Raw genomic sequence first — 50,548 nt, 5'->3', positions numbered from 1 at the left:
CCACACACCGACCATCATCAGAAAACACCCGCACCCCAGCAGCCGACTCCGCCATCGCCCCCAACTCCGCCAACTGCCGCCCCTCCAACCCCACCGTCACCGCACCCACCGGCTGCACATCGCAATACCCCNACTCCCGCCCCAACCGCCACACCTGCTCCACCACACCCGCCGTATCCGCCACCGGAAACGTATTCGCCATCGCATGCACCGCCGTAAACCCACCCCGCGCCGCCGCACGCGTCCCCGTCGCCACCGTCTCCGCATCCTCCCGACCCGGCTCCCGAAGATGCGTATGCAAATCCACCAACCCCGGCAACAACACCAACCCCTCCGCATCCACCACCCGCACACCACCACCACCCGAACCACCAGCCGACACACCCACACCCACCTCAGCCACCACACCACCCACCACCAGAACATCCCGCGGCGCACCCCCCAACACCCGCGCACCACGAATCAGGAACCCGCGCTCAGCCACGTGCCGACACCCGCCCCTCCCGGCGCACCGCGAACACCGGCCCGTCGGCGCAGATCAGCGCGGACTCGCTGGCTGCGGTCGTCGCCGCCGTCGCGCACCCGTGGCAGTAGCCGAGACCGCAGGCCATGTGCGCCTCCAGGGACACCTGCAGGGTCGCCGCCCACCGGTCGGCGAGCCGCGCGCACAGCGCGGTGAGACGTTCCGAGCCGCACGTCAGGACCTGCTGCGCGGGGGCCTCGTCCAGCGCGTCCCGCAGCAGCGCACCCACCGTGTGGGGGTCGCTGTCCCCCTCCTCGTCGGTGACCTCGATCAGCCGGGATATCCCCAGCTCCCGGTAGTCCGAGGCGCCCACGAGCGCGTCCCGGGTACGGGCGCTGACCACGGCGGTCACCTCCACACCGGCGGCAACCGCGTCCTCCGCGCAGGTCATCAGCGAGCACACCCCGATGCCCCGGCCGACGAGCAGCAGCCGCCGGGTCTCCGGCGCCAGGTCGAAGCCCCGGCCGAGTGGGCCGACGACCTGCAGGGCACCGCCGACCGGCACCTGGCTCAACGCCTGGGTGCCGACCCCGCGCACCCCGTACACGATCTCCACCTGGCCGTCGGTCGGGTGCCTGCGGTGGATCGCCATGGGGCGCGGCAGCACCGCACGGACCGAGGTCTCCTCGGGCACCGACACCATGACGAACTGACCCGGCCGGGCCGACGCGGTGATGGTGGGTGCGGCGAGCCGCATCCGGTAGTGGCGGTCACCGACCGGGGCGTTCTCCACCACCTCGGCCCGGTCCCAGGTGGGGCTGCCGGGGCGCGGCCCGCCTACCGGTGCCAGCGTCCAACCGTTCGGCACGCTCATGCGGCCCGCTCCTTCGTGGTGTTCGCCGGCTCCGCGAGGAGACCGTCCAGCCGGAGCAGGGTGGCCAGGAGCACCCGGGTGCCCGCGGCGAGTTCCTCCGGGGCGGTCTGCTCGGCCGGGGTGTGGCTGAGCCCGTCCTTGCTGGGCACGAAGATCATGCCCGTGGGCACCACGTGGTTGATCATCTGGCTGTCGTGGCTGGCACCGCTGGTCATGACGTGATACCTGACGTCCAGCGCGGTGCAGGCCTCGGCGACCGTGTCGGCCAGCCACACCGGGAGGATCACCGGGGAGGCGTCGGCGAGGTCCTGGGCCCGCAGGGCGATCCCGCGGCGCTCGCACACCTCGCGGGACCGGGCGACGAACTCCGCCGCCGTGTGGCGCTGCCGGTCGCTGTCCACGTCCCTGATGTCCACCGCCATCTCGACCTGTCCCGGGATGGTGGTGATGGAGCCGGGCCGGACCTCGAGCTTGCCGACGGTGATGCGGGTGCCGTGGTGCCGCGAGTCGGTGGCCAGTTCCTCCGCGAGCAGCACGCACTCGGCCGCCGCGGTCAGGGCGTCGGCGCGGTCGCGCATCGGGGTGCCCCCGGTGTGCGAGGCCCGACCGGTGAGGCTGAGCCGCAGCCGGCTGCTCCCGGAGATCTCGTCAACGATGCCCACGGGCAGGCCCAGGCTCTCCAGCACGTTGCCCTGTTCGATGTGGAGCTCGACGAACGCGTTCCACTCCGCCGGGTCCCACCGTGCGGCGTCCACCCCCTCGGGGGCCAGACCGACCTGGCGCATAGCGTCCGCGAGGGTGGTGCCCGCGGCGTCCCGGAACCCGTCGAGGTCGGTGGCGCGGGTCAGTCCGGCCGCGATCCGGCTGCCGGTGCACGCCTGGCCGAACCTGGCGCCCTCCTCGGCGGCGAAGGCCACGAACCGCAGCGGGTGGTCGTGCGCGGCGTCGTTGTCGGCCAGGACCCGGGCCACCTCCATCGCGGCCACCACGCCGGCGATCCCGTCGAACCGTCCGGCCTCGGGGACGCTGTCCAGGTGCGAGCCGGTGCCCAGGGCGCCGCGCCGCTCGCTGAGGCGACCCGGGCGCAGCGCGTGGGTGTTGCCCGCCGCGTCGGTCCAGGTGGTCAGGCCCAGGTCGCGCATGTGGGCGGCGAACCGCTCGTGCGCCCGGCGTTCCATCGGGGTGTAGCCGAGCCGGGTGACCCCGGCCCCGTCTCCCTCGCTGAGCGAGGCGAACTCCTCGATCAGCCCGGCCAGCCTCCGGGCGTCCACCTGGTCGGCGAGGTCCCGGACCCGCTGGGCGGGGACGGTGGGGGCGGCGGTGGGGCGCCGCTCGTCGTGCTCAGTGCGCATGGTCGGTACCGGTGTCCCGGGCTGCGGGGGTCAGGGTGTGCTGGTCCACCAGCACCAGGTGGTGCGGCACCGCGGTCTCCCCGGAGGGCCGCGGGCCCACCGCCTCGGCGACCGCCTCCAGGGTCGCCTGGTGGGCGTCGAGGTAGGACCGCACCTGCCGCAGCAGGAACGCCGGCACGCCGTGCAGCACGGCCAGCGCCACCTGCCGTCCCCGGACCAGCTCGACGTCCACGTCGATGACGCCGTCCTGGAGGCGGAACGGGACCGCGGGGACGCCCGACTCGCGGGCGAGGACGTGCCCCAGCACCGCGTTGTCGCTGTCGTCCCAGGTCAGTACGGTCTCGGGTCGGTGGGGACGCAGGGCGTCGGCCATCGCCCGGCCGACGGTCTCCATGGCCGCGGCGGAGCGGCTGTGGTCGATGTCCACGGCGCCGTCACGGAGTTGGGTGAGGTCGCGGACGGCGGCCAGCACGTCCTGCGGGCTGGGTGGGCGGGTCATAACGTCCTCCTACGGGCGTGCGCTGTGGAGTTCCTCAAGACCCAGGACCGACACACGGACTGGGCGGGGGCGTGCGGAGGCGTCCGCACCCGCGGACACCGGGGTGCCGGAGGGGGCGCCGGTCGACCCGGGCCCGTCCGCCAGCACCGAAAGGACGGCGTTCACCCGGGCTCCGGCCTGGGCCAGCGCCTCGACGTGGGCCTGGACCTCCGCGTCGGCGGCGGTCGAGGGCACCACCAGGGCGACCGCGGCGGCCGAAGGCGCGCCGGTCGCCGACGCGTCGTCGGGGGTCACCACGGTCAACGGGAGACCGGTGTGCAGGGAGATCGCGGTGGCCAGCACGGCCGCGGGCCAGCCCGCTGCCACCAGCCGGGTGGTGTCGGGCGGAACCGCCGCGCCCAGGTCCGCGGCGACCCGGCGCAGCACCGACGGGCGTTGCAGGGCGCGCATCTCCGCGAACTCCAGCAGGTCCGTGAGGTGTCCGCGGTGCGGGATCGCGCTGGCCGCTATGTCGGCGAGGAGCTCGGCGTGCCGCCGGGACCTGACGTCGTCGACCGGGAAGGACGGTTCCGCCATCTGCTATCCCTTTCTCGGAGGGTTGATCAGTGCCTTGCCCGCGGCCTCGCCGGCCGGGGCCGCTGTGCTTCCTGTCGGGGTGGGCCGGGTGCCGAAGTCCCCGGTGTAACCCATCTCCTGGGACATCAGCCGCGCCGCGCGCAGCACGACCTCGGTGGCGCGGGTGCGCTGGATCGGGTCGCGCATCCGGTTGCCGGCGGCGGCCAGGGTGACGCTGGAGACGGACTGCGCGGTGGAGGTGAACACCGGCGCGGAGACCGCCCAGACGTCGTCGTCGAGTTCGTTGGCGCACACGTCGTAGCCCTGGTCCCGGACCCGGGTCAGGTGCTCCTCGACCTCGCTCACCGTGCGGGGGGTGTCCGGGGTGTACGCGGTGAGCTGCGCCTCGCCCAGGATCAGCCTGACCTGGGCGGGCGGCAGGTACGCCAGCACGCTGCGGGCCGAGGCCGCGGCGTGCGGCGGCATCTCCTGACCGGCCCGCACGTACAGCCGCAGCGGGTGGCGGGCCTCCACCAGCGAGACGCACACCAGCCGGGTGCCCATGAGGTTGGTGAGGAACACCGTCTCGCCGCTCTCCCGGGCGGCCTCGACCAGCGGCCCGGGCGGCGTCACCAGCGTCCCGTGCTCACCGGTGAAGGAGCCGAAGAGTTCGGTCGAGGCCGGGCCGAGGAAGTAGCGCCGGTTCAGTGGCGACCTGGTGACGTAGCGCTCCTCGACGAGGGTGGACAGCACCCGGTGCATGCTGCTGATCGGGGTGTCCAGTTCCTCGTGGAGTTGTTGCAGGCTCATTCCCTGGCGGTTCATGGCCAGGGCCCTGATCACTCGAAGCGCGCGCGTGACAACTTGCATGGTCAGCTATCCGTTTCCCCGGGACGGTCGGTCGTCGGCGGACCGTCCGGGGTGCCGTGTCGGCGTGGTCGCGTCCTCGTGATCGCCCCCCGGGCGGACCAGCTCAGGCAGCTTAGCCACGCCGGCCCCCGCGCAGCGGTCGTCGAGTTCCCGGACGATCTCCGCCATGGCCTGGGGACGGGCGAAGGTCGCGGTGCCCACCTGGACGGCGGCGGCACCGACCCGCAGGTAGTCCAGGGCGTCCTGGGCGGTGGAGACCCCACCGCACCCGATGACCGGGACGGGGACCGCCTGCGCCACCAGCCAGGCCAACCGCAGGGACAGGGGCTTGACGGCGGGTCCCGACACCCCGCCCACGGTGTTGCCGAGCACGGGCCGCCCGGTGCCGGGATCGACCACCATCCCGGGGTAGGAGTTGGCGACGACCAGGGCCTCGGCCCCGGCCCGGTGCGCGGCCCGCGCCACCTCGGTGACCGACGCCACCATGGGGGCCAGCTTGACCCAGACCGGACGGCCGCCGGCACGGTGCCGCACCTCGCGGGTGATCCGGGCCACCGCCTCCGGGTCGGCCCCGATCTCGGTGCCCCCGTGCTCCAGGTTGGGACACGAGACGTTGATCTCCAGGGCGGCGTACTCGGCGTCGCCGAGTTCCTCGGCCACCTCGGCGTACTCCTCGGGCCGCAGTCCTCCCACGCTGACCACGACCGGGCGGCCGGTGGCGTGGTAACGGGGCAGGACGTCCCGCAGGAACCCCGGGACGCCCGGGCTGGGGATGCCCACGCTGTTGATCATGCCCATTCCGGTCTCGCTGAGCCGGTGCGCCGCGTTGCCCCCGCGTTGGGCGGAGAAGACGGTCTTGGTGACGACCGCGCCGAGCCGGTCCATGGGCAACAGGCCCTCGAGCTCGGGGCCGAAGCAACCGGAGGCCGGCATCACGGGGCTGTCCAGGAGCAGGGAGCCGAGCCGCACCGAGAGGTCGGCGGTCACCCGCGCGGGGTCGGGGGCGAAGAACCGGGCCCTGGCGTCCTCCGGGGTGGGGCGGGCCGGCGGGCCGACGCCGGCAGCGGGTGCCGGGCCGGTGAGGTGCCCCCCGACGTGCCCCGCGCCGTGGCGGGGCCCGGCAGTCAGTGTGGGGGAGGTCGATCCGGTGCGGCCGCTCATGCCGGGGCACCGTCCCGACGCGCCGGGGGAACCTGGGCGGGCTGCCCGAGGCGGTGGGCGCTGCGCGCGGCCAGCCGCAGCATGGCGAGCTGGGCCGGCTCGTAGTCCTCGAGCCAGGCGTCGGTGGCCCGGTTGGCGTGCGCGACCAACAGCGCACCGGCCCGCAGGCCCAGCGCCCGGGCCACCGAGAACACCGTCTCGGTCTCCATGTCGATCCCGTCCACGTCCAGTCCGCGCAGCGCGGCCAGGTGCGCGGCGGAGGCGGCCTCGAGGCCGGGCAGCGGCCGGCCCTGGCCGAGGTAGTAGGTGTCGCTGGAGGCGACCGTGATCCGGGCGAGCTCCGTGCCCAGGGCGGTCGCCTCGGCGCGCAGCACGTCGAGCACCTCGGGGTCGGCGGTGCGGGGCTCGGAGTCCCGCGCGTAGACGGCCGCTGCTCCGGTACGCGGCACCGCGTGGGTGACCGCGCACACCGAACCGGGGCGGACCCAGTCCCGCAGCGCTCCCATGCCCCCGACCCGGAGCACCGTGTGCACGCCGAGCCGGGCCAGTTCGACGACGGCGATCTCCGTGGAGGGTCCCCCGATGCCCGTGGAGCACACGGCGACGGGGACGCCGGCCACCTGGCCGGTCCCGATGCGGAACTCGCGGCGCTGCCCGAGGACGGAGAAGTCCGACAGCACCGTGGCGGCCAGGTCCACCCGCGCCGGGTCGCCCGGCAGCAGACAGACCCCGGGGAAGTGGCCCAGGCGCGCGGGAAGGTGCGGGGCGGCTCCGTTCCGCCATGGATCCTGGGCGCTGCGGGCCATCAACGAACCTCCATTTATGGATGCATGTTTTCCAGATCTGGCAGTATGCATTGCGGTCGGTGGAGCGTCAACAACCCCTGAATCCTAGCTCTCGAACGGTGATTTGGGCGTTATGGACCGCGTTATGTCCGAGATGTAACATCTCAGAGGGGGTTGACGAAGTGGGGTCTGCGGTTCATCCTCGAACACGCATCCATGGAAGTTTTTCTTCCATTCATGGAAGAGTCAGTGGCGCCGGCCGCTCATCGAGCCACCGCGCTGACCGGATCACAGGGAGCCTCGTGCAAGACCATCAGGGGAGCCGGAACGGCGGCGGCAGCCGCCCATCGCCCGCCGCCGTCGGGGTGGACGGCGGGAGCGCGCGCACGAACACGCTGGTGTCCGCCCGAGGGGTCAGCAAGACGTACACGGCCGCCAACCGGCAGCCCGTCCTGGCGCTGTCCGACGTGGACCTCGACGTGGCCCAGGGAGAGATCGTCGCGCTGATCGGCCCGTCCGGCTGCGGCAAGTCCACCCTGCTGCGGATGATCGCCGGCCTCGACAACGACTACGACGGCGAGCTGTCCTGGACCCGTGCCCCCCGCCCGGGCAAGGACATCGGGTTCGTCTTCCAGGAGCCGGCCCTGCTGCCGTGGCGCACCGTGGAACGGAACGTGTCCATGGGCCTCGAGGCCCAGCGGGACCGCTCCGCCGAGGGCAAGGCACGGGTACGGAACCTCCTGGAGCTGGTCGGCCTCACCGAGTTCGCCCGCTCGTTCCCCAAGGAGCTCTCCGGCGGCATGCGCCAGCGCGCCGCCATCGCCCGGGCCCTCGCCTACGACCCGCAGATCCTGCTGATGGACGAGCCGTTCGGCGCGCTCGACGCGATCACCCGCGACCGGCTCCACGACGACCTGCTGCGGATCTGGGAGCAGACCCACAAGACGATCGTCCTGGTCACGCACAGCGTCGAGGAGGCCACCTACCTCGCCGACCGGGTCGCGGTGATGAGCGCGCGGCCGGGCCGGATCAAGGCGGTCCACCAGGTGCCGCTCGACCGCGACCGCACCCCGGAGGCCCGTCGGCTGCCCCAGTTCGCCGAGTTCTCCGGCATGCTCCGGCAGGAACTCCAATGAGCGGCGACACCAGCACCGCCCTCCGCGAGCCCGTCCCCGCCCCACCCCGTCCGCGCCCGACCGGAAGGCCGAGACCGGCCGCCGTCCGCATCACCCTCGGAGTGCTGGCCGCCGCCGCCTACCTCGCCGTGGTCATCGCCGGCTGGAGCGTCTACGTGCGCGTCGCGGACGTCCCGGTCTACCTGCTGCCGCCGCCGGGGGAGGTCTGGGACGCCGCCCGGGACCTGATAGGCAACGGCCAACTGTGGCCCAACCTCGGCTTCACCGCACGGAACATCGCGCTGGGCTTCGTGGGCGGCACACTGATCGGCACCCTGCTCGGCTGGCTGCTGTGGTCCTCCCGATGGGCCCGCGAACTCCTCGCACCGTACATCGTGCTGCTCCAGGCCGCCCCGAAGATCGCCGTCGCCCCACTGCTGGTGCTCTGGTTCGGGCTCAGCCAGACCTCGCAGCTCGTGCTGATCCTGCTCCTGGCCTTCTTCCCGATGATGACAGCGATGCTGCTGGGGCTGCGTGACGTCCCGGCGGACGTCGCCACCCTCGGCAGACTGCTCCACCTCTCCCGGTGGCAGTACCTGCGCACCATCCAGCTCCCCGCCGCCGTCCCCGCACTGCTGGCCGGGGCCAAGGTCGCCGTCATCGACTCGATGACCGGCGCGTTCCTCGCGGAGTACCTCTCCGCACAGAAGGGCCTGGGCTACCTGATGGTCCTGGGCAACACCAGTAACGACACCCCGCTGCTCATCGCCGCGGTGGTGATCACGGTTCTGGTCGGCCTCGCCGGATTCGGCCTGGTCTCGCTCGCGGAGCGCCGCCTGCTGCGCTGGAACCGCTGAACCTCCCAAGGAGAGTCATGAAGAACATCAAACGCCGCGGTGCCGTCGCGGGCGTCCTCGTCCTCGCGGCGACCGCCGCCGCGGCGTGCAGCCCGGGCTCCTCCGGGGGCTCGTCCTCGGGCAGCAACGCCGACGGCACCAAGAAGGTCACCATCCAGATCGACGGTGCGGCCGTCCCCTACTACGCCCCGCTGTACGCGGCCAAGGAGCAGGGGTACTTCAAGAAGAACGGCCTGGACGTCAACTTCACCTACGCCCAGGGCTCCGACATCGTCAAGAACGTCGCCGCCGGCAACGTCAACTTCGGCTTCCCCAACGGCGACTCGGTGATCACCGCCTACGGCAAGGGCATCAAGACCAACGTCGTCCACACCACCTACCAGCAGGGGATCGGCGCGCTGCTCTCGCAGACCAGCTCCGGCATCGGCTCGGTGGAGGACCTGAAGGGCAAGACGGTCGCCGTCACCGACCTGGGCAGCCCCAACTACATCCAGCTCCAGGCGATGCTCAAGAGCGCCGGCATGGACATCAGCGACGTCAAGGTGAAGCCGCTGGGCAGCGGCGTCATCGTGGACGCGCTGAAGAACGGCCAGGTGGACGCGATCGTCTTCTCCCGGCTGCGGTACTACGCGCTGAAGTCCGCCGGGGTGGACGTGCAGCAGATCCTCAGCGACAAGTACCTGCCGTCGTTCGGCAACGTGGTCATCACCAGCCCCAAGACGGTGGAGAAGGACCCCGACACGGTCAAGGCCTTCAACAAGGCCTTCGGTGAGGGCATCGACTACACCATCAAGAACCCCCGGGCCGCGGTGGACATGTCGGTGAAGAAGTACGCCCCCACCTTCAAGGGCCAGGAGGCGGACATCACCACCATCATCGAGGACGTCTTCACCAAGAACCTGTGGCAGTCGGCGACCACCGAGGAGAAGGGCCTGGGCTACCCCGACACCGCCCGTTGGCAGAAGGCGATCGACGCCCAGCAGAGTTACGGCCTGATCGACAGCTCGTTCAAGGCCGACGACCTCGTGGTGGCGCCCGATGAGCTGGGGTAGCACCACGGCACCCCGGGCCGTCCCCAGCGGTCTGGCCCGACGGGCCAGACCGCTGGCGGTCGGCACCGCCTCCCTGGCCGCCGGCGTCCTGCTCTGGCAGCTCGTGGTCACGCTCTTCGACGTGCCCGACTACAAGCTGCCCAGTCCAGGGCAGGTCGCCGACCGCGGCTGGGAACTCGGGCGGGACGGCGTGCTGACCCCGCACATCCAGCAGACCCTCGCCGAGGTCACCCAGGGAGTCCTCCTCGGCAGCGTGATCGGCGTCGTCCTGGCGGCCCTCTTCGTCCGGGTCCGTCTGGTCGAGCGGCTGCTGATGCCGCTCATCGTGGTCGCCCAGGTGACGCCGAAGATCTCCATCGCGCCGCTGATCGTGCTCTGGCTGGGCCTCGGCGTCGGCTCGAAGATCGCGCTGGTCACCCTGGTGTCGTTCTACCCGGTGCTGGTCAACACGGTGATGCGGCTGCGCAGCATCCCCAAGGGCGTCGACGACCTGTCCCGCATCCTCAAGCTCGGCCCGGTGGCCCGAGCCATCAAGATCGACCTGCCGTACAGCCTGCCGGCCATCGCCGCCGGGCTGCGCCTGGGCACCCTGGCGGCGGTCACCGCGGCGGTCATCGGGGAGTTCATCGGCGCCCAGTCCGGCCTGGGCTACCTCGAGCGGCAGGCCCAGGAGAACGACGACATCCAGCTCGTCATCGTCTCCCTGCTGTTGCTGTGCCTGCTGGCGCTGGCCCTGTACGCGTTGGTCAACCTCCTGGAACGGATCATCCGCACCCGCTTCGGCGAGGAGTGAGGCGACGGGGCGGTCGGGCCTGGGTGCGGTTGTCCGCTCCGGGCCCGACGCGTATTGTGGGCGCGTTCTCGCCCCGGCCAACCGCGTCACCCCGTTCAACCGGACCCTAGCCGGCCCCGTTCGAACCCTTGTGCACCAGATCAGGGCACCCTATGGTCCGTGGCGGGCGCCGACGACGGGGCGTCGTACGGCAGCACCTATACTCCCTCGAGCATTGTTCGAATCGCGGCAGAGCCCGGACTGGTCCCCGCCATCCGTCGGGTCGTCTTCGGTGTTGGTCCGCAGAGGGTGCGCCACTCGTGCTCGGGCGCTTCGAAAGGAGCGCGCTCGCCGGGGGGCCTCCCACCAAGGATCGCGAGGAGAACGGTGAAAAGGCGCAGAAGGGCTTCCTCGAAGATCTCGAAGGGTTGGTAGGTCACCCATGGTAGGCGTCACCCCCGAACTATCCCCGAACTACGCGGCGCAGATGGCCCTTTCCCGTGGCTATGCGGAGGACGTGGAGGTGCATGGAAAATGGCCCGTGCACTACCAGTTCCGTGCGGCCAAGGGGGACCACAAGAACCTTCTCGTGGTGTTCTCATCGGTGGGGAGCAGGTGGGGGTTCGGGAACGCACTGGACGGGATACAGTGCAACGTCCTGCGTATTCGTGACTACTTCGACGGAGCCGCCTCCTACTATGTGGCGCGCAACATGGACTTCAGCGTTTCCGAGTCCGTCGAGGCGCTGATCAGGAGCTTCATGGAGCGGCTCGGCGTGACCCGGGACCAGGTGACGCTGGCCGGTTCTTCGAAGGGGGGAAGCGCCGCCCTCTACTACGGGCTCAAGTACGACTACAAGAACATCGTGATGTCCACGCCGCAGTATTTCCTGGGCAGTTACTCCCACGGACACGGCGACCTCGGAAGGTACGTCCTCGGCGAGGGTGAGCCGATGGAGAACGTGAAGATCATGGACTCCGTCATACCCGACGTCCTACAGGCGGAGAAGGACTTCGACCGGAACATCTACCTCGTTTCCTGCGAGGCGGACTACCAGTACGAGCAGGAGGTCAAGCACTACCTGCCGGCGCTGCGGAAGTACGAGAACTTCAACCTCGTCCTCGTCGAGTCCCCCACCCTGCGCCGGCACGAGGAAGTGACCAGGCACGCCCTGCCGGTGCTCTGGAGCATCATCCACGCCCTGACCGAGGGCGTCGTCCTGCACTGGGGTCAGCACCGCGTCGGACCTGGCCCCGACGACCCGGCCAAGGCGGCCGAGTACCTGGCCGAGCTGCGGCGTCGGGACACCGCCCTGGCCATCCTCAAGAAGATCACCGTGAATGACCGCAAGGTCCACCTGAGCGGCCACGCCTTCCTCCCCGGGGTCCCCCCCGAGGGCGAGGTGGAGGAGCGGAAGCGACTCGTGCTGGAGCAGAACGGCAGGACCTGGGTCTTCCCCCTGGAGACGGTCAAGGTCCTGCGGCTGTACCGGGACTACTACGAGAAGTACTTCTGTGAGTACGCCGAAGGCGGGTTCAGCTCCGGAAGCGACAGCATCTCCTTCGACGCGCTCCCGCTCGGGAGCTACGACGTTTCCGTCTGGCTCTCGAGTGAACGCGAGGGCATCGAGCGGAGGACCCGGTTGATCTCGCAGGTCGTCGTGGACACCCGCTTCGTGTCCCAGGACGCGGAGATCATGGTCAGGGGAGGCCGCGGCGGACTCAGGGTCATCAAGCGGAGCGTCGTGGGGGAGGACTCGGACACCATCCGCTTCACCGTCGAGGACTCGTGGGTACGCGAGCGGGTCGCGCACGCGGAGGGCGTGTTCTTCCTGCCGGGCCGGAACGCCGACAAGTTCGCGCACGCCTCCTACTACCTCGTCCTCCAGGGGAAGGCGGGCACCTACTCCTTCCCCCTGGTGGCGCGGAGGAACGCCAAGCCGGTGCGCGCACGCAAGAGCCCTGACGACGTCGGCAACTACGACTTCGGGTACTACACCAGCCCGAAGGGCGAGGGAGTGGATGTCTCCGAGGTGCCGGCCGGCCGCTACACCATGCTGGTCTCGATGAGCGCCGGAGGGGCCCTCTACACCAAGAAGGCGGGCAGGGTGACCCTGCGCCGGACCAGTTGACCCGCCCACCGGCACCGGTGGGCCGCTCGGCACACCTCGGTCGGCAACGCCACCACCTGGTCCCGCGGTCTGGCTCGGGTGCGGTTGTCCGCTCCGGGCCCGACGCGCGTGACGCGTGACGGGGCCCGCACCCGCCGCCACGGCCAGGCAGGGCCCTCAGGGCCGCCACGCCCGGGAACACAGCACCAGCCGGTACCCGTCCGGGTCTTCCACGGTGACGCCCCACCGGTTCCAGTACGGGTTCGGTGACGTGACCCGACGACCGCCGTGCTCCACCAGCCGGGCCACCAACTCCTCGGGGACGTCCTCCTCGAGGTACACCACCAGCAGGTCCTCCTCGGTGGGCCGCGGCGCGGCCGGCCGGTCCGCGGAACGGACCAGCTCCAGGTGCCACGCCGCGGCCGGCCACCCCACCACCAGCAACTCGTGTTCCTCGTGTCTCCGCCCGGGGCCGCTGCGCCACACCACACCCAACCCGAGCCCCCCGCACCAGAGGCGTTCCGCCGCCGCCAGGTCGCCCGAGGGCCGGGCGATCCGCACATGACTGTGACCACTGGCGGGCACGGTCCCTCCTCCACCTCGTGTGCTGACACCGGGACGCCGCCCCACCTGGGCCGGGGTGGCGGTGCGGGCGGACGTCCTGAGGCGGTCAGATCGGCCAGGAATCCCCCGGGTCGTCCAGCCACGCGCGATGCCCGTGTGGGCTGACCGTCAGCCCGAACCGGGCCACGTCCGGGCACCCCTGGTCCCGCCACCAGAGGTAGGCGTTGGACACCTCGTCCCACAGGCGACGCGAGCCCGCCTGCCAGACCTTCGCCTCCCGCTCGCCATCGCGGAACATCACACATGCCCAGGACAGGTCCGACAGGCTGTGGAACCACACCGGCCGTGCGTCGTCGCGTTTCTCCGCCACCGCCTGGCGACAGTGAGGCACCCGCAGACCCAGCACGAACGGCAGGTCGGACCACTGCCCGCGAAGGAACTCCCCTTCACTCAGGTAAGTGTTGGACACCTCGGCGTCCTTCAGCGGCCACGCGGACAGGTAGTCGTCGGGAGTGACCTCGGAGTTCCTCCGCGTACGCAGTTTCATGAACTCCACACGCTGGGTGAAGTGCCCGCTTGCCGTCCCGTCCGCCACCTTCAGGCGCACCACGGCGTCGGCGTTTCCGTAGTGGGTGCCGAACGGGGCGAGGATGATCCCCCCGGGCCGGGTCTGCCTGATCCAGGTATCGGGGACTTCGCGGACACCCACCGTGGCCAGGATGCGGTCGTACGGTGCGGTGTCGGGATGCCCCTCGAACCCGTCGCCCACGACCACCTCCGGGTGCCAGCCGTGCCGGGACAGCCGCTCCTGGGCCATCCGGGACACGAATCCGTCAATGTCCATGGTCGTCACACTGTCGGGTCCAAGGCGGTGGGTCAGGGCACCGGCCGTCTCGCCGGTGCCCGTGCCCACGTCCAGTACGCGCATGCCAACCTCCACCGCCAGGTCCTGGAGCAGGTCGTAAACCACGGAGGGCATGGAGGACGAACTGGTGGACAACCTGCCGGGACCGGGCCCCGGTTGGGTTCCGTCGTCCCACCGGGTCACGATGGGGACGTTGCTGTCCGCCGCCTCGTACCAGGCGTCCGGGTCCTCCCGCTTGTCCACAGCGGAACTCGTGCGGGTCGCCAGGTCATAGGGCCACATCACGTCCGGGAGGAACGCGGCCCGGTCCACGGATGTGAAGGTCGGAACCCAGTCCGACGACAGCGCACCGGACTCCATGAGTACCCGCCCCAGCTCGTTGCGGCTGGGGCGGTCCGTACGCAGGACGTCGGGCGTCACTTGCGGTGCTTCCCGTCGCCCTCCGGGCTGGAACCGTCAGGGCTCGGCGGGTCCTGCGGAGGCTGCCACGGCTGGCCGGGGTGGTCGTCGTCTCCGTCGCCTCGCTGGGCGTACGGGGCAATGGGGAATGTCATCCTGTGTTCTCCTTCGTTCCGGTTGGTGTGGCCTCACCGGTCTGGTGGTGCCGTCCGTCGGTGGCACTGGCCGGACCTGTCGCCGTGACGACCCTGGGAATCCCTGCCTCCCAACATCCGTGTGATCACAAGCGATTGCAGCCCGATCACCCGAACGAGTCCATGGCCGCAGTGATCAGGCACGTGTGTACCGGCCCCGGACTTGGCAGGACGTGTGTGCCGTCCGTCGGTGTGGAGTCGGCCCACAGGCACTGGCCGCGCCGCGCCGGAACCACAGGGCCGCCCGGAAGAAACGCTTGGTCAGCCATGGGTCCCTCGGTCACACTGGCGCGCATGACTCTCGTCCTGCACCAGATCGCCGTCGATGCCCACGACGTCCCCGGACTCGCCCGCTGGTGGGCCGAGGTCCTCCGTTACCAGATCCTCTTCGAGGCGGAGGACGAGGTCGTCATCGGTGAGGACGCCACCACCCGGCCCGGGCTGTGCTTCCTGCCGGTGCCGGAGGGCAAGACGGTCAAGAACCGCCTCCACCTGGACCTGGCCCCGGACGACCAGGCCGCGGAGGTCGCCCGGCTCGAGGGCCTCGGGGCGCGTCGGGTGGGCATCGGTCAGGGCGACGACGTGACATGGGTCGTCCTGGCGGACCCCGAGGGCAACGAGTTCTGCGTCCTGCGGCCGAGACGGACCCTGGTGGACTAGCTGTTCTGTCCGGGGAGGCTGTGGGCGGGTGAGGGAGGTCCCGGCTGGGAGACCTTGAACGAATGAGGGTCCCTGCGGCCCCCGGTCCACCCGAACCCCGAGGTCCATCGAACCTGCTGAGCTGGGGTGTTGAAACGACCACGAGAAGAGAGAACCAGGCGGGGGCGTTGGCCCGCCCTGCTGTTGCTCCGCTGCTCCGGGAGTGCTCACAGCTTCGCCCCCGTGCTGCGCTCGTTGGCCTCGCGGACCCTCAACCGCACCTTGTCGGCATCGGTGGCCGGACGGAGCTCGGACGGGCGGGCGTCCCATTCCCGTCCACCCCGTTCGGGTCGGAGCTGGCAGCACGGGCCGACGTGCCCCATCACCACACCGAGCCGATCACGCCTGGAGTCCACGACGAGGGAGCCCACGGGGGGCCGCTCAGCCACGGCTTCGACAGTGTCGGACACCTGGCCGCTCACTGGTTCCTCAGATCGTTCGTTCGAGGACGGTAGTTCCGTCGTACTCTTCGTCATGGCTGCCTGCTTCTTTCAGGTGGTCCATGCCCCCGGGCCGGTCGGACGGTCGCGGGGGTCTCCTCTGCCTGCAATCAGTCAACGCGTCCGGGCGGCAGTCAACTTGCACACTTCATGCACAGTCAGGTGGGGGAGGCCCATCAGTGGCTGGCAGCATGGGAAGCCCGCACAACTGACGGGAGACTGAGGCCATGACCGGAACAACGAAGATCCCCGGACCCGGCCAGAACGTTGCCGTTCTCCGCAAGGCGCGTGGGATGGGACAGGCAGCGTTGGCCCGCAAAGCAGGTATTTCCGTCTCACTGCTCAGTAAAATCGAGATCGGCGACCGGGCGCTGAGTCAAGGAGTCGCCGCCTCTATCGCGGGCGTACTTGGCTACACGCTTGACGAGATTCTGGGAAAGACCCCCATTGAGCCCGCGAACGAGGGCGACATCAAGAATCTCCGGTCAGCTATTCGGCGCTTTGACCTGCCAGGAGAAGCAACCGCAGACTCCCGAGGAATCGCTACAGGTCTTGCTGAGGTGATTCGTATGCGGGGAGACGCGGATCTCGTAGGCGTCTTGACCCGTTTGCCGGGCCTTTTGGCTGACGCGACGAACCATGCGCATGCCGTGGGGGGATCACATGCCTGGTCAATGGTGGCCGACGTGTACAGCACGGTGTACTGGCTGGCGGCGCGGCACCGTTGGATGGACCTTGCGGACTTGGCTGTCGCCAAGCAACACATGGCCGCTGAACGCGCAGGTTCGTTGGCAGTCGCGATTGCCGCGCGGGACGAAGCTGGCACCTTTCTTAATTTTGGGGACTTTGCGGGTGGTCTAGCGGTCGTCGAGCGCGCGGTGGTGGAGGCTGAGCGCACCTTGACTGGTTGGGAGCGTTCTTTCGCTCTTGGCTTGTTGCATCTTCGGGGAATGACCCTTGCCGGACGCGTCAAAGACAGAACCGAGGTGGCCAGACACAAGGAGCGGGCATGGCGAATGGCTGACGATTTCCCGCGGGATGTGGAGGAGCACGGGATTCATTTTGGACCCGAAAACACGTTGACCCACGTTGTGGCAACCTCGGTGGACATCGAGGACTTTGGTGACGCGCTTTCCTTCATGGAAGGGGTCAGTCAGTCTCCGCTTTCCCTGCCGGCAACGCGTATCGGTCCACTGCACATGAACGCGTCGCGTGCGCGACTCGCGCTTGGTGACCGCGACGGCGCCCTTGATTCCCTCTCCGAGGCCTGGGAAGCGGCTCCGCAAATGGCCCGTGTCCACCCGCACAGCCAGGAACTCCTGCGTGTCCTGACGTCCATTCACCGCCGAAGCAATCCGAGGCTCATGACCCTGACGAAACGAGCAGGCATTGCTTTGTGACTTTCCATGAGCACATCCCTTGGAGCCGACGTGTTCCGGTTCGCGAGCTGCTGCTGCGACTCCTCGCTCGGAGCCAGCACGTGGCTCGTGGGAGTGCGTGGACGTCCGGTACGGGATGTGATGTCCGATCCCCGCCAGCGTGGCCAGCGCCGAGTCGGGAGTCTGGGCGCATGACGAGGACACCGACGATCACCTTCCGCGTCCACGCGCTGCCCGCTGAGGTACTCGACGGGGTGCGCGCCAGCGGGGCCGACGCCTTCGGAAATCGTGCGGAGCGCATGACGGCCCAGGGCGGCGAGCCCCTCCGGTGCTGTCTGCGCGACGCCGAGCCCGGCCAGGGCCTGCTGCTGTTCGGTTACCAGCCGCCGCTGCCGGCCAGCCCCTACCGCGAGGTCGGCGCCGTGTTCGCCCATGCTGAGCCCTGCGCGGGGCCCGCCGACGTCACCCGCTACCCCCCGGACTGGCGCGGCCGTCCGCAGGTGCTGCGGGCGTACGACGCGCGCGGCTGGATTCACGACGCCACCACCGTGCACGACGGCCAGGACCCCGAGGGAGTGATTGCCGAACTGCTCGCCGAGCCCGCCGTGGTGCAGGTGCACAGCCGCAACGTCGCCTGGGGCTGCTACATGTTCAGGATCACGCGCGCCTGAGGGGCGGGCGCACCGGCGAACCCCCGCGCCGGGTGCCGGGTGCCGGGCGCCGGGCGCCCGCGTTGTTCAGTCGGGCAGTCCCCAGAACGCCCCGCGCAGTCCCACCTGGGCGAAGTACGCGGAGGCCGAGGCGGGGTCGCGGCGGACGTGTCCGGCGTCCAGGCGGCCGGCGTACCAGCCGCGGGCGAGCCGCCACAGCGTGGGCAGGTCCATGACGTAGCCGGGCGTCCGCCCGGTGTGCTCCGACCAGGTGCTGACGCAGTCGGCCGAGCAGAACAGGCGCTGGTGGGCGCAGGCGTGCACGACGTCGTCCCAGACGTGGCGGGCGGGGGTGAGGAAGTGGGCCACCTGCTCCCCGGGGGGCGGAGCCTTCCGGTCCACCACCCATGCGTGTGGGGTGCCGCAGGCCGGGCAGCGCGTGGCGACCAGGACCTCCGGCTCGTCGTCGAGGAGGTGGGGGATCGCGAAGGAGTCCCAGGCGCAGCCGCCCCACCACAGCGTGCGCGCGCCCATCACCGAGAAGCCGAGCGGGACCGAGGAGAAGGGGTGCGCCATGACGATCCGGTCGTGGTCGTTGTCGAGGACCAGGTCGCGGCGCTGGTGCAGGGTGCGGAGCGCGCGGCGTACCTCGGTGGGCGCGAGTCCGGTCCCGGACGCCAGGTCCGGGACGGACGGAGCGCCGCCGGTTCGTGCGAAGTGGGAGTAGACCGCCAGGCGGATCTCCTCCGCCCGGGCTGCGTGCGTCCGGGATGCGGCGTCGGTCATCGGGGTTCCTCCGTGACGGCCCGGCCCGAGGGCCGGGGCGGTGGCGCTCCGGCGAAGGAACGCGGGGTGGGTGGCGTCCAGCCTGGGCCCGGGGCCCCCAGGTGTCTTGAACGCGGGTGCGGGACACTGGTGGGGTGTCCCCTGCTGGTGAACGCGCGGTCTACTGGCGGGTGCCCGGGCTCGGACTCGAGGTCATGCAGGCGCGCTTCCACGCCTTCGCGTACCCGGTGCACTCCCACGACACCTACTCGTTCGGCGTCACCGACCACGGTGCGCAGTCCTTCGTCTGCCGGGGACGGCGGTGCACCAGCGGGGCGGGGCGGGTCATGGCGTTCAACCCCGACGAACCGCACGACGGCCGTTCGGCGACCGACCACGGATACCGCTACCGCATGCTCCACCTCGACGTGGCCCTGCTCCGGCAGGTCCTGGAGGACGCGGTGCCCCACCGGTCGGGACCTCCGCTGTTCGCCGAGCCCGTCGTGGACGACCCCCACCTGGCCCGGGCCCTGTCCCGGCTGCACCGCGCGGTCGTCGCCCGTGCCCCGCGCCTGGTCGTGGAGGAGCGGCTCACCGCCGCGGTCCTGGGCATGGCCGGCCGTGCCGCCTCACGGCCGACCCGTCCTGCCGGTGACCGGCGCCACGCGCCGGTCGCCGGCGCGGCCGCACGCGCGCGGGCGCTCCTGCGGGAACGCTTCGCCGAGGACCTGAGCGTCGGCGAACTCGCGCGGGCCGCCGGGTGCAGCCGCTACGCCCTGTACCGCGGTTTCCGCGCCACCTACGGCTTCGCGCCCAGCGAGTACCAGCGTGACCTGAGGCTGCGCCACGCCAGGGGCCTCCTGGCGTCCGGCGCCGCACCGTCGGCGGCGGCGACGGAGGCGGGCTTCGCCGACCAGGCCCACCTCACCCGCTGGTTCACCCGCACCTACGGCGTCACCCCCGGTGCCTATCGCACTGCCGCGCACGGCACCGCACGGCCTCGTACCTGAGCGCCGGGGTCGGGGGAGGGGTCGGGGTGGGACCGTCCGGGTCCCTCTCGGTGGCCTCGGGGGTAAGCCGAGTAGGGTGCGCGACCGTGACCGAACCCGACTTCCTGCGCACCACCCGGACCTCCTACGACACCGTGGCCGCCGACTACGCCGAACTGTTCCGTGACGCGTTGGCGGACAGTCCGTTGGAACGGGCGATGCTCGCGGGGTTCGCGGACCTCGTACGGGCCGGCGGTGCCGGGCAGGTCGCCGACGTCGGGTGCGGCAGCGGTCGCGTGGCGGCGCACCTGCACGGCCTGGGCCTTCCGGTGTTCGGGATCGACCTGTCGCCGCGGATGGTGGCGGTGGCCCGGCAGACGTATCCCGGTCTGCGGTTCGAGGTGGGTTCGATGCTGGGCCTGGACCTGCCGGACGGCGCCCTGGGCGGAGTCGTCACCTGGTACTCGATCATCCACGTCCCGCAGGAACGCCTGCCGGAGGTCTTCGCCGAGTTCCACCGGGTGCTGGCGCCCGGCGGCCACGTGCTGCTCGCGTTCCAGGCCGGCGACGAGACGGTGCACCTGACGGAGGCGTTCGGGCACCCGGTCTCGCTCGAACTGCACCGGCGGCAGCCGGACCGGGTCGCCGACCTGCTCGGCCGGGCGGGGCTGGTCGTGCGCGCCCGGCTGCTGGACGAGCCCGACGCGGGGGACGACTCCGTCAGCAGGAAGCGCCATGCGGCGTTCCTGTTGGCGCGCAAGCCGGCGGACCCCGGGCACGATGACGCCCGGGGGGCCGCGCGTCCGGCTCCCCGGAGCCAGCCGGATGCCCCTGCCGGAGGAACGAGCGAGTGAACGGTTCGGCGGCGTCCACCGGCGCCGGAGAGCTGAGGCGGCACCTCGGCGTGTCCGACGCCGTGGTGGTCGGGCTCGGATCGATGATCGGCGCCGGGATCTTCGCGGCGCTCGCACCGGCCGCTGGTGCGGCGGGGTCCGGGCTGCTGCTGGGGCTGGCGTTGGCCGCCGTCGTGGCGTACTGCAACGCGACCTCCTCCGCCCGGCTGGCGGCCCGGTACCCGCGGTCCGGGGGCACCTACGTCTACGGGCGTGAGCGCCTCGGCGACTTCTGGGGCTACCTGGCCGGTTGGGGCTTCGTGGTGGGCAAGACCGCCTCGTGTGCGGCGATGGCCCTGACCGTGGGTGCGTACGCGTGGCCGGGCCGGGCGCGGGAGGTGGCAGTCGCGGCGGTAGTGGTGCTGACCGCGGTGAACTACGTCGGCGTGCGGAAGTCCGCCTGGCTCACCCGGGTGATCGTGGCGGTGGTCCTCGCGGTGCTGGCCGGGGTGGTCGTCGCGTGTCTGACCGCGGGCAGCGCGGAGCCCGGACACCTGCGGATCGGCGCGGACACCACCTTCGGCGGTGTCCTCAAGGCGGCCGGGCTGTTGTTCTTCGCGTTCGCCGGCTACGCGCGGATCGCCACCCTCGGTGAGGAGGTCCGCGATCCGCGTCGGAGCATCCCCCGCGCCATCGTCCTCGCCCTGGGCATCACCCTGGTGGTGTACGTGGCCGTCGCCGTGGCCGTGCTCGCGGTGCTCGGACCTGACCGCCTCGCCGCGTCCACCGCGCCGCTCGCCGACGCCGTGCGCGGCGCGGGCCTTCCCGGTCTGGCCCCGGTGGTGCGGGTCGGTGCGGCCGTCGCGGCGCTGGGCTCGCTGCTCGCGCTGGTCCTCGGGGTCTCGCGCACCACGCTGGCGATGGCCCGCGACCGGCACCTGCCGCACGCCCTGGCCGCCGTTCACCCCCGCTTCGGGGTGCCGCACCGCGCCGAGCTGGTGGTCGGTGCGGTCGTCGCGGTCCTGGCGGCGACCACGGACGTGCGGGGCGCCATCGGCTTCTCCTCCTTCGGGGTGCTGGCCTACTACGCCATCGCCAACGCCTCGGCCTGGACCCTCTCGCCGGCCGAGGGCCGTCCCGCCCGGATCGTGCCGGTGGTCGGCGGGGCCGGTTGCCTGGTCCTGGCCTGCTCCCTCCCGGTGACCTCCGTCCTGTGGGGGGCCGCCGTACTGGCGTTCGGCGCCGCGGTCTACGGGCTGCGCGGGGCGGTCGCCCGTGGGTGACGGCCACCGCGGTGGCCGGTGCGGCCACCACCGCTGCCGTCCCGGGCCGTACCGGTCCGGGACGGCAGCGCGGCCGGTCAGTGCTCGGCGCGCAGGACCCCGAGCAGCCCGTTGTTCTCGTCGTTGATCCCGGCGGCGAACCAGACCGCGTCCCTGCCGCCGGCCTTTTCGGTGCCGCGGTGCAGCCCCCACAGCCCGGGGATGGTGATCGGGTCCCCGTGGCGGTCCTTCAGGGTGCCTTCGAAGTGGCCGGTGTGCCGGTCGAACACGTTGATCCGGCCGTCCCCGAAGTTGCCGACGAGCAGGTCACCGGAGAACCGTCCGAACTTCCTGGGTGCCACCTCCAGGCCCCAGGGCGAGTTGAGCACACCGCGGCTCGCGAACCTCTTCAGGAACTCCCCTTCCTGGCTGAACACGTTGACGAACCCGTTGCCAGGACCGGCGACGTCGTCCTCCTTCTCCGCGTCCTGCAGGGCGTAGGTGACGAACACCTTCGAGCCGATCTCCTTGACGTCGAACGGCGCGAACCCGGCGGGCAGGTTGGGGTCCTGGAACGCGCCCGGGGACGGCACCAGGTTGAAGTCCTCGTCGAAGACGTCGATGCGCGCGTCACGGAAGTTGGCGACGAGCAGCCTCGCCTCGTCGTCGCCGTGCCTGTCGTCCCTGTCGCGGACCAGCGTCAGCCCCTTGAAGACGGCCGTCTCGGTGCCGCTGTCCTCGTGGGCGACCCGGACCGCGTTGGTCCGGGACACGGCCGGGCTGTACGCGAACAGGTCCCCGCGTTCCCCGGCGAACAGGAAGCGTGCGGGGGCGGTCCTGCCGAACCCGCTGAACTCGAAGTCGTCGGTGTCGTTGCGCACGACCCCGGTGGGGGCGCCGCCCGTCGGGAACGACACGACCCGGGACCCGATGGTGACCGGCCGGCCCTTCTGGCCGCCCGTGTACGTGGTGGCCTTGTCGGACCCGTTGTCCGAGACCCACAGTTCTCCCGAGCGCGCCGTTGCCAGACCCCAGGGGTTGACCAGGTTCGGGTCGGTCCGCTGCGCCCTGCCGGCGACGTCGGATACGAGATCGACCTCCCGGAATCCGTGGTGCCGGGGGTGGTGCTGTGGCTCCTGCGCCTGGGGCGGGGACGCCGCGGCGAGGGCACCCACAGTGCCCAGGGCCAGGGCCGCTGCCGTCAGCCGCTTCCTGAGGAGGCCGGACCGACGAACCGATGCCTGCACTACCATGGGATGCTTCCTTTCCAGAACAGGACAAGTTGCTAGAAGTCATGACATGCGGATCGCGTGTGCGCCAGCCGACACGCAGTCGTTGACCGCGCCATCGGCGCCGTTCCGCCGGGTGCCCGCCGCCCGTGGACCCGGCGGGGCCGCGGACGTCCACGGGCGGTGCGGGCTCCGGACGGCGGCGTGGGGCCCTCGTCACCCCGCGGTCGCCCTCCGGCTGCCGCCAGGTGCAGCCGTGGTTCGGACGGGCGCACTAGGGTGGGGCACGGCAGCCCCCCACCTCAGGAGAACCCCGCCCATGGCCGGACCCAGCCCCACCCCCAGTGACGGCCATCAGCCTGATCTGGGCACCGTCCCCGCGATGCCGCCGGTGCGGCTGTTGCCCACGGACGCACTCGCACGACTGGCCCGGAAGTCCCCCATGTTCGACGCCGCGGTGCGGCTGGCCCACTGGATCGGCCCGCACCGCCCGGTCACCGCGGACGGCGTGCTGGAGCTGGGCGACGCCCGGCGGGCCGCCCGCGAGCTGAACCTGCTCCCGCCGGAGGACCTGGAGTCGGAGCTCGACCAGATCGGCGGAGCCGAGGAACTGCCCGAGCTGGACCTACCCTGGTCGATCGCCGAGGAACTGGAGTTCATCGACATCGAGGACGGCACGGCCAGGCCGGGGGCGGCCCTGGCCGCCGTGGACACCGCGGGTGCGGAAGAGCTGCTCGACCTGTGGTGGGAGGCCGCCGAAGTGGTGGTCGCCGACGCCTGCCTGCCGTCGGTGGACGCCCTGCTGGCCTCCCTGGAGGACGGTGACCTGGCGGCCGGCGAGCAGGAACTCGGCCTCGAGACCGACCCCGAGCTGCTCTACGAGGCCCTGGAGAACCTGTACGTGATCTCGGCGCTGGAGACCGGGTTCGACCAGGAGCGGGACGCCGACGACGAGCAGGCCGTCCCGCTGCCGGTGCTGGCCGCTTCCATGGTGGTCCCCGACGACATGGAGGCGCCGACGGACGAGGCGCTGGAAGAGGTCTCGTCCCTGATGATGCGGCTCGACGGCGCCCTGCAACTGGTGGCCGGGACCGGCGTGGTGGAGTACCAGCCGGTCGATCCCGCGCTGGTGGTGGATGACGAGGAGGACCTCGCGGCCTCCGAGGCGCTGGTGGAGGAACTGGACGAGGAGGACGTGAGCCGTTACGGGATGGTTCGGCTGACTCCCCTCGGGATCTACGGGGTGCGCCGTCGGCTGCTGCTCGCGGGCGCCCTCGCCCCCGCGGTGGGCGAGTTGGTCGATGCCGGGGCGGACGAACTCCTGGAGGCCATGGCCGACTACCCGGACGGCGCCGCCCGCGCCGAGGCCCAGGGCTGGATCGAGCACCGGGACCCGGTGGCCGCGGCCCGGGAGCTGCTCGGCGCCGCCCGCGGCGACGACCCCCAGGCACCCCTGCGCCGGCTGTACTGCCAGCAGGCGCTCGCCCTGCTCGGGCCCGCGGGTGACCCCGCGCTGCGCGAGGTGCTCGACGACCGGCACCTCGGCGGTCTCGCCCGGGTCAGGTTGGCCGAGAACCGGGCCGCCGACGTGCCGGAGCCGTCGGAGGAGATGGTGTTCTGGCTGACCGTGGACACCCTGGCGGCGCAGCTCGCCGAGGACGACGAGGAGCTGCTACAGGAACTGGTGCGCGGCATCCCCGTCCGGGACGAGCACGACTCCTTCTTCTCCGCCGCCTGGAAGGTGGACCACCCGGCGACGGTGGAGGTGCTGGAGGCCCTGGGACGGCTGCACCCGGACCGGGCGGTGGCCAAGGAAGCCCGCAAGGCGGCGCTGAAGGCGAGGTCCAGCCGGGCGTAGCCGCCTCCTTCACCCGGTGCGGGCCCGGGGCGGTGTCACAGCACCGCCGCCCCGGGCTTCACCATGCCCCGTGCCGTCTTGGCGTCCACGTACTGGCCGACCGCCGTCATCTGCCACTCTCCCGAGTACTGACGGATCAGTTTGCACATGATCACGCCGGTGCGGGCCTCGGAGTTGGTGAGGTCGAACCGGACCAGCTCGGAGTTGTCGTGCCCGTCGAGGAGGCGACAGTACGCCTTGGCCACCTGGTTGAACTTCTGCCCGGAGAAGGAGTTGACCACGAAGACAAGACCGGACACCTCCGGCGGGATGCGGCCCAGGTCAACGGTGATCACCTCGTCGTCGCCCGCGCCCTCCCCGGTGAGGTTGTCACCCGAGTGCTGGAGCGCTCCGCCGAGGGCGGAGAGCTTCATGAACCAGACCGTGTCCACCTTCTTGCGGCGGGCGTCGTAGGCGATGACCGAGGCGTCCAGGTCGATGCTCCGGCCCCGGTAGGCGGGCTCCCATCCGAGGCCCATCCGGACCACCGAGAGCATGGGACGGCCCCCCTTGACCAGGGACACGGTCTGGTCCTTGACGAGACTGACCCGCCCCTTGTCGAGGTTGACCACGCCGGAGGGGGCACCGGGCGCCGGCTGGCCCGGTGCCTGCGGTGGGGACGGGGGCGGCGGCGCGGGGGCCCAGGGTGCCTGCGGCATCGGCGGTGGGGCGGCGGGCGGCGGGGCGGCGGGCGGCGGGGCGAAACCGCCGCCTGGCGCGGGCACGGGGGCCTGGGGCATCGGTGCCTGCGGCATGGGGGCCTGGGGCATGGGTGCTGCCGGTGCCTGCGGCCCGGCCGGCGGCGCCTGGGGTGCCTCGTCCACCGTCACCCCGAAGTCGGTGGCGATCCCCGCCAGGCCGTTGGCGTAGCCCTGCCCGACCGCCCGCAGCTTCCAGGTGCCCTGCCGACGGTAGACCTCGGCGACGACCAGCGCCGTCTCGCTGCTCAGCCGGGGCGGGGTGAAGGTGGCCAGGACGGTGCCGTCGGCCGCGTTGCGGACCGTCGCCGTGGGTTCCGCGCCGGCGAAGGTGGCGCCCGGGCTGTCCAGGCTGGCCGTCACCACCACCTTCTCGATGTCCGGGGGCACCGCGGAGGTCTGCACGGTGATCGCGTCGGGCACGCCGGGCGCGGCGGGGCGGTGGGTCACCCCGGGGCCGTGCGGCTGGTTGAAGAAGACGAAGTCGGCGTCGCTGCGCACCTTTCCGCCTGCCGTGACCAGGAGTCCGGAGACGTCCAGCGCCCTGGGCGCGGTGACCTCCACCACCACCTGCGGTACGGGCAACGGGATGTTGGCGCCGGGCGTCATCGTCGTCATGCGCCCCACCGTACGTGAGCGCGGGGGAGGAGTGACCGACCCGGGGCCGTTCTCGAAGGAGGTGTCCCGGGCGGCCGTCAGGGCTCCAGGTCGGTGAAGTGGCCGCCGAGCAACCCGGCCGCCGGGCCCCGCCGGTCCCCCTCGCCCGGCTCGGCGGTGATCCTCGCCGCGAAGACCTCGGCGTCGTCCCGCGGTTGGTAGCCGAGGGCCCGGGCCGGAGCCAGGTCCCACCACCCCCGGGTGTTGGCGGACAGACCGTAGACGACGGTGTGTCCGACATCGGGGGCGGTGAGCGCGGCGTGCACCAGCCGGGCGCAGTCGTCGGGGCTGAGCCAGGTGCTGAGCATGCGGACGTCGGTCGGTTCGGGCGCGCAGGAGCCGATCCGCAGGGAGACCGTCTGCACGCCGTACTTGTCGGCGTAGAGCGAGGCCAGCGCCTCACCGAAGACCTTGGACACCCCGTAGTAGGTGTCCGGGCGCAGGGGGGTCCCCACCGGCAGGGGGGCACTGGGGCTCCCGGCCTCCAGTGGGGTGAACCCCACCGTGTGGTTGCTCGAGGCGAAGACCACCCGGCGCACCCCCTCGGCCCTGACCGCCTCGAACAGTCGGTGCGTGCCGACGATGTTGGCCTGCAGGATCTGGTCGAACGGGGCCTCCGTGGCGATCCCGGCGAGGTGGACCACGGCGTCCACGCCCCGGACCGCGGCTCGCAGCGCTCCCTCGTCCAGCAGGTCGGCGGTGACGGCGTCCGGCGCGCCCGCGACCGGGACGCGGTCGAACAGGCGCAGCTCGTACCCGTATCCGGGCAGGCGCTCGCGCATCAGGGTGCCGACGCCTCCGGCGGCTCCGGTCAGCAGGACGGTTCGCGGGGCGGTCATCGTGGCCGGTCTCCTCGAGGTCTCCGTGGGCCCGGGTGCGGGCGGTTCGGCATGGTGGCGGATGACGTTCACATGCGTGGAAACCCTAGGGAGTGGTGGGTTCCTCGTCAATCCGGCTCCGAAGGCGTCCTGGCCGGGCAAGGAGGGCTCTGGGACGAGGGTGGCGGGGAGGTGGGGTGGTCGGGGGATTCCCAAGACGGTTCAATATGGTGTACACAAAACATGTATGTAAACGACCTGGCGTGATGGCGGCGCCACGGTGTGGTGCCGCCCTAGCCAAGGAGTGCGAGTCGTGATGACCCAGCCTGCGCACAGGCCCCTGCACGGGGTGCTGTTCTTCCCGGTGACCCCCTTCGGCCCCGACGGGGCACCGGACCTCGACCTCTTCCGCCGCCACGTCCGCGCGGGAGTGGACGCCGGGGCCGGGGCGGTGTTCGCCTGCTGCGGAACCGGCGAGTACCACGCCCTGGACCTGGAGGAGTACCGGGACCTGGTGGCCGCCGCGGTGGAGGAGACCGCCGGTGAGGTGCCGGTGTTCGCCGGGGTCGGCCACGGCACCGCGCTCGCCTCCAGGTTCGCCCGGCTGGCCGGCGACGCGGGGGCCGACGGCCTGCTGGCGATGCCGCCCTACCTGGTGGTCCCCGGCCAGCGGGGCCTGGTCCGCCACTACACCGAGGTCGCCGCGGCGACCGGCCTCGACGTGATCGTCTACCAGCGGGACAACGCGGTGCTCACCCCCGACTCGGTGGTACGGCTCGCCCGGCTCCGCAACGTCGTGGGGGTCAAGGACGGGCACGGCGACCTGGAGCTGATGCAGCGCATCGTCTCCGCCGTCCGCAGCGAGCTGCCCGGGCGGAGCCTCAGCTACTTCAACGGGCTGCCCACCGCGGAGCAGACCCAGCTCGCCTACCGGGGCATCGGCGTGCGGCTGTACTCCTCGGCCGCGTTCTGCTTCGCCCCCGAGGTGGCCATCGCGTTCCACCAGGCGCTGGAGGGCGGCGACGAGCCCACCGCGCGGCGGCTGCTCGACGGCTTCTACCGACCGTTGGTGGAACTGCGTCAGCAGGGGCCCGGGTACGCGGTCTCGCTGGTCAAGGCCGGGGTCAGGCTGCGCGGCCTGGACGTGGGACCAGTCCGGGCGCCGCTGGTGGAGCCCGCTCCCGAGCACGTCGCGGCGCTGCGGGAGCTGATCACCCGGGGGCTGGCCCTGGTCGAGGGCGCGGCCTGATGCGCGCCTCCGCCTTCCTGTACCCCTGGGACGTGATCGCGGACCCCGGGGCCCCGCGCCGGCTCGCCGAGTCCGGCGTCCAACAGGTCACCCTGGCCTCCGCCTACCACAGCGTCCGTGCCCTGACTCCCCGTCACCCTCGCCACCGGGTCGTCACCGCGCGGCACCACGCGGTCTACTACCCGCCGGACCCGGCGCGCTGGGCCGGCCGGGCGCTGCGCCCCCACCCGCAGGCCTGGGTGCCGGTCCGCGACGCCTTCGACGAGGCGGCCGGAGCCCTGGCCGCGGCCGGGCTGGCCGTGCACTCCTGGGTGGTGCTGGCCCACAACTCCCGCCTCGGCGCGGAGCACCCCCGGGCGACGGTGCGCAACGCCTACGGCGACCGCTACCCGTGGGCGCTGTGCGTGGGCCAGCCGGAGGTCCGGGAGTACCTGGTCGAGCTGGCGGCCGAGGCGGCGGTACGCCCCGGGGCGCTGGGCACGGAACTGGAGTCCTGCGGCTGGTACGGCCTGGGGCACCTGCACGCCCACGACAAGATCGGCGGGGTGCCGCTGGGGGCCGCCGCGCAGTACCTGATGTCGGTGTGCTTCTGCCGTCACTGCCGGAACGGCTACCACCGTCTCGGCGTGGATCCCGAGGAGCTGCGCCGGGCCGTCGTCGGGGCCCTGGAGCCCCTGTGGGCGGGCGCGCCCGAGCCGGCCGCCGGGGACCGGGCGGGGGAGTGGGCGGCGGTCGGGGAACTCCTGGGACGGGACCTGGCCGCGGTCACCCTCGCCCACCGGACCGCGGTCGCCGGGGAGTTCCAGCGGACGGTGGTGCGTGCGGTGCGGTCGGCCGCCCCGGGCGGCTTCCGGGTGTTGCTGCACGCGGACCCCGCCCCCCACCGGTGCGGTGCGAACGCGGGTGTGTCCGCCGCCGACGTGCTCGCGGAGGCGGACGGCCTGGTACTGCCGTGCACGGACGCGGCGGACCGGGAGGCCGTCCTGACCGCGGCGGACGTTCCGGCCCGCCGCGCGGGGACGGTGCTCGCCGCCAACCTGGTGGTGGTCGCCGGCATGGGCGGGCGGCCCGACGCGTTGGCCGAGGCCGCACGACAGGCCGCGACGCACGGCGCCGGTGAACTGCGGCTCTACCACGCCGGTCTGGCCTCGGACCGGGACTGGGCGGAGGTCACCCGGCAGTTGGCCGCGCTGCGGCGCCGACCCGGCGGGCGGCCGGCGCCGACGGGAACTGCCCGGTGACCGGGGGCGTTCAGAGCCGGCGGGTGGCCAGGATGAGCCGGTCCCGGGCGTCGAAGAGGGCGTCCTTGATCATCTGCTCCCGCCCCGGGGTCAGTCGGGCCACCGGGACCGAGCAACTGATCGCGTCGCGTGCCGGGGTGCGGTAGGGGATGGCGACGCCGAAGCAGCGCAGGCCCACTGTGTTCTCCTCCCGGTCCACCGCGTAGCCCTGCTCGCGCACCTGGTGCAGTTCGCCGATCAGCCGCTCCCGGTCGGTGACGGTGTTCTCGGTGAGCGCGTCCAGGTGCTCGGGCAACAGGGCGCGCACCTGGTCGTCGGAGTGGGTGGAGAGCAGGGCCTTGCCCAGCGAGGTGGAGTGCGCCGGGAGCCGGCGGCCCACCCGGGTGAACGGCCGCAGGTAGTGCTGGGACTGGCGCGTGGCGAGGTAGACCACGTTGGTGCCGTCCAGGCGGGCGAGGTGGATGGTCTCCGTGGTGTCGTCGGCGAGCCGGTCGAGGGTGGGGCGGGCCGCCGCCACCACCTCGTCACCGTCGATGTAGGAGGTGCCGACGAGCAGCGCCCGAACGCCGATGCCGTAACGGGTCCCGGTGGCGTCGGTCTCCACCCAGCCCAGGTCAACCAGGGTGCGCAACAGCATGTACAGGCTGCTCTTGGGGTAGCCCACCGCCTCCTGCACCTCGGCGAGGCTGTGCATGCCCGGGCGTCCCGCGAAGTACTCCAGGAGCTCCACGGTGCGCACCGCCGACTTGACCGGGGACCCCCCACCTTCGGGAGCAGCCATGCTCTTGACCCCTTCGTTCCACCGGGCATAGGGTCCCGGCCGTTCCGCATGAAGAATACCGTTCAGTATATCGAACGCCTGGAGGTTGGTCACTGTGGGTACGACCCCAGTCTTGAGCGTCGATCCGCGGACCGGGGAGCCCCGGGGACAGGTGGCCACCGAAGCCGACACCGAAGCCGTGGACGCGGCGGTGCGTGCCGCCGCCGACACCCTCCCCGCCCTCGCCGACCCCGCGGCGCGGACCGCGCTGCTGCGTGCCGCGGCCGACGCCCTGGAGTCCGCGGGCGACGAGGTGGTCGCCGCCGCGGACGCCGAGACGGCCCTCGGCCCCTCCCGGCTCACCGGCGAACTCGCCCGTACCAGCCACCAGTTGCGGGCGTTCGCCGACGTCGTGGAGGAGGGCGCCTACCTCGACGTGGTGATCGACCACGCCGACCCCGAGGCCGGACCGGTGCCCCGCCCCGACCTGCGCCGGTACAAGGTACCGCTCGGAGTGGTCGCCGTGTTCTCGGCGAGCAACTTCCCGCTCGCCTTCGGTGTCCCCGGCGGGGACACCGCAAGCGCGCTGGCCGCGGGCTGTCCGGTGGTGGTCAAGGCCCACCCCGACCACCCGGACACCTCCGAGCGGTGCGCGGCGCTGCTGCGCCGGGCCGCCGGCTCGGTGGGCCTGCCGCCCGACGTGGTGCGCCTGGTGCACGGGTTCCGGGCCGGCACCGACGTGATCAGCCACCCCCTGGTGGCCGCCGCCGGGTTCACCGGGTCGATCGCCGGCGGCCGGGCGCTGTACGACGCGGCAGCCGCCCGTCCCCGTCCCATCCCCTTCCACGGTGAACTGGGCAGCCTCAACCCCGTGGTGGTCACCGAGGCCGCCGCGGCGGAGCGCCCCGAGGAGATCGGCACCGGCCTCGCCGGCTCGTTCACCCTGGGCGCCGGGCAGTTCTGCACCAAGCCAGGACTCGTCCTCGCCCCGGTCGGGGAGCCGGGGGACCGCCTGGTGGCCGCGCTGACCCACGCCACCACCGGGACCCCGCCGGCCGTCCTGCTGGACGCCCGGCTGCGCGAGGCGTTCCTGCGCGGAGTGCGCCGACGCGCCGCGCTGCCGGACGTGCAGGCCCCGGTCACCCCCCACGGCGACGGGCCGTTCGCGGTGCGGGCCGGGTTCCTCACCGTCCCCGCCGAGCGGTTGACCGTGCCGGGCCCGCACCACCTGCTGCTCGAGGAGTGCTTCGGCCCGGTCACCGTGGTGGCCCGCTACCGGGACGCCGCCGAGGTCAACGCCGTCCTCGGTCGGCTTCCGGGGAACCTCACCGCCACCGTCCACCTCGCCGCCGCCGAGGCCCGGCAGGCGGACGGGCCGGCCGCCGCCCTGCTCGCCGGGCTCACCGCGCTGGTCGGTCGGGTCGTGGTGAACGGCTGGCCCACCGGTGTGGCCGTCGCCCCCGCACAGCACCACGGCGGCCCCTACCCCGCCACCACCGGAACCGCCAGCTCGGTGGGGGACACGGCGATCGAACGTTGGCTGCGTCCCGTCACCTACCAGGACGCCCCGCCGGCGCTGCTCCCCGCGCCCCTGCGGGACGACAACCCCCTTGGCCTGCCCCGCAGGGTGGACGGCCGCCTGGAACTGCCGGGACGTTGAGCCCCGCCGGCCGCGGCGACGCGCCGGGCGGGGGACGCACCCGCCCGGCGCGCGGCACGGCTCAGCCGACCGGGGTGAAGTCCCGGGCGGCGACGAACCCGGGACGCCGGCCCGGTGCCGCGAACGGCTCCCCCGGTGCGTTCTCCACGCTGTTGAAGACGAGGAAGACGTTGCTGCGTGGATGGGGGGTGATGTTGTCCCCCGAGCCGTGCATGCAGTTGCAGTCGAAGACGGTCGCAGCGCCGGCCCTGCCGGTCAGCAACCTGATCCCGTGCTGGTCGGTGAGCGTCCGCAGGTCCTCGGGGGCCGGGGTGCCCAGCTCCTGGCGACGCAACGAGTCCCGGTAGTGGTCGGCGGGGGTCTGCCCGGCGCACCCCACGAAGGTGCGGTGCGAACCCGGCATGATCATCAGGCTGCCGTTGGTGGTGAAGTTCTCGGTGAGGGCGAAGGACACGCTCACCGTGCGCATCCGCGGCAGACCGTCCTCCGCGTGCCAGGTCTCGAAGTCCGAGTGCCAGTAGAAGCCGCTCGCCCCGAAGCCGGGCTTGATGTTGACCCGGCTCTGGTGGACGTACACGTCGGAGCCGAGGATCTGTCGGGCCCGGCCGAGGACCCGGGGATCGGTGACCAACTCGGCGAACACCTCGCTGAGCCGGTGCACCTCGAAGATCGACCGGATCTGTCGTGACGTCGGTTCCACCACCGACCGGTCGTCGGCGCGCACCTCGGGGTCGCCCACCAGCCGCTCCAGCTCGCGCCGGTACCGTGCCACCTCCTCGTCGCTGAGCAGTTGGTCCACGGTGAGGAAGCCGTCACGGTCGTAGCCGGCCAGGTCGTTGGCGGAGATCGGCCCCGAGGTGCCCGGCGGTGACCAGACCACCGGGTCCCGGCGCGGCGTCGCCACCGGGGTGGCGGTACGGGTCGGGTACAGATCGGGCGCCTGCTCGGTCGCTGTGGTCATCGTGGTCCCCCCTCCGTCTCAGTCCGCTGCCCTGTCCGACTCCGTGAGCAGCGGGTAGACGCCCCTCTCGTCGTGGTCCTCCCGTCCGGTCAACGGTGGGTTGAACACGCAGACGCAGCGGAAGTCGGTCCTCGGGCGCAGCGTGTGCCGCTCGTGGCCGTCGAGCAGGTACATGGTGCCGGGGCTGATCCAGTGCTTCTCGCCGGTCTCCTCGTTGGTGAGTTCGGCCTCGCCCTCCACGCACAGCACCGCCTCGACGTGGTTGGCGTACCACATCGCGGTGGTGGTGCCCGCGTAGAGCACCGTCTCGTGCAGGGAGAAGCCCACGCGCTCCTGGGCCAGGACCAGGCGCCTGCTGCGCCAGGTGCCGCTCTTGGAGCGGATGTCCCGGTCGGTGTCGTCGAGGTCGGACAGGGATCGGACGATCACGCGTTCTTCCTTTCGTTTCGTTCCTGTGGTGCCGGCGTCCGGCGGGTCCGCCGGTGCGGCGTGCCGGAGGGAACGATCAGGCGGTGTCCCGGACGGCACGCCCGAGCACGGCGAGGCCCTCGTCGAGTTCGTCGGGCGAGACGGTCAGCGGGGGCATGACCTTGACCACCTCGCTCTTCGGGCCCGAGGTCTCCACCAGCAGCCCCAGCTCGAAGGCGCGCCGGCAGACCGCCACCGCGCGCCGGGTGTCGGCGAAGGTCAGGCCCCAGATCAGTCCCCGGCCCCGGAACGAGGCCCCGAGCCCGCGGTGCTCCGCGCAGAGCTCGACCAGGGCGGCGGCCACCTGCTCGCCCTTGACCAGGGTCTGTTTCTCCAGGTGGTCGTCGGACCAGTAGGCGTCGAGCGCGGCGGCGGAGGTGACGAACGCGGGGTTGTGGCCGCGGAAGGTGCCGTTGTGCTCGCCCGGCTCCCACACGTCGAGTTCGGGGCGGAACAGGGTCAGCGCCATCGGCATCCCGTAGCCGCCGATCGACTTCGACAGGCAGACGATGTCGGGGACGATCCCGGCCTCCTCGAAGCTGAAGAACGGCCCGGTGCGCCCGCAGCCCATCTGAACGTCGTCCACGATCAGCAGCATGTCGCGGCGCGCGCACAGCTCGGCGAGTCCGCGGAGCCAGCTTGGCCGGGCCACGTTCACCCCGCCCTCACCCTGGACCGTCTCGACGATCACCGCCGCTGGTTGGTTGAGTCCCGAGCCGCTGTCCTCCAGCAGCCTCTCGAACCACAGGAAGTCCGGGGTGAGGCCGTCCAGGTAGTTGTCGAACGGCATCGGCGTGCCGTGCACCAGGGGGATGCCGGCGCCCGCGCGCTTCATCGAGTTGCCCGTCACGGCGAGGGCGCCGAGGGACATCCCGTGGAAGGCGTTGGTGAAGCTGATCACCGACTCCCGGCCCTTGACCTTGCGGGCCAGCTTGAGCGCGGCCTCCACGGTGTTGGTTCCGGTGGGGCCGGGGAACTGGACCCTGTAGTCCAGGCCGCGCGGCTGGAGGACCAGCTCCTCGAACTTCTCCAGGAAGGTCCGCTTGGCCACGCTGCCCATGTCCAGGCTGTGGGTGACGCCGTCCCGCTCCAGGTACTCCAGCAGGGCGCGCTTGAGCAACGGGTTGTTGTGGCCGTAGTTCAGCGCCCCGGCCCCCGCGAAGAAGTCCAGGTAGGCACGGCCCTCCTCGTCGAACATCCGGCTGCCCTGGGCCCGGTCGAAGACCGTCGGCCAACTCCGGCAGTAGCTGCGCACCGCGGACTCGCGGGTCTCGAAGATGGTGGGGGCGACGGGGGTGATGGTCATGTCGGAGTCCTTTGCCGAAGGCGGGTGGGTGGTGGTCGGGGGAGTGGCGACGCGGAGCGGCGGCGTTCGCCCTCCCCACGGCCTCAGCCGGTGCGCGGCAGTGGGCCGATGCGGTACAGCACCTCCGACTCGTGGCCGTCGGGGAAGAGACCGCCGGGGAACAGCACCTCTCGCCGCACCGCGGCGCCGTGTCGTTCGCCGAACGAGGTGAACAGCCGGATGGAGGCGGCGTTGTCCGGGGTGATGGTGGTCTCCACCTCGCGTACGCCGCGTCCGACGAGGCGTCCGGTCAGGCCGTCCAGCATCGCCGCGGCCAGACCGCGTCCACGGTGGGCCTGGTCCACAGCGATTTGCCAGATGACGAGGGTGGCCGGCCGCTCGGGGCGGAGGTAGCCGGTGACGAAGCCCACCGGTTCTCCGATCCGGGCCCCGGAGGCGGGGTCCTGACCCTCGGTGACCCGTTCCCCGGTGTCCCGGTCTTCGGTGTGGTGGCTGGCGGGAGCCGCCCGGCTCCCGTCAGCGCTGGTACCCCTGGGGGCGTGCTTCCCGACACCCCTGGCGACCAGGGAGGTTCCCGCGAAGTCCCGGCACCACAGCAGGTAGCTGTACGACGAGTTGAGGTCGAGTGCCTGGGAGTCGCGGGCGATGCGCCACATCGCTGCGCCGTCCGCCAGTTTCGGAAAGTCTAGATCGATGGGTGGATGAGAAATGTCCGCACGAGTTCCAGTAGCGGTCATGCATAAGGAACTTACCGAGAGCCAGCGAATATCGCACGGGAGGATGGCCGTTTGGGGAGCCAACAGGATGTGTTATTGGGCTGGGGGCGGTACACCGGTTGCCTGGGAGGATATGTCGGTATAAGGAGGGTGAATTCGAGGGTAGGTCACGATTTGATAACGGCATTGTCGTGCACTGTCGAACGAGTGATCCTCGACCTGGAAAAAGAAAGAGGAGTTTGATCCGGGAAGAACTGGAAAGAAGCCGCACCGGAAGAATGCCGTCAGGGCGCCGCGCTTCTCCGCGCCGCGTTCTCGTGCCCCGGCCCGTGTTTCCCCGGGCGGAGGCCGTGGCCGACGGCACCGGACGCCGGCGTATCGTGCCGGCCATGTCTGAGTCCGTGTCGGACCGCCCGGTGCTGCACCTCACCGGTCCGGTCCTGGTCGATGAGAACGACGTCAGGGACGAGCTGTGGGTCGTCTCCGGCCGGGTCAGCTACGACCGTCCGGTGGGCACCCGCGACGTGCGCACCGTCCGGGGCTGGGTGCTGCCCGGTCTGGTGGACGCCCACTGCCACGTGGGTCTCGACAGCCACGGAGCGGTGGACGACGCCACGGCCGAACTCCAGGCGCTGACCGACCGGGACGCCGGTGCGCTGCTGCTGCGCGACGCCGGTTCGGCCGCCGACACCCGGTGGATCGACGACCGCCAGGACCTGCCCCGACTCGTCCGAGCCGGTCGGCACATCGCCCGCCCCCGCCGGTACCTGCGCAACTACGCCCACGAGATCGAGCCCGACCAACTGGTGGCCCACGTCCGGCAGGAGGCCCGGCGCGGCGACGGCTGGGTCAAGCTCGTCGGTGACTGGATCGACCGGGACCGCGGTGACCTGGCCCCGTGCTGGCCGCGCGAGGCCCTGGACCAGGCCATCGCCGCGGCGCACGAGGAGGGGGCGCGGGTCACGGCGCACTGCTTCTCCGAGGAGTCGCTGACCGATCTGGTCGAGGCCGGCATCGACTGCGTGGAGCACGCCACCGGGCTGACCGAGGACACGGTGCCCCTGTTCGCCGAGGCAGGGGTCGCCATCGTCCCCACGCTGATCAACATCGCCACCTTCCCGGAGATCGCCAGCTCGGCGGAGCACAAGTTCCCGCGTTACAGCGACCACATGCGGCGGCTGTGGGAACGCCGCCACGACACGGTGCGGGCAGCCCACGACGCGGGCGTGCCCGTCTACGTCGGCACCGACGCCGGAGGTTCGCTCGCCCACGGCCTGGTCGCCCGCGAGGTGGCGGAGTTGGTCACGGCCGGCCTGCCGACGATGGCGGCGCTCTCCGCGACCACCTGGGGCGCGCGCCGGTGGCTCGGGCGGGAGGGGCTGACCGAGGGCGCGTCGGCCGACCTGGTGGTCTACGACGAGGACCCGCGGCGGGACGTGCGGGTGTTGGCGGACCCGCGGTGCGTGGTGCTGCGCGGGCGGGTGGTCGCCGGCCGGGGCTGAACCGACAGCGGCGCCGGGGCGGGCGCGGGTCCGCCCGAATCCCCGGTGGGCGTGCACCCGTTGGCCGGTGCGACACCGCTGCACCCGGGACCGGCCAACGGACTACCCTGTTCCCGGGTGTCGAGGACCGCACTGGGCGGGGCGCCCGGACGATGGCGGGCGTCGTGGGGCGCGGGGGGCAGGTTGGTGTCGGTGGGCATGGGAGGGGCGCTGTTCGGAGGGCGCTACGAACTCCAGGAGCAACTCGGCTCCGGAGGGATGGCCCGGGTGCACCGAGCGCGGGACACCCGACTGGGACGTACGGTCGCGGTCAAGACCCTTCACCGGAACCTGGCCCGGGACCCCGAGGCCCGCATGCGGTTCGCCCGCGAGGCCAGGGCCGCCGCCGTACTGAACCACCCCGGGATCGTCACCGTTCACGACCAGGACGAGGTCCGGGACGGCGAGGAGATCCTGCCGTACCTGGTCATGGAGTACATCGACGGGGTGACCCTGGAGCGGGTGGTCAAGGAACGGGCCCCGCTGGACCCCGGGTACGCGGTGCGGATCACCTGCGAGGTGCTCGACGCGCTGGCCCACGCCCACGCCCACGGCACCGTGCACCGCGACGTCAAGCCCTCCAACGTGATGATCACGAAGTCCGGCGCGGTGAAGGTGGCCGACTTCGGGATCGCCCGGGTAGTGGACGCCACCACGCTCACCGTCACCGGGTTCACCGTGGGCACCCCCGGCTACATGGCACCGGAACAGGTGTTGGGCAGGCCGGTGGACGCCAGGGGCGACGTCTACGCGGTGGGCTGTCTGCTGACCGAACTCCTCACCGGTTCGGTGCCGTTCATCGGGGACACCCCGCTGAACGTCATGTACGGGCACGTCCACCAGGCGCCGCCGAGGCCCTCGGAGCGCAACCCCGAGGTGCCGCGGGACCTCGACGAGATCGTGCTCGGCGCGCTCACCAAGGACCCGCAGGACCGCCCCCCGGACGCGGCGGCCCTGCGGACGGAGCTCCGCGGGTGGCTGCACCGCGCGGGGAGCGGGGCGTCGGACCTCGGGATCACGGTCGGCGGGATCACGGTCGGCGGGGTCGCCGAGCGGGTGCTGCCGGCCGGCGAACGGCCCACCGACTCCGTCGAGCCAACGGACGGTGACCGGCCCCGCGGCGAGTCCGCCGATCCCACCGGGAAGGCCGGGTCGGGGGAGTCAACCGGCTCCGGCCCGGACACGGCTCCCGACCCCGTCGCGTCCGGGCCGTCGACCACCGACCCGCAGGCCGGGGGGACGCCCCCGGCGGCCGAGTCGTCGGGCGCCGCGGGCCCCCCGGCGGCGGAGGGCGACCCGCGCACCGGGTTCACGTTCCTCAAGGGCGGCGGCCCGGCAGCGGTCGCCGCGGTACCGCAGGCCACCCCGCCCCTCGCCGGGTTCGGGCCCCCGCCGTCACTCCCGTACCCGCCGGCCGGTGTGAACCCCTACTCGGGCACCCCCCAGGCGGCCTGGGGGGTGGCGAACGGCACCCCTTCCCCGTCGTTCCACCCGGTGCCGCCGCCGGCGCCCCGCCCCCGCGGGAAGCTGCGGTGGGTGATCCCGGGCGTGGCGGTCACGGTGGTGGGGGCCCTGGTCGCCGGGTTGCTGGTGCTGGACCCGTTCGACCGCGACGACGGCTCCGTGGACACCGAACTGATCGGCAAGCTCACCGAGCAACGCACCTCGGCCAGCGGGTACAACGGCGCGCTCGAAGGGGTGGTCTCGCCGTCCACCGAGCGCGGCGGCACCCTCCGGCTGGCGTCGTCCGTGGCCCTGGACACACTGGACCCCGCGGACACCTACGACACCCTGTCGTGGAACCTCCAACGCGTCTTCATGCGCAAGCTGGTGGACTACGCGCCGATGCCCGGCGCGAAGGGGCGGGTGCTCAAGCCCGACCTCGCCACCGACACCGGGCAGGTCTCCGACGGGGGCAGGACGTACACGTTCACCCTGAAGGAAGGCGTGCGGTTCGAGAACGGCGACCCGATCACCTCCAGGGACATCAAGTACGGCATCGAGCGGTCGTTCGCCACGGACGTGTTCAACGGCCCGGAACACCTGGTGGACCTGCTGGACCAGGGCCAGGACTACCCGGGGCCGTACCAGGACGACGACCCCGACCGCCTGGGCCTGTCCTCGGTGGAGACCCCCGACGACCGGACCATCGTGTTCCACCTCCAGGACCCGTTCCCCGACTTCCCCTACGTCCTGGCGATGTCCCCCGCGTCCCCGGTGCCCAGGGCGGCCGACGACAGCGAGACCTACGGCCGCAAGCCCGTGGCCAGCGGCCCCTACAAGCTGGAGTCCGAGGTCCGTGCGGGCTCCTCGTCGTTGGCCCTGGTCCGCAACGACGAGTGGGACGCGAGGACCGACCCCATCCGCACCGCCCTGCCCGACCGGATCGAACTCACCATCCACCCGGGGAACCAGGACGCGGTTGACAACGCCCTGCTCACCGGAGCGGCGGACCTGGACCCGGCGCAGGTCGGCCTCGGTGAGGCCGCCGAGCGGCAGGTCCTGGCTGACGCCGAGAAGAAGGCGTACTCCGACTCCTCCTACACCGGTGCCCTGCGGTACCTCAGCGTCCAGCCGAGCGTGGCCCCGCTGGACGCGTTCCAGTGCCGCCGCGCGGTGCAGTACGCCATCGACAAGACCAGGCTGCAGACGCTGTACGGCGGACCCGACACCGGCGGGGACGTGGCCGGCGGGGTGATCCCACCGACGATCACCGGCTACGACCGCGAGTCCGACGTGTACGGCACGCTGACCGGTCCCCGGCCGAACGAGGCCGGGGGACAGCTCAACGCCTGCGGCAAGACCAAGGGCTTCACCACCAAGCTGGTCGCCTCCGCCAGCGGGCCGCGCAACCGGGAACTCCTTCAGGTCATCCAGGCCGACCTGAAGGTGGTGGGGATCAAGGCCGAGATCGAGCTGGTGGACGGGGCGGAGTTCTTCACCGACATCCAGGACCCGGAGAAGGTGGAGAAGCGGAAGTGGGGCATCATCCTCACGAGCTGGTCCTCCGACTGGCCCGCGCCCACCGGCTTCCTGCGCCCGCTGGTGGACAAGGACAGCGCCTACAACTACGCCCAGCTCGACGACTGGGACATCGACAGCGCGATGGACGAGGCGGCGCAGGAAGAGGACCCCCGCGAGGCCAGGGACAAGTGGGTGGAGGTGGACGAGAAGATCATGAACGAGTCGGTGATCGTGCCGCTGCTGCACGGCCGCGCCCTCAACTACCGCGGGAAGCGCCTCACCAACGCCTACGTCCACCCCGCGCTCGGCGGCATCGACATCCAGGCCCTGGGCGTCGTCAAGGAGTGACCACGGGGCCGGGGCGGTCCCGCCGCCCCGGCCGGGGTCAGCGGCCCCGCGGGCCCCGTGCGGGGACGGCCACCCGGCCTCCGCCCCCGAGCGGCCCCACCGTCCACGTCCCGCCGGGCCAGTCGGTCCTCGCGCCGCCGTGGACGGCCTCCCGGTAACGCTCCAGCACCAGCTCGAACAGGTCGTCGCCGCCCGCGAGCACGTCGGCGAGGTCCACCGCCACCTCGGGGTGCACATCGGCCCAACCCTGTGCCTGGGCGGCGACCTTGTCCGGCAGCACCCCGGGGAACAGGAGGTACGGCAGCACCACCACCCGTCGGGCGCCCAGTGTCCGGCACCGGTCGAGCCCGGCGGGAACGTCCGGTGCGGCCAGCGAGACGAAGGCGGTCTCCACCCCGGCCAGGCCCCGGCCCTCCCAGAGCAACCTGGCCGCCCGGTGCGCCTCGGCGTTGGCGTACGGGTCGGTGGAGCCGCGGCCGACCAGCAGGACGGTGGTCCTCGCCCGGTCCATCGGCGACCGGCGACCGCCCAACACCTCCTCGATCCGGCGTTCCAGCGCGCCCAGCAGTGCGGGGTCCGGTCCCAGGGGCCGGCCGAGGACGTAGCTGGTGCCGGGGTGCCGCCGCTCCTCGGCGGCCAGTGCGGACGGGATCTGGGCCGTCTCCGGTCCGGTCGGGGAGAGGGTCAGCGGCACGACGGCGAAGCTCCGCACCCCCCGGCCCACCAGGCTGGCCACCGCGTCGGCCAGCGGCGGTGACGACGTGCCGACGAAGCCACCCCCGATCGGCAGCTCCGGGTGTCGCTCACCGAGCCCGGCGACTAAGGAGCGGAACGCCTCGGCTCCCCGCTCGTCGCGGCCACCGGGGCTGACGAGCAGGAGAGCGGGAGCAGAATGCTGGTCGGGCGGGGTCACGGGGTTTCTCTCCTTGCGGGACTCATGGAACGGACGACGCCCGCGAGCTGAGGCTGGCCGCGCTCATGGTGCTCATGGGCCTCGGGTGAATCCTGGTGTGTGAGGGACTCCGGTGGTGGCCGATTTCGGAAACCCGCCAGCTTCGATGTGCCGCCGCTGGGCCGGGGCGCACCCGGGGGGCCGGTGACGGGTCGGCCGACCGGGAACGCGTGCGGCTCGTCCCCGCCCGCTGTCATCTCCCCTCCCGCGCACGACCCGAAGGGCCGGACCGCGTCGGGAACGACGCCGGTCCGGCCCTTCGGGGTCGGTCAGGACGGTGCGGGGCTCAGGCCACGATCAGGTAGATCCCGTAGGTGACAGCCGCCAGGCAGAGACCGAAGCAGGCGACCGCTCCCGTCCGGGCGGCGAGGACGGAGTTGCCGGTGGCGGCGGCACCCTCCTGTCGGGACAGGGCGACGATGCCGACGGTGAACAGGCCCACGAGGCCGACGGTCACCGCGACGCTGACGCCGAAGACGGTGCCGAGGGCGACCCAGTCGATGTTCACGGACACTCCTTGGGGTGCGAGCGGTGCGGACGGTGGGCCCGGGTCAGGCGGTGGCGGCCGGCGCGGGGGCCGGATCGGTCGGCGGGTGCAGCACGGCCGCGTTCGCCGCCCCGGTGACGGTGATCCCGACCGGGGCGCCAGCGGCCAGCACCGGGGTGTCGGCCAGCGACGCGGTGGTCACCGTGGACACCGTCGCCGCGGGCTCGACGTCGTTGACGTTGTCCGCGTGGACCGGCTTGCGCCGGGAGGCCACCCAGATCGACGAGCAGGCCGCGGCGCCGAGGAGCGCGACCGCGGTGACCCCGGCGTTCCCCTGGTCGGCCAGCAGGGCGGCCGCGGCGGCGACGCCTCCCGCGGCGGGGAGGGTCAACCCCCAGGCGACGGCCATCCGGCCGGCCGTCCCCCAGCTCACCGCCGCCCCCTTGCGTCCGACCCCGGAGCCGAGGACGGCGCCGGAGCAGACCTGGGTGGTGGACAGGGCGAAACCGAGGTGGGAGGAGCTGAGGATGACCGCGGCGGCACCGGTCTGGGCGGCGAAGCCCTGCGGGGGTTGGATGTCGGTCAGGCCCTTGCCCATGGTGCGGATGATCCGCCAGCCGCCCAGGTAGGTGCCGAGCGATATGGCCAGACCAGCCGAGACGATCACCCACAGGGGCGGCCCGGAACCGGGGCCGAGCGTCCCGCCGGTGATCAGGACCAGGGTGATGACGCCCATGGTCTTCTGGGCGTCGTTGGTGCCGTGGGCGAGGGAGACCAGGGCGGCGGAGGTGATCTGTCCGGCGCGGTAGCCCTTGGACGCGGTGCGGTCGTCCAGTCCCCGGCCCAGGCGGTAGGTGAGCCAGGTGGCCAGGGCGGCGGCGACCCCGGCCACGATCGGCGCGGCCACCGCGGGGATGAGGATCTTCATCATCACCTTGTCCCCGTTGACCCCGTCCGCACCGACGGAGACCAGGGTGGCGCCGATCAGGCCGCCGAACAGGGCGTGCGACGAACTCGAGGGGAGGCCGAGCAGCCAGGTCAGCATGTTCCAGACGATTGCGCCGACGAGCCCGGCGAATATCACTTCCGGTCTGACGCCGGCCCCTTCGTCGATGATTCCGCCGGAGATGGTCTTGGCCACCTCCACGGACAGGAACGCGCCGACGAGATTGAGCACCGCGGACATGGCCACCGCCGCCTTGGGCTTCATCGCCCCGGTGGAGATGGTGGTGGCCATGGCGTTCGCGGTGTCATGGAAGCCGTTGGTGAAGTCGAACACGAGGGCCGTAGCGATCACGATCGCGATCAGCAGCGTGATGTGTTCCATGCACTCAGGCAATCTTCGAGGCGGTCGGGGGCGTGGCGACCGTACGGACTCAGGGTGAACAGCAGGTGAACTGCACCTGTCGCGCCGGTGCGGGGATCTCGCCAGTGGCGACAGGGTAGTGGTTTGCCCCCATCTGCCCCTGGGATTCGCCCGATTCGCGTAACGGCGGAATCCGCGCCGAGGCCCGTCTCGACCCGCTCCCGAGCCGTCCCGAGCCCGGGGTGCGGCCCACCCGCCACCCCGGGCGCGGTCCCGAGCCGCACCACACGTAAGGTCGCCTGTATGGCAGCAAACGCGGATATGGTCCGTGCCTGGGAGCAGGTCGCCCGGACCGCACAGCAGATGGCCGCCGACGGCCTGGTCGTCGGAACCGCAGGCAACGTCTCCACGAGGGTGGGGGACCTCGTGGTGGTCACCCCCAGCGGCGTCCGGTACGACCGACTGCGGCGCAGCGACTGGGTCGTGGTGGACCTGGACGGCAAGCAGGTGCACGGCACCCTCCGCCCCACCAGCGAGCTGCCCATGCACCTGGCCGTCTACCGGAACACCGACGCCCGTGCCGTGGTGCACACCCACTCGGTGCACGCCACCGCCGCGTCCACCCTGGTGGACGAGCTGCCCGCGATCCACTACGTGGCGGCCGGGCTCGGCGGCACCATACGCGTCGCCCCGTACGCCACCTACGGCTCCGAGGAGCTGGCCGAGGTGATGCTCCTCGCCCTGCGGGACCGCACCGCGTGCCTGCTGAAGAACCACGGCACCATCACCGTCGCCGAGGACCTCGACTCGGCGTACGGCAAGACCGAGGTGCTCGAGTGGCTCTGCCAGGTGTGGCTTGCCGCCCGAGCGGCGGGTACTCCTTCCGTGCTTCCGGGGTACGAGATCGAGCATGTGGTGGAGAGGATTCGCAACACCTACGGTCAGCCCCGCTGAGCAGCGGCCCCCAGACCCCGGGGCGGGCCGCGAGCCGCTCCGGGCCCGCGGGCGGCCCCGGCTCCGCCGGCGGACACCGGGGCCCGCGCTGCTCGCCGGGGCGGCGGCCGGCACGGTCGGCCTCGCCGCGCTGGCCGCCGGCCGCCACGCGTCCAGCGTCGCCCTGAGGCCGCTGCGCACCGGCCCTCCGGGCAGCGAACAGGTCGTCGTCCACGACGCGACCCCGGACACCGTCACCCTCGCCCGCACCCCGGTCTCCACCCGCCCCGGAACCTACGGCCTGACCGGAACCACCTGCCACGCCGTGCTCGGCGACGTCCTGTCCACCACCGACGACGCGGTCACCCGTCGGCTGACCCGGGTGGACCGCGGCACCCTGGACCGCCGCACCCGGGGGGTGTTCACCCCGCAGGCGTACACCGGGGACCCGCGGTCCGCCAGGGACCTCGACTACCGGGACGTGACCGTCCCCGGGGACCTGGGGCCGTTGCCCTGCTGGATGCTGCCGGGGGTGCGGAAGGTCTGGGTCGTCGCCGTGCACGGCCTCGGCGCCACCAGGGAACAGACCCTCGCCCTGCTGCCGACCCTGTGCGCCCTGCACCTCCCGGTGCTCTCGGTCAGCTACCGCAACGATCCGGCGGCGCCGCGGTCCCCCGACCACCTGGGGCACCTCGGCGACACCGAGTGGCACGACCTGGACGCCGCGCTGCGCTTCGCGGTCGAGCACGGTGCGCGGCAGGTCGTGGTCGTCGGCTGGTCGGTGGGGGCGACCATGGCGCTGTACGCGGCGCACCGCTCGCCGCTGCGCGGGGCCGTCGGCGGCCTGGTACTCGACTCCCCGGTCCTGGACTGGGAGACGACGCTGCGCCGGCTGGCCGTCCGGCGCGGCGTCCCCGCGGCCCTGCTCCCACTGCTCCTGCGCGCCGCCGAGGGCCGCGGCGTGCTCCCCGGCGACCGGCTGCGCCGGGCGTCCCGGCCCGAGGCCCTGTTCGTCCCCACGCTGCTGGTGCACGGGCCCGACGACACCGTCGCCCCCTGGGACCGGACGCGTGCCCTGGCCAGGGACAGGGCGGACCTGGCCACCCTGTACCGGGTGCCGGGAGCCGACCACGCGGCGATGTGGAACGCCGACCCCGACGGGTACGAGGAACAGGTGCGGCGCTTCCTGGTCCCCCTGTTGTGACCCTCCGCGGGGGCGTCCACGCCGGTGACCCACGGCCGTTGCGGAGCCGGCGGGTTGGTGCCCGAACCGTCCGCTCTTGTCTACTTCGCGGCCGGTAAACGATCTACCGTTTGGGATTCCGGGCCATGACCCGACAGACTGCTGTCGTGACGTCCCGTACCCCGCGAGAGACAGCACGACTGCGCCCTGTTCCGGACCGCCGGGTCGAAGCGGCCCGTGCTCTGCAGGCAGACGGCGCAACCGCCCACCGACGCAGCGTCCGGCGCGCCGCCGCCGCCCGCCCACCCGAGGGCATGCCAGGTCAGCGGGAACTGGCCCGGCGCGCCCGAGCGCAACTGACCGACGCGGTGCGCCTGGCGCGCTGGGCCGAGGGACCGGTGTCCTTCACCGAGGCCGGGCGTGCCGCGCCGACCCTGGAACTGACCCCGGAACAGGTCGCCGCCGCCTGGGACCACGCCAGGCTCGCGGGACTGCTGGAACTCCGTGAGGGCGTGGCCACCCCCGGCTGGCGGCTGCGGGTCTGGGACCGCGACGACGCGGCGGTGCTGCGCGGCTGGGTCGCCCTGTTCGACGCCTGGTCGCTGGCCCTGCCCGCCCCGGAGGGCGCCGACCCCGGTCTGGTCGCCGACGTGGTCGAGGGCACCCCCCAGCTCCTGTCGCTGCTGCACCTGACCTCGGGCCCGCTCCCGGTCTCGGGGCTGCTCGACCTGCTCACCCAGCGCATCGCCGAGCTGCGCGAGTCACGCGGCGAGCCGGACATCGCCGACCAGGCCGACGAGCTGCCCGACCTGCTGGAGTGGCTCCTGGCCGCCCTGGCCTCCGTGGGCGCGCTGCACCGCGATCCCGACACCCCGGCGGTCGCCCTGACCGCCCTGGGGAACTGGGCGGTGTGGACCAAGCTCGAGCAGATCTGCGTGGCCGCCCAGAGCGTCGCCGGGCACATCGAGCAGCCCGCCGAGGAACTGCTGCGGGCCTGCGCCCGGTACTCCCCGGGGCCGGCCCGCGCGGAGTACCGGGCGTGGCTGGCCGCCCGCCCGGTCGGGCAGGCGGTCGCCGAGCTGCTCGAGGTGGCGCGCGGTGACGACCCGCTGCTGCGCGGGCTGGCCTTCGACGCGTTGCGCGTGGTGGGCGGGCCGGCGGAGTCCGCGGTGCGCGCCGCCTCGGCGGAGCCGAGTCTGCGTCCCTACGCGCTGCTGTGGCTGGCCGAGCTGGACGGCGAGGCGCCCCCCGACCTGCTGAGCCGACAGGAGGCCACCTGGCTCTGGGTGGACACCGCCGCTGCCGTCGCCGACCACGGCGAGGGCCACCTGCTGGTGCGGCACCTCCAGTCCGCCGCCCAGGGCTCGGTGCCCCAGTTGCTCGAGGAACTGCGGCAGGTGGACCACCCCAGGACGGTCCAGGTACTGGTGGCGCTCGCCGCCGCCCACCCGGACCCGGTGCTGGCGAAGGTGGTGCGTCGGGCCGCGTTCCAGGTGCACAGCGGGGGACGGTGACTCAGTCGCCGGGGAAGCTGGGCTGGTAGGTGCCGAAGCTCCACAGGTTGCCCTCCGGGTCCCGGGCGGTGTACTCCCGGCGCGCGCCCTGCTCCTTGTCGGAGACCGCGCGGACGATGTGCGCGCCGCGGGCCGCCGCGTGCTCCTGGTGCCGGTCGGGGTCCTCCACGACCACGTACACCGACGACGGACCCATCTCCTTCGCGGTCTGGGGGTCGGTCGTGCCGAGCATCACCAGGCCGTTCCCGTAGCGGAGCTCGGCATGGGCCACGGCGCCCTCCGGGGTGTCGTAGACCGCCACCTCGGTGAAGCCGAAGGCGTCCGTCAGGAACGCCATGGCGGCACGGGCGTCGCGGTACCGCAGCGCGGGGTAGACGGTGGGCCTGGGCGTACTCCTGGACATGCGTGCTCGCCTCCTCGCCCCCCTGGACGGTGTCGCGTCAAGTCTCCCAGGGGCGGCCCGCCGTTGCTCGGTGACGGCCGTCCGTGAGGAGCCGGAGGAAACGTGGAAGACCCAGTCCTGGTCCCCCGTTAGTATGGGACCCATGGCAGTTCTCCTCGTGCAATAGACGGCGCGCACCGTCCGGTGGCACCCGTGTGCCCTGAACCGGCCAGAAGAGATGTCCCTGCCGTCCGCCACGCCCTGGAGCTCCTCCTCTCATGATCACTGCCACTGGTATCGAGCTGCGCGCCGGTGCTCGAGTCCTCATCGAGTCCGCGTCCTTCCGCATCGCCCGCGGTGACCGCGTGGGCCTCGTCGGTCGCAACGGAGCCGGCAAGACCACCCTGACCCGGGTCCTCGCCGGCGAGGGCGTCCCGGCCGCCGGCACCGTCACCCGCAGCGGGGAGGTCGGCTACCTCCCGCAGGACCCCCGCACCGGTGACCTCCAGGTGCAGGCCAGGGACCGGATCCTGTCCGCGCGGGGCCTCGACGCGGTGCTGCGTTCCATGCGGGCGGCCGAGGAGAAGATGGCCAGCACCGTGGGGGGCGCCCGGGACAACGCCATGCGCAAGTACTCCCGGCTCGAGACGGAGTTCCTCACCAAGGGTGGTTACGCGGCCGAGGCCGAGGCCGCCACCATCGCCGCCAGCCTCGGCCTTCCGGACCGGGTGCTCGGTCAGCCGCTGAGCACGCTCTCCGGCGGCCAGCGCCGCCGCGTGGAGCTGGCCCGCATCCTGTTCTCGGACGCCGACACCCTGCTGCTCGACGAGCCCACCAACCACCTCGACGCCGACTCCGTCGCCTGGCTGCGCGACTTCCTCAAGACCTACCGGGGCGGCTTCATCGTGATCTCCCACGATGTGAACCTGGTGGACGAGGTGGTCAACCGGGTCTTCTACCTGGACGCCAACCGGGCGTGCATCGACACCTACAACATGGGCTGGCGGGCGTACCAGGCCCAGCGCGAGGCCGATGAGCGCAGGCGCAAGAGGGAGCGGGCCAACGCGGAGAAGAAGGCCGCCACCCTGATGTCCCAGGCGGACAAGATGCGGGCCAAGGCCACCAAGACGGTCGCCGCGCAGAACATGGCCCGCCGGGCGGAACGCATGCTCGCCGGTCTCGAGGAGGTGCGGGCCGCGGACAAGGTCGCCAAGCTCCGCTTCCCGGACCCGGCGCCCTGCGGCAGGACCCCGCTGACCGCCACCGGGCTGTCCAAGTCCTACGGCTCGCTGGAGATCTTCACCGACGTGGACCTGGCGATCGACAAGGGCTCCCGGGTGGTGGTCCTCGGCCTGAACGGTGCGGGCAAGACGACGCTGCTGCGGCTGCTGTCCGGGGTGGAGCAGCCCGACACCGGGGTGGTCGAGCCGGGCCACGGCCTCAAGCTGGGCTACTACGCCCAGGAGCACGAGACCCTGGACCCGGAGCGCACGGTCCTCCAGAACATGCGCTCCGCGGCCCCCGACATGGAACTGGGCGACATCCGGAAGATCCTCGGTTCGTTCCTGTTCTCCGGGGACGACGTGGACAAGCCGGCGGCCGTGCTGTCCGGCGGTGAGAAGACCCGGCTGGCCCTGGCCACCCTGGTGGTCTCGAGCGCCAACGTGCTCCTCCTCGACGAGCCCACCAACAACCTGGACCCGGCGAGCCGGGAGGAGATCCTGGGGGCGCTGCGCACCTTCACCGGGGCCGTGGTGCTGGTGACCCACGACGAGGGCGCGGTGGACGCGCTCCAGCCGGAGCGGATCATCCTCCTGCCGGACGGTGTCGAGGACCTGTGGAGCGCGGACTACGCCGACCTGGTCTCGTTGGCCTGACCTGCCGACGCCCCCCGGGTGGCCCCTCGGCGATTCGATCATTCGGCCAGCGGGTGAATCCATCATCTGGACGAGGAGAGTTCATCCATCGCTCGCCCGCGCCTCGGCGCGGCCCCCGGCGCGGCCCATCCGGCCCGCCGGGGGAGCGCGGTGCCGCTGTTCGCATCGTTGACCTGCCGCTTTCCTCAGCTCGATGGCTGCTGGGGTGGAACTCGAGTGGCACGGGACCGGCTGGAGGGCGGATTCGGGTGCCCGCCGGGTGCCCGCTGTCCGGTCAATGTTGTGAAGCGGACCTTGCCGAATGGGTGGCCAGGAAGCGCGGCAGGGGTGATCATGGGAAGCCAGAGCGCACTTCCCATGAGGAGGCACGGGTGGCCGAGACTCTGAAGAAGGGCAGCCGGGTGACCGGTGCCGCGCGCGAGAAGCTCGCGGCTGACCTGAAGAAGAAGTACGACTCCGGGGCAAGCATCCGGGCGCTGGCCGAGGAAACGGGCCGCTCCTACGGATTCGTCCACCGGATGCTCAGTGAGTCAGGAGTGACCCTGCGCGGACGGGGCGGAGCGACGCGCGGCAAGAGCAAGGCATCCGCGTAGACCTCACCGGGGCTTCGGTGGTCACCACCCGGCCGTACCGCGGTACGCGCCGGGTGGTTACTCTGCGGTAGGTTCTCGCGCCGGCGAGGGCCGGTCGCCGCGGCGCGCGCACAGCGGTCCAGCCAGAGGCCGAGGTGGCGTGTGGCCGGGCGGCTTCCGCGATGACCTGTCCGAAGGAGCCGCATGCCCACCAACCCGGAGAACACCCCTGCCGAGCAGTCCGAGGGGGCGCAGTCGCCCCTGCTGGAGCGCGACGGGGTCAGGCTCACCGTCTCGGGCCCGCTGGCCACGGTCACCCTGTGCCGTGGCCAGCGGCGCAACGCGCAGACGCCGGGGACCTGGCGGGCGCTCGCCGAGGCCGGCCGCACGATACCCGGCAGTGTCCGGGTGGTGGTGCTGCGGGCCGAAGGGGTGTCGTTCAGCGCCGGTCTGGACCGGCGCGCGTTCACCCCGGAGGGCATCGAGGGCGAGTTGTCCTTCGCCGCGCTCGCGGCGGAGCCCGACGACGTGCTCGACGCGGCCATCGCCTCGTACCAGGAGGCTTTCACCTGGTGGCGGCGGAACGACCTGGTGAGCGTCGCCGCCGTGCAGGGACACGCGGTGGGCGCGGGCTTCCAACTTGCGCTCGCCTGTGACCTGCGGGTGTGTGCCCAGGACGCCCAGTTCGCCATGCGCGAGGCCAGCTACGGACTGGTGCCGGACCTGGCCGGGACCAAGCCGCTGGTGGACCTCGTCGGGTACGCCAGGGCGCTGGAGATCTGCGCCACCGGGCGCTGGGTGCACTCCGAGGAAGCGGAACGGGTCGGCCTGGCCAACCTGGTCGTGGCCCGCGAGGAGCTGGACGACGCGGTGCAGGACCTGGCAGCGGCCCTCCTCACGCCGCCGAGGGACGCGGTGGTGGAGCTCAAGGCGCTGCTGCGCGGAGCGGCCGGCCGGGACCACGACGAGCAGCGTGCCGCCGAGCGCGCCGCCCAGGCCCGCCGGCTGAGGGACCTCGCGGGGATCGGCGACTGAACGCGACGGGTGCGGGGCGGGGCCGGCGCCGTCACCCGGACGCGTGCCGCTAGGTGTGTTGTTCGGGCAGGTTGGTGACGCGGGTGGCTGGTGGGTGGCCGCCGATGCCGGTGTGGGGTCGGTGGTAGTTGTACCAGTCCAGCCAGTCGGGGAACGCTGCCTGGCGTTCGCGGTCTGAGGTGTAGGGCCGGTGGTAGGCCCATTCGTCGAGCAGGGTGCGGTGGAAGCGTTCGACCTTTCCGTTGGTCTGGGGTCGCCAGGGTTTGGTCCAGCGGGGGCTGATGCCCAGG

Annotated in this window: 49 protein-coding genes; 23 read left to right on the top strand and 26 right to left on the bottom strand. The window is 72.2% G+C overall.

The annotated features are described in order from the left end of the window. From A3IG_RS30050 to A3IG_RS30030, 8 genes are all read right to left on the bottom strand, one after another. On the bottom strand, positions 1-484 hold a 484-nt coding region (locus A3IG_RS30050), incomplete at its 3' end, for an amidohydrolase family protein (protein ID WP_211219468.1). Then, positions 477-1,337, bottom strand: coding sequence for an iron-sulfur cluster-binding protein (locus tag A3IG_RS0116680; RefSeq protein WP_018384721.1), 861 nt, complete (start codon positions 1,335-1,337; stop codon positions 477-479). The genes A3IG_RS0116680 and A3IG_RS30050, both read right to left, overlap by 8 nt. Beyond that, positions 1,334-2,689: a Zn-dependent hydrolase gene (locus tag A3IG_RS0116675; protein WP_018384720.1), complete on the bottom strand. Its 1,356-nt coding sequence runs from the start codon at positions 2,687-2,689 to the stop codon at positions 1,334-1,336. Before A3IG_RS0116675 ends, A3IG_RS0116680 begins: the two co-directional genes overlap by 4 nt. Further along, positions 2,679-3,188, bottom strand: a complete 510-nt coding sequence (locus tag A3IG_RS34290) for a hypothetical protein (RefSeq protein WP_018384719.1) — start codon at positions 3,186-3,188, stop codon at positions 2,679-2,681. The genes A3IG_RS0116675 and A3IG_RS34290 overlap by 11 nt, the downstream gene beginning before the upstream one ends. 9 nt (positions 3,189-3,197) lie before the next feature. Beyond that, positions 3,198-3,764 (bottom strand): hypothetical protein, encoded by a 567-nt coding sequence (locus A3IG_RS30045; protein ID WP_018384718.1) that lies wholly within the window; start codon positions 3,762-3,764, stop codon positions 3,198-3,200. A gap of 3 nt (positions 3,765-3,767) precedes the next feature. Then, on the bottom strand, positions 3,768-4,613 hold the full coding sequence (locus A3IG_RS30040; protein ID WP_078500584.1) for an IclR family transcriptional regulator: 846 nt from the start codon (positions 4,611-4,613) through the stop codon (positions 3,768-3,770). Positions 4,614-4,619: 6 nt separating this feature from the next. Further along, positions 4,620-5,774: a dihydroorotate dehydrogenase gene (locus A3IG_RS30035; RefSeq protein WP_018384716.1), complete on the bottom strand. Its 1,155-nt coding sequence runs from the start codon at positions 5,772-5,774 to the stop codon at positions 4,620-4,622. Further along, the gene (locus tag A3IG_RS30030) at positions 5,771-6,580 is read right to left on the bottom strand and encodes a nucleoside phosphorylase (RefSeq protein ID WP_018384715.1); all 810 of its coding nucleotides are present in this window, start codon (positions 6,578-6,580) and stop codon (positions 5,771-5,773) included. Before A3IG_RS30030 ends, A3IG_RS30035 begins: the two co-directional genes overlap by 4 nt. Positions 6,581-6,957: 377 nt before the next feature. Between A3IG_RS30030 and A3IG_RS0116645 the strand changes: the two genes are divergently transcribed. The 5 genes from A3IG_RS0116645 to A3IG_RS0116625 all read left to right on the top strand — a co-directional run bounded on the left by A3IG_RS0116645 (position 6,958) and on the right by A3IG_RS0116625 (position 12,486). Beyond that, positions 6,958-7,695: an ABC transporter ATP-binding protein gene (locus A3IG_RS0116645; RefSeq protein ID WP_018384714.1), complete on the top strand. Its 738-nt coding sequence runs from the start codon at positions 6,958-6,960 to the stop codon at positions 7,693-7,695. Next, the gene (locus A3IG_RS0116640) at positions 7,692-8,531 is read left to right on the top strand and encodes an ABC transporter permease (protein ID WP_018384713.1); all 840 of its coding nucleotides are present in this window, start codon (positions 7,692-7,694) and stop codon (positions 8,529-8,531) included. The genes A3IG_RS0116645 and A3IG_RS0116640 overlap by 4 nt, the downstream gene beginning before the upstream one ends. 17 nt (positions 8,532-8,548) lie before the next feature. Next, positions 8,549-9,583 carry an ABC transporter substrate-binding protein gene (locus A3IG_RS0116635; protein ID WP_018384712.1) on the top strand — a complete coding sequence of 345 codons (1,035 nt, stop codon included), beginning with the start codon at positions 8,549-8,551 and terminating at the stop codon, positions 9,581-9,583. Next, positions 9,570-10,376: an ABC transporter permease gene (locus A3IG_RS0116630; protein WP_018384711.1), complete on the top strand. Its 807-nt coding sequence runs from the start codon at positions 9,570-9,572 to the stop codon at positions 10,374-10,376. Before A3IG_RS0116635 ends, A3IG_RS0116630 begins: the two co-directional genes overlap by 14 nt. Positions 10,377-10,842: 466 nt before the next feature. Further along, positions 10,843-12,486: a hypothetical protein gene (locus A3IG_RS0116625; RefSeq protein WP_051087530.1), complete on the top strand. Its 1,644-nt coding sequence runs from the start codon at positions 10,843-10,845 to the stop codon at positions 12,484-12,486. 156 nt (positions 12,487-12,642) lie between these two features. Here A3IG_RS0116625 and A3IG_RS0116620 read toward each other — a convergent pair whose 3' ends face one another. The 3 genes from A3IG_RS0116620 to A3IG_RS34585 all read right to left on the bottom strand — a co-directional run bounded on the left by A3IG_RS0116620 (position 12,643) and on the right by A3IG_RS34585 (position 14,448). Next, positions 12,643-13,050 carry a VOC family protein gene (locus A3IG_RS0116620; RefSeq protein WP_026220339.1) on the bottom strand — a complete coding sequence of 136 codons (408 nt, stop codon included), beginning with the start codon at positions 13,048-13,050 and terminating at the stop codon, positions 12,643-12,645. A gap of 85 nt (positions 13,051-13,135) precedes the next feature. Next, positions 13,136-14,314: a methyltransferase domain-containing protein gene (locus A3IG_RS0116615; RefSeq protein WP_018384708.1), complete on the bottom strand. Its 1,179-nt coding sequence runs from the start codon at positions 14,312-14,314 to the stop codon at positions 13,136-13,138. Then, positions 14,311-14,448: a hypothetical protein gene (locus tag A3IG_RS34585; RefSeq protein ID WP_169366225.1), complete on the bottom strand. Its 138-nt coding sequence runs from the start codon at positions 14,446-14,448 to the stop codon at positions 14,311-14,313. The genes A3IG_RS0116615 and A3IG_RS34585 overlap by 4 nt, the downstream gene beginning before the upstream one ends. A gap of 333 nt (positions 14,449-14,781) precedes the next feature. Here A3IG_RS34585 and A3IG_RS0116610 point away from each other — a divergent pair, with 333 nt between their 5' ends. Next, a complete protein-coding gene (locus A3IG_RS0116610) occupies positions 14,782-15,147 on the top strand; it encodes a VOC family protein (protein ID WP_026220338.1) in 366 nt (121 codons plus the stop codon). Positions 15,148-15,353: 206 nt separating this feature from the next. On the opposite strand, the gene A3IG_RS0116605 is transcribed toward A3IG_RS0116610, so the two are convergent. Further along, on the bottom strand, positions 15,354-15,608 hold the full coding sequence (locus A3IG_RS0116605) for a hypothetical protein (RefSeq protein ID WP_018384706.1): 255 nt from the start codon (positions 15,606-15,608) through the stop codon (positions 15,354-15,356). Positions 15,609-15,853: 245 nt separating this feature from the next. Between A3IG_RS0116605 and A3IG_RS32665 the strand changes: the two genes are divergently transcribed. Together A3IG_RS32665 and A3IG_RS0116595 are read left to right on the top strand one after the other, a co-directional pair. After that, positions 15,854-17,026: a helix-turn-helix domain-containing protein gene (locus A3IG_RS32665; RefSeq protein ID WP_026220336.1), complete on the top strand. Its 1,173-nt coding sequence runs from the start codon at positions 15,854-15,856 to the stop codon at positions 17,024-17,026. A gap of 170 nt (positions 17,027-17,196) precedes the next feature. After that, positions 17,197-17,676: a DUF1203 domain-containing protein gene (locus A3IG_RS0116595; protein ID WP_018384704.1), complete on the top strand. Its 480-nt coding sequence runs from the start codon at positions 17,197-17,199 to the stop codon at positions 17,674-17,676. 66 nt (positions 17,677-17,742) lie between these two features. On the opposite strand, the gene merB is transcribed toward A3IG_RS0116595, so the two are convergent. Then, positions 17,743-18,441 (bottom strand): organomercurial lyase, encoded by a 699-nt coding sequence (merB, locus tag A3IG_RS0116590; protein WP_018384703.1) that lies wholly within the window; start codon positions 18,439-18,441, stop codon positions 17,743-17,745. Between the two features lie 134 nt (positions 18,442-18,575). Here merB and A3IG_RS0116585 point away from each other — a divergent pair, with 134 nt between their 5' ends. The 3 genes from A3IG_RS0116585 (at position 18,576) to A3IG_RS0116575 (ending at position 21,525) form a co-directional block, all read left to right on the top strand. Continuing rightward, positions 18,576-19,430 (top strand): AraC family transcriptional regulator, encoded by an 855-nt coding sequence (locus A3IG_RS0116585; RefSeq protein ID WP_018384702.1) that lies wholly within the window; start codon positions 18,576-18,578, stop codon positions 19,428-19,430. 86 nt (positions 19,431-19,516) lie between these two features. Continuing rightward, a complete protein-coding gene (locus tag A3IG_RS0116580) occupies positions 19,517-20,263 on the top strand; it encodes a class I SAM-dependent DNA methyltransferase (protein ID WP_018384701.1) in 747 nt (248 codons plus the stop codon). Further along, positions 20,260-21,525, top strand: coding sequence for an APC family permease (locus tag A3IG_RS0116575; protein WP_018384700.1), 1,266 nt, complete (start codon positions 20,260-20,262; stop codon positions 21,523-21,525). Before A3IG_RS0116580 ends, A3IG_RS0116575 begins: the two co-directional genes overlap by 4 nt. A gap of 77 nt (positions 21,526-21,602) precedes the next feature. Here the strand turns inward: A3IG_RS0116575 and A3IG_RS0116570 are convergent, their stop codons facing one another. Continuing rightward, positions 21,603-22,757: a TIGR03118 family protein gene (locus A3IG_RS0116570; protein WP_026220335.1), complete on the bottom strand. Its 1,155-nt coding sequence runs from the start codon at positions 22,755-22,757 to the stop codon at positions 21,603-21,605. 295 nt (positions 22,758-23,052) lie between these two features. On the opposite strand from A3IG_RS0116570, the gene A3IG_RS0116565 reads away from it, so the two are divergent. Next, the gene (locus A3IG_RS0116565; RefSeq protein WP_018384698.1) at positions 23,053-24,591 is read left to right on the top strand and encodes a hypothetical protein; all 1,539 of its coding nucleotides are present in this window, start codon (positions 23,053-23,055) and stop codon (positions 24,589-24,591) included. Between the two features lie 35 nt (positions 24,592-24,626). Here A3IG_RS0116565 and A3IG_RS0116560 read toward each other — a convergent pair whose 3' ends face one another. Both A3IG_RS0116560 and A3IG_RS0116555 read right to left on the bottom strand, forming a co-directional pair. After that, on the bottom strand, positions 24,627-25,937 hold the full coding sequence (locus A3IG_RS0116560; protein WP_104530782.1) for a TerD family protein: 1,311 nt from the start codon (positions 25,935-25,937) through the stop codon (positions 24,627-24,629). Between the two features lie 86 nt (positions 25,938-26,023). Next, entirely contained in the window at positions 26,024-26,824 is an 801-nt protein-coding gene (locus A3IG_RS0116555; RefSeq protein ID WP_018384696.1) for an NAD-dependent epimerase/dehydratase family protein, read from the bottom strand. Positions 26,825-27,119: 295 nt separating this feature from the next. Between A3IG_RS0116555 and A3IG_RS0116550 the strand changes: the two genes are divergently transcribed. Next, on the top strand, positions 27,120-28,052 hold the full coding sequence (locus A3IG_RS0116550) for a 5-dehydro-4-deoxyglucarate dehydratase (protein WP_018384695.1): 933 nt from the start codon (positions 27,120-27,122) through the stop codon (positions 28,050-28,052). Next, positions 28,052-29,293, top strand: a complete 1,242-nt coding sequence (locus A3IG_RS0116545) for a hypothetical protein (RefSeq protein WP_018384694.1) — start codon at positions 28,052-28,054, stop codon at positions 29,291-29,293. Before A3IG_RS0116550 ends, A3IG_RS0116545 begins: the two co-directional genes overlap by 1 nt. A 10-nt stretch (positions 29,294-29,303) precedes the next feature. Here A3IG_RS0116545 and A3IG_RS0116540 read toward each other — a convergent pair whose 3' ends face one another. Beyond that, a complete protein-coding gene (locus A3IG_RS0116540; RefSeq protein WP_026220333.1) occupies positions 29,304-30,074 on the bottom strand; it encodes an IclR family transcriptional regulator in 771 nt (256 codons plus the stop codon). A 112-nt stretch (positions 30,075-30,186) separates the two neighbouring features. On the opposite strand from A3IG_RS0116540, the gene A3IG_RS0116535 reads away from it, so the two are divergent. Further along, positions 30,187-31,713 (top strand): aldehyde dehydrogenase (NADP(+)), encoded by a 1,527-nt coding sequence (locus tag A3IG_RS0116535; RefSeq protein WP_407701028.1) that lies wholly within the window; start codon positions 30,187-30,189, stop codon positions 31,711-31,713. 61 nt (positions 31,714-31,774) lie between these two features. Here the strand turns inward: A3IG_RS0116535 and thpD are convergent, their stop codons facing one another. The 4 genes from thpD to ectA all read right to left on the bottom strand — a co-directional run bounded on the left by thpD (position 31,775) and on the right by ectA (position 35,104). Next, complete coding sequence (thpD, locus tag A3IG_RS0116530) at positions 31,775-32,674, bottom strand: ectoine hydroxylase (protein ID WP_018384691.1); 900 nt, start codon at positions 32,672-32,674, stop codon at positions 31,775-31,777. A gap of 18 nt (positions 32,675-32,692) precedes the next feature. After that, entirely contained in the window at positions 32,693-33,103 is a 411-nt protein-coding gene (locus tag A3IG_RS0116525) for an ectoine synthase (protein WP_018384690.1), read from the bottom strand. Positions 33,104-33,179: 76 nt separating this feature from the next. Next, positions 33,180-34,448 (bottom strand): diaminobutyrate--2-oxoglutarate transaminase, encoded by a 1,269-nt coding sequence (ectB, locus tag A3IG_RS0116520; protein ID WP_018384689.1) that lies wholly within the window; start codon positions 34,446-34,448, stop codon positions 33,180-33,182. A gap of 83 nt (positions 34,449-34,531) precedes the next feature. Beyond that, positions 34,532-35,104, bottom strand: a complete 573-nt coding sequence (ectA, locus tag A3IG_RS0116515) for a diaminobutyrate acetyltransferase (RefSeq protein WP_018384688.1) — start codon at positions 35,102-35,104, stop codon at positions 34,532-34,534. A gap of 449 nt (positions 35,105-35,553) precedes the next feature. Here ectA and A3IG_RS0116510 point away from each other — a divergent pair, with 449 nt between their 5' ends. Together A3IG_RS0116510 and A3IG_RS31975 are read left to right on the top strand one after the other, a co-directional pair. Continuing rightward, positions 35,554-36,666: an amidohydrolase family protein gene (locus tag A3IG_RS0116510; RefSeq protein WP_026220330.1), complete on the top strand. Its 1,113-nt coding sequence runs from the start codon at positions 35,554-35,556 to the stop codon at positions 36,664-36,666. A gap of 198 nt (positions 36,667-36,864) precedes the next feature. Beyond that, positions 36,865-40,017: an ABC transporter substrate-binding protein gene (locus A3IG_RS31975; protein WP_058032818.1), complete on the top strand. Its 3,153-nt coding sequence runs from the start codon at positions 36,865-36,867 to the stop codon at positions 40,015-40,017. 37 nt (positions 40,018-40,054) lie between these two features. On the opposite strand, the gene A3IG_RS0116500 is transcribed toward A3IG_RS31975, so the two are convergent. From A3IG_RS0116500 to A3IG_RS0116490, 3 genes are all read right to left on the bottom strand, one after another. Beyond that, positions 40,055-40,930: a sirohydrochlorin chelatase gene (locus A3IG_RS0116500; protein WP_018384685.1), complete on the bottom strand. Its 876-nt coding sequence runs from the start codon at positions 40,928-40,930 to the stop codon at positions 40,055-40,057. Between the two features lie 325 nt (positions 40,931-41,255). Then, the gene (locus A3IG_RS0116495; protein WP_018384684.1) at positions 41,256-41,477 is read right to left on the bottom strand and encodes a hypothetical protein; all 222 of its coding nucleotides are present in this window, start codon (positions 41,475-41,477) and stop codon (positions 41,256-41,258) included. Positions 41,478-41,520: 43 nt separating this feature from the next. Further along, positions 41,521-42,783, bottom strand: a complete 1,263-nt coding sequence (locus A3IG_RS0116490) for an inorganic phosphate transporter (RefSeq protein ID WP_018384683.1) — start codon at positions 42,781-42,783, stop codon at positions 41,521-41,523. A gap of 282 nt (positions 42,784-43,065) precedes the next feature. On the opposite strand from A3IG_RS0116490, the gene A3IG_RS0116485 reads away from it, so the two are divergent. The 3 genes from A3IG_RS0116485 (at position 43,066) to A3IG_RS0116475 (ending at position 46,392) form a co-directional block, all read left to right on the top strand. Further along, positions 43,066-43,716: a class II aldolase/adducin family protein gene (locus A3IG_RS0116485; protein ID WP_026220329.1), complete on the top strand. Its 651-nt coding sequence runs from the start codon at positions 43,066-43,068 to the stop codon at positions 43,714-43,716. Then, entirely contained in the window at positions 43,673-44,899 is a 1,227-nt protein-coding gene (locus A3IG_RS0116480; protein WP_018384681.1) for an alpha/beta hydrolase, read from the top strand. Before A3IG_RS0116485 ends, A3IG_RS0116480 begins: the two co-directional genes overlap by 44 nt. Positions 44,900-45,045: 146 nt before the next feature. Continuing rightward, entirely contained in the window at positions 45,046-46,392 is a 1,347-nt protein-coding gene (locus A3IG_RS0116475) for a hypothetical protein (protein WP_169366224.1), read from the top strand. A 1-nt stretch (position 46,393) separates the two neighbouring features. Here the strand turns inward: A3IG_RS0116475 and A3IG_RS0116470 are convergent, their stop codons facing one another. Next, positions 46,394-46,795, bottom strand: coding sequence for a VOC family protein (locus A3IG_RS0116470; protein WP_018384679.1), 402 nt, complete (start codon positions 46,793-46,795; stop codon positions 46,394-46,396). Between the two features lie 257 nt (positions 46,796-47,052). Here A3IG_RS0116470 and A3IG_RS0116465 point away from each other — a divergent pair, with 257 nt between their 5' ends. The 3 genes from A3IG_RS0116465 (at position 47,053) to A3IG_RS0116455 (ending at position 50,258) form a co-directional block, all read left to right on the top strand. Next, the gene (locus A3IG_RS0116465) at positions 47,053-48,651 is read left to right on the top strand and encodes an ABC-F family ATP-binding cassette domain-containing protein (RefSeq protein WP_018384678.1); all 1,599 of its coding nucleotides are present in this window, start codon (positions 47,053-47,055) and stop codon (positions 48,649-48,651) included. Between the two features lie 371 nt (positions 48,652-49,022). Beyond that, on the top strand, positions 49,023-49,244 hold the full coding sequence (locus A3IG_RS0116460; RefSeq protein WP_018384677.1) for a helix-turn-helix domain-containing protein: 222 nt from the start codon (positions 49,023-49,025) through the stop codon (positions 49,242-49,244). Positions 49,245-49,427: 183 nt separating this feature from the next. Then, positions 49,428-50,258, top strand: a complete 831-nt coding sequence (locus A3IG_RS0116455; protein WP_018384676.1) for an enoyl-CoA hydratase/isomerase family protein — start codon at positions 49,428-49,430, stop codon at positions 50,256-50,258. A gap of 49 nt (positions 50,259-50,307) precedes the next feature. Here the strand turns inward: A3IG_RS0116455 and A3IG_RS30020 are convergent. Next, positions 50,308-50,548: integrase core domain-containing protein (locus A3IG_RS30020; RefSeq protein WP_018384675.1), on the bottom strand; the 241-nt coding region annotated here is incomplete at its 5' end.

Origin of the sequence: Wenjunlia vitaminophila DSM 41686, assembly GCF_000380165.1 — a bacterium.
Lineage (GTDB): Bacteria > Actinomycetota > Actinomycetes > Streptomycetales > Streptomycetaceae > Wenjunlia > Wenjunlia vitaminophila.
The sequence above is the reverse complement of the archived record's forward strand: the minus strand, read 5'-3'. Positions and strand labels throughout refer to the sequence as shown.

Excerpts from the sequence above, each read along its gene's own strand:
- A3IG_RS0116555 (WP_018384696.1), bottom strand. The coding sequence starts at position 26,824 with ATGACCGCCCCGCGAACCGTCCTGCTGACCGGAGCCGCCGGAGGCGTC.
- A3IG_RS0116465 (WP_018384678.1), top strand. The coding sequence starts at position 47,053 with ATGATCACTGCCACTGGTATCGAGCTGCGCGCCGGTGCTCGAGTCCTC.
- A3IG_RS0116550 (WP_018384695.1), top strand. The coding sequence starts at position 27,120 with ATGACCCAGCCTGCGCACAGGCCCCTGCACGGGGTGCTGTTCTTCCCG.
- A3IG_RS0116485 (WP_026220329.1), top strand. The coding sequence starts at position 43,066 with ATGGCAGCAAACGCGGATATGGTCCGTGCCTGGGAGCAGGTCGCCCGG.
- ectA (WP_018384688.1), bottom strand. The coding sequence starts at position 35,104 with ATGTGGCGCATCGCCCGCGACTCCCAGGCACTCGACCTCAACTCGTCG.
- A3IG_RS30035 (WP_018384716.1), bottom strand. The coding sequence starts at position 5,774 with ATGAGCGGCCGCACCGGATCGACCTCCCCCACACTGACTGCCGGGCCC.
- A3IG_RS0116560 (WP_104530782.1), bottom strand. The coding sequence starts at position 25,937 with ATGACGCCCGGCGCCAACATCCCGTTGCCCGTACCGCAGGTGGTGGTG.
- A3IG_RS0116630 (WP_018384711.1), top strand. The coding sequence starts at position 9,570 with ATGAGCTGGGGTAGCACCACGGCACCCCGGGCCGTCCCCAGCGGTCTG.
- A3IG_RS34290 (WP_018384719.1), bottom strand. The coding sequence starts at position 3,188 with ATGACCCGCCCACCCAGCCCGCAGGACGTGCTGGCCGCCGTCCGCGAC.
- A3IG_RS31975 (WP_058032818.1), top strand. The coding sequence starts at position 36,865 with ATGGGAGGGGCGCTGTTCGGAGGGCGCTACGAACTCCAGGAGCAACTC.
- merB (WP_018384703.1), bottom strand. The coding sequence starts at position 18,441 with ATGACCGACGCCGCATCCCGGACGCACGCAGCCCGGGCGGAGGAGATC.
- ectB (WP_018384689.1), bottom strand. The coding sequence starts at position 34,448 with ATGACCATCACCCCCGTCGCCCCCACCATCTTCGAGACCCGCGAGTCC.
- A3IG_RS0116625 (WP_051087530.1), top strand. The coding sequence starts at position 10,843 with ATGGCCCTTTCCCGTGGCTATGCGGAGGACGTGGAGGTGCATGGAAAA.
- A3IG_RS32665 (WP_026220336.1), top strand. The coding sequence starts at position 15,854 with ATGACCGGAACAACGAAGATCCCCGGACCCGGCCAGAACGTTGCCGTT.
- A3IG_RS30045 (WP_018384718.1), bottom strand. The coding sequence starts at position 3,764 with ATGGCGGAACCGTCCTTCCCGGTCGACGACGTCAGGTCCCGGCGGCAC.
- A3IG_RS0116640 (WP_018384713.1), top strand. The coding sequence starts at position 7,692 with ATGAGCGGCGACACCAGCACCGCCCTCCGCGAGCCCGTCCCCGCCCCA.
- A3IG_RS0116455 (WP_018384676.1), top strand. The coding sequence starts at position 49,428 with ATGCCCACCAACCCGGAGAACACCCCTGCCGAGCAGTCCGAGGGGGCG.
- A3IG_RS0116490 (WP_018384683.1), bottom strand. The coding sequence starts at position 42,783 with ATGGAACACATCACGCTGCTGATCGCGATCGTGATCGCTACGGCCCTC.
- A3IG_RS0116595 (WP_018384704.1), top strand. The coding sequence starts at position 17,197 with ATGACGAGGACACCGACGATCACCTTCCGCGTCCACGCGCTGCCCGCT.
- A3IG_RS0116480 (WP_018384681.1), top strand. The coding sequence starts at position 43,673 with ATGTGGTGGAGAGGATTCGCAACACCTACGGTCAGCCCCGCTGAGCAG.
- A3IG_RS0116680 (WP_018384721.1), bottom strand. The coding sequence starts at position 1,337 with ATGAGCGTGCCGAACGGTTGGACGCTGGCACCGGTAGGCGGGCCGCGC.
- A3IG_RS0116570 (WP_026220335.1), bottom strand. The coding sequence starts at position 22,757 with ATGGTAGTGCAGGCATCGGTTCGTCGGTCCGGCCTCCTCAGGAAGCGG.
- A3IG_RS0116610 (WP_026220338.1), top strand. The coding sequence starts at position 14,782 with ATGACTCTCGTCCTGCACCAGATCGCCGTCGATGCCCACGACGTCCCC.
- A3IG_RS30030 (WP_018384715.1), bottom strand. The coding sequence starts at position 6,580 with ATGGCCCGCAGCGCCCAGGATCCATGGCGGAACGGAGCCGCCCCGCAC.
- A3IG_RS0116565 (WP_018384698.1), top strand. The coding sequence starts at position 23,053 with ATGGCCGGACCCAGCCCCACCCCCAGTGACGGCCATCAGCCTGATCTG.
- A3IG_RS30040 (WP_078500584.1), bottom strand. The coding sequence starts at position 4,613 with ATGCAAGTTGTCACGCGCGCGCTTCGAGTGATCAGGGCCCTGGCCATG.
- A3IG_RS0116540 (WP_026220333.1), bottom strand. The coding sequence starts at position 30,074 with ATGGCTGCTCCCGAAGGTGGGGGGTCCCCGGTCAAGTCGGCGGTGCGC.
- A3IG_RS0116635 (WP_018384712.1), top strand. The coding sequence starts at position 8,549 with ATGAAGAACATCAAACGCCGCGGTGCCGTCGCGGGCGTCCTCGTCCTC.
- A3IG_RS0116470 (WP_018384679.1), bottom strand. The coding sequence starts at position 46,795 with ATGTCCAGGAGTACGCCCAGGCCCACCGTCTACCCCGCGCTGCGGTAC.
- thpD (WP_018384691.1), bottom strand. The coding sequence starts at position 32,674 with ATGACCACAGCGACCGAGCAGGCGCCCGATCTGTACCCGACCCGTACC.
- A3IG_RS0116510 (WP_026220330.1), top strand. The coding sequence starts at position 35,554 with ATGTCTGAGTCCGTGTCGGACCGCCCGGTGCTGCACCTCACCGGTCCG.
- A3IG_RS34585 (WP_169366225.1), bottom strand. The coding sequence starts at position 14,448 with ATGACATTCCCCATTGCCCCGTACGCCCAGCGAGGCGACGGAGACGAC.
- A3IG_RS0116675 (WP_018384720.1), bottom strand. The coding sequence starts at position 2,689 with ATGCGCACTGAGCACGACGAGCGGCGCCCCACCGCCGCCCCCACCGTC.
- A3IG_RS0116545 (WP_018384694.1), top strand. The coding sequence starts at position 28,052 with ATGCGCGCCTCCGCCTTCCTGTACCCCTGGGACGTGATCGCGGACCCC.